This window comes from Paraburkholderia sp. EG286B, from assembly GCF_040965655.1.
Classification (GTDB): domain Bacteria; phylum Pseudomonadota; class Gammaproteobacteria; order Burkholderiales; family Burkholderiaceae; genus Paraburkholderia.
The window spans coordinates 286,423-342,372 of the sequence record NZ_JBFRCF010000007.1 but is presented as its reverse complement, the minus strand read 5'-3'; the positions used below and the strand labels follow the sequence as shown (position 1 = coordinate 342,372).

The following is a 55,950-nucleotide window of genomic DNA, read 5'->3' as shown; positions in this document are numbered from 1 at the left end:
GACGCGCGAGGTGGTGGGCGAAAACATTCTGCTCGTGCGCGGCAAGGACGGCGTCCTGCGGGCGTTCTACAACGTCTGCCCGCACCGCGGCCACCAGCTGCTCGAAGGCAGCGGCAAGGCGAAGAACGTCATCACCTGCCCGTACCACGCCTGGGCGTTCAAGCTCGACGGCGCGCTCGCGCACGCCAACAACTGCGATCACGTGGAGTCGTTCGACAAGGAGAACTCGACGCTCGTGCCGGTGCGCGTGGAGGAATACGCAGGCTTCGTGTTCATCAACCTGAACCCGAATGCAGAAGGCGTGGAAGCGCAGCTGCCCGGTCTCGAAGCCAGCCTGCGCAAGGCTTGCCCGGTGATCGACGACCTCAAGCTGGCTGCCCGCTTCGTGACCGAAACGCCGGCCAACTGGAAGTCGATCGTCGATAACTATCTGGAGTGCTACCACTGCGGCCCGGCTCACCCCGGCTTCTCGGACTCCGTGAAGATCGACCAGTACACGCACACGCTGCATGGCAACTGGACGGTGCAGTTCGGTCATGCGCAGTCGTCGGAGCGTTCGTTCAAGCTCGATCCGTCCGTGAAGGACCCGAGCTTCAGCGGCTACTGGGCGTGGCCGTGCACGATGTTCAACGTGCCGCCGGGCAGCGACTTCATGACCGTCATCTACGAATTCCCGATGAGCGCCGAAGTCACGCTCCAGCACTACGACATCTACTTCCTCAACGACGAGCCGACCGAAGAGCAGCAGAAGCTGATCGAGTGGTATCGCACCGTGTTCCGCCCGGAAGACCTGCGCCTCGTGGAAAGCGTGCAGAAGGGCCTGAAGTCGCGCGGCTATCGCGGCCAGGGCCGCATCATGGTCGACAAGCAGCGCAGCGGCATCAGCGAGCACGGCATCGCGCACTTCCACAATCTGCTCGCGCAGCAGTATCAGGACTAAGAGGCCAGCATGACGAACCTTCAACATCCCGGCCTGCTGCGTGAGCAGGCCTATATCGACGGCCAGTGGCGCGGCGCCGACGACGGCGCCACGCTCAAGGTGACCAACCCCGCCACGGGCGAGCGCATCGCGAACGTGCCGAACATGGGCGCGCCGGAAGCCCGCGCGGCCATCGAGGCCGCGCACCGCGCCTTCCCCGCGTGGCGCGCCACCACCGCGAAGGAGCGCGCGCGCCTGTTGCGCAACTGGTTCGACCTCATCATGGCGAACCAGGAAGCGCTGGCGCAGATCATGACGCGCGAGCAAGGCAAGCCGCTCGCGGAAGCGCGCGGCGAGATCGGCTACGCGGCCTCGTTCATCGAGTGGTTCGCCGAGCAGGGCAAGCGCATCGACGGCGACGTGATCCCGAGCCCGAACCCGGACCAGCGCCTCGTCGTGACGAAGGAGCCGATCGGCGTGTGCGCCGCCATCACGCCGTGGAATTTCCCGGCCGCGATGATTACCCGCAAGGCCGCACCGGCGCTGGCCGCCGGCTGCACCATCGTCATCAAGCCCGCCAACGAGACGCCGCTTTCCGCGTTCGCACTCGCGGCACTGGCGGAACAGGCCGGCATTCCGCCCGGCGTGATCAACATCGTCACAGGCAAGTCGCGCGAGATCGGCCTCGAAATGACGTCGAGCCCGCTCGTCAGGAAGCTCACGTTCACGGGCTCGACCGAAGTGGGCCGGCTCCTGATGCGCCAGTGCTCGGACACGGTCAAGAAGGTCTCGCTGGAGCTGGGCGGCAACGCGCCGTTCATCGTGTTCGACGATGCGGATCTCGACGCCGCCATCGAAGGCGCCCTGCTCTCGAAGTATCGCAACGCCGGGCAGACCTGCGTGTGCGCGAACCGCTTCTACGTGCACGATGCGGTCTACGACGAGTTCTGCCGCCGCTTTGCTGAGCGCGTGAGCGCCTTCAAGGTGGACGACGGTTTTGCCGAAGGCGTGAACATCGGCCCGCTCATTACCGAAGCCGCACGCGACAAGGTCGACGGCCTCGTGCGCGACGCCGTGGCGCAAGGCGCGCGCGTGGTCACAGGCGGCGCGCCGCATGCACGCGGCGGCAACTTCTACGCGCCCACCGTGCTCGCCGATGCGAAGCCCGGCATGGCCGTGCTCACCGAGGAGATCTTCGGACCGGTCGCGCCCATCGTGCGCTTCTCGAGCGACGCCGAAGTCGTACAGCTCGCGAACGATTCGATCTATGGCCTCGCCGCGTACTTCTACAGCCGCGACATCGGCCGCATCTGGCGCGTGGCCGAGCAGCTCGAGTACGGCATCGTCGGTATCAACACGGGGCTGATCTCCAACGAGGTCGCGCCGTTCGGCGGCGTGAAGCAGTCGGGCATCGGCCGCGAAGGCTCGAAGTACGGGATCGAAGACTATCTGTCGATCAAGTACCTCTGCATGGCGGGTGTCACGCGCTAAGGCCGGCGCCCAGCTTCGAGCGGATGCGGGCCGTGCCGCATCCGCTGCTTTTTCCGGATTCAGAAGTCAAGGAAGTCAACATGAACGCCCGCGAATCGATCACTGTCGACGTCGTCGCCGTCGAACAACTCACTCCGCTCATCAAGCGCTTCACGCTCGCGCTGCCCGATGGCGCACCGCTGCCCGAATTCAGCGGCGGCGCCCACGTGCTCGTCTCGATGCAGGACGGCGAGCAGTGGCACCACAATGCGTATTCGCTCCTGAGCTCGCCGCACGACACGCGCCAGTATCAGATCGCCGTGCGCCGCGAAGAGGCGTCGCGCGGCGGCTCCGCCTTCATGCACGACAAGGTCGAGGCAGGCACGCGGCTCGCGATCGGCTCGCCCGCCAATCTGTTCGAACTCGCGAGCACGAACGGCCCCAAGCGGCATGTGTTCATCGCGGGAGGCATCGGCATTACGCCTTTTCTCGCGCAACTGGCCGAACATCGCCCCGAAGATGTCGAGTTGGAACTGCACTACGCGTATCGCAGCCCCGAGCACGGCGCCTTCGTCGACGAGTTGAAGACCGGCCCGCACGCGGCCAACGTGCACTGCTATGTCGACAGCGAAGGCCAGAAGCTCGATCTCTTCAAGCTGTTCCATGATCTGCCCGGCGACGCGCATGTCTACGTCTGCGGCCCGCAAGGCCTCAACGACGCCGTCTACGCGAACGCTGCGCTACTGGGCTGGCCGAAGGCGCAACTGCACTCGGAGCAGTTCGCCGCGACGGACACGGGCGGCAAGGCATTCACGGTCGTACTGGCGAAGTCCGGCGTCGAACTCGAGGTGGGCGAAGACGAGACCATCCTCAAGGCCATCGAGCGCGCGGGCGTGACGGTCGAGTCGCTGTGCCGCGAAGGCGTGTGCGGCACCTGCGAAGTCCCGATCCTCGAAGGCGAGGCGGATCACCGCGACCAGTATCTGGACGACGACGAGAAAGCCGCGCAGAAGACCATTTTGCTGTGCGTGTCGCGAGCGCGCACGCCGCGCCTCGTGATCGACCTTTAGGGCGGCTGCGTACGCGGGACACCATGAGTCGTGCGTCTGGAACGGCCCGCTTGCCGATCCGTTAAACTAGCGGGAGTTACGGAGCGGACGAAACGTCCGGGCCGCGCGCCCGATTCATCAGAGGCGGCATATGCCCGGCCCCGATCGGCGGCCCTGGGGTGTATGCCGCCCTTTTGCGCTTGATTCTTTCGACCGCGCGAGATTCGTCACAGAGGGAAATGGATGTCCGAGGATACGTTCGCGTTCCGTCTGAAAGTGCTGCTCGAGCACAAGAAGCTGAGCCTGCAGCAAGTCGCCGACGCCGTCGGCATATCACGCCCCGCCGTGCACAAGTGGACGCGCGGCGGCGAGATCGACTATTCGAACCTGCGCCGCCTCGCGGCGTTTCTCGACGTGAACTGGGTCTGGCTGCGCTACGGCGACGAAGCCGTGAAAGACCTCGGCATCGCGGGCAATACCGAGCTGCCGATGACCGACCTGCGCCGCCGCTATACCGCCGAGATCATGTCGAACGAGGCGCGCATGAAGCAGGCGCAGGAACTGGCGGGCATCGTGACGTGGGAATGGAATCTCGTCACCGACGAGCTCATCTATTCGAGCAACTGCGCAAAGCTTTATGGCCGCGAGATTCACAGCAACGCCGAATTCTGGGAAATCCTCCATCCCGAGGATTCGATATGGCTGAACGACGAGACGCTCAGGGAGCTGGTTGCGAGCACGGCGCCGCGCGTCTGGGACTTCCGCATCATCTTGCCGGACGGGCAGATCCGCTGGATCGAGTCGCGCGTCGCCACGCTGCTGGACGACGCCGGGCGCCCGGTGCGCGTGGTGGGCACCACCATCGACATCAGTGCGCGCAAGGAAGTGGAATCCGCGGAGCAACGGCGCCTGCAACTGCTCAACGACGCCGCGCGCATTGCGGGCTTCGGCGCCTGGCGCTGGCTGCGCGCGCAGGACGAGCTGATCGTTTCGGACGAGTGGTGCCGCCTGTTCGGCGTCGATCCGGCGCACGCGCCGCGCCACTATGTCGAGCTTTCGCGGCACATCCACCCGGACGACCGCGCGGCGCGCGAAGCGGCCGTGAACGAAGCGCTCGCGCACCGCGGCGACTATCGCGTGCTGTATCGGGCGGCGCTGCCCGACGATACGTGGCGGCTGGTGGTGGAGCAAGGCTACGCGCGCGTGGCGCCGCATGGCGAGGACGTGTGGCTCACGGCACTGTGCCGTGCCGCGCAGCCTGCCGACATGGCGGCAGGCGTCTCCGCGGCTGCACAGCCGGGCGCCGAAGAAAACGCGGCCACGGGAGCCGCGCCGCACTGAGTGCGTGAGAAGTACCGGGGTGTCCCGCCGGAACACCCCGGGCCTTTGCGCTTAAAGCGCGGCGGCGACTGCCCTGCCGATCTCCGTCGTGTTCGCCGTGCCGCCCATGTCGGGCGTACGCGGGCCTTCCACCAGCACCTTCTCGATGGCCTGCATGATCGCGTCGTGCGCGGCCTTGTATTGCGCGTCGCCGTTGCCGAGGAACTCGAGCATCATCGCGCCCGACCAGATCATCGCGATCGGGTTGGCGATCTGCTTGCCGAAGATGTCGGGCGCGGAGCCGTGCACGGGTTCGAACAGCGACGGGAGCTTGCGCTCGGGATTCAGGTTCGCCGAGGCCGCCAGACCGATCGTGCCCGTGCAGGCGGGGCCGAGGTCCGAAAGAATGTCGCCGAAGAGGTTCGAGGCGACGACCACGTCGAAGCGGTCCGGCTGCAGCACGAAACGCGCGCACAGAATGTCGATGTGCTGCTTGTCCCACTTCACGTCGGGATACGCCTCGCCCATCGCCGCCACGCGCTCGTCCCAGTACGGCATGCTGATCGAGATGCCGTTGGACTTCGTGGCCGCCGTGAGCTTCTTGCGGCCGCGCTGGTTCGCGAGTTCGAACGCGTACTTGAGAATGCGGTCGACGCCGTGGCGCGTGAACACCGACTCCTGCAGCACGAACTCGCGCTCGGTGCCTTCGAACATCTTGCCGCCCACCGAGCTGTACTCGCCCTCGGTGTTCTCGCGCACGACGAGAAAGTCGATGTCGCCGGGCTTGCGGTTGGCGAGCGGGCACGGCACGCCGGGCAGCAGACGCACCGGACGCAGGTTCACGTACTGGTCGAACTCGCGGCGGAACTTCAGCAGCGAGCCCCACAGCGAAATGTGATCGGGCACCTTGTCGGGCCAGCCGACCGCGCCGAAATAGATCGCATCGAAGCCCTTGAGCGTGGCGAACCAGTCGTCGGGCATCATCTTGCCGTGCTGCAGGTAGTAGTCGCAGCTTGCCCAGTCGAAATGGGTGATGTCGAGCTTCAGGCCGAACTTCGCGGCCGCCGCCTCGACCACGCGCACGCCCTCGGGCATCACTTCCTGGCCGATACCGTCGCCGGCGATGGCGGCGATTTTGAATGTCTTGCTCATGTCGCGTTCTCCGTTGCGCGGCGCGCCGGAATGGGTGCGCGCTCGATAGGTGCAAGGATGCCGCAAAGGGTGGCGGAAATTAGCCCCTCCAGCGTTGAGGCGTTGAACACGGGGTGTGAATAATTGGGCGGGGGGTGGTTTTCCACGGTGATTAGGATAAGTTTTCTTATCATAATATATGCATTTATTCCACAAACATTGCCGCCAGCAAACCAATCACGCCTCTCAGCCCTCCCCTGCGCCCTCGGGAGCGCAGAGGTGCACAGCTGAATTGCGCCATAACCTCGCGACCCAGCACATGCCTTCACCAAAGGCGAACGGTGTTGATACTCGCGATTACCAACAGCCTCAAGTCATCGCATGGGCAGACCGGGCCTTCTGTTTCCCGCCTCAGCTCCAACATCATCGGTCTTTACGCGCGGCCACGGGAGATCGGCACGATTGGCGTCTCGCGTGCATCCCGCACAGGCGCAAGATCATCGCACTGGCCGCTAGTCGTAATGATCTTGCGCCCCGCTCGCTCACCGTCTCATACAGGAGTCCATCACGTCCTCTAACCAGTGCTGCCCTCGCGGTTGAAAAGCGGATGCGCATGTCTGTCATCGGGCTCCCCAAGACTAGCGGCTAAGGAGCGTAACCGTGATCGAACTGTACGCGCCCCCCACCAACAACTCACTCCCGGTCAGGCAGGTCGACGGGGAATGCGCCCCTTTTTTTGCTTCAAAAGCGCTTGCCGGTCTCTGATGCCTAATAGGTATAATCGCCGCCCGGGTGGCGCAAAAATCAAACAAGGGGACATGTCGTGCGCGCGACAATGGCAGTGGTAATGGCAGTTGCGGCAATGAGTGTGACGACGGCGGCCACGGCCTCCGTCGAGTATCGCGAACAATCGATGCCGCCGGATGTGTGTCACGGCATCGTCGCGAAACGGACCGAAGCAACAGGTCAGATCGCGGTCGGCGCGGCTGCGGGCAATGCGTGTGTTTGCCAGCCCGCGGGCGCCGGACCGCGCGCTGCGGCAGCCCGCCCTGCACCGCCGTCGGGCGATCATAAAGACCAGGATGACGACGGAGCGCTAAAGGCGGGGGCAGCGATGCTCGGGCTTTGGCCGAAAGACTCCGGGAACCATACAGGTCACGTCGTGACCGGGCAGATTGTCCGCAACGTTCGGCACGAGCCGGTTGCTGCCGCACACGCGCCGGAGGGTGGATCGCATCACGCGTTTAGCTATGGCCGTCGCGCAAACGTTTGGCATGCACCGAATACTGTCGCCCGAACGACAGCGGACGCGCCGCCGCATCGCTCTTCAGCCGGCAACAGTAAGGAGAACACCCGGCACAAGCCGGTCGCTGGCGCGCGCCTGGCGGCAAAGTTACCGCCGCACAGTGACAGCTCGCGACGTTCGCTCGCAACCGCCGCCGCTCATCCGGTGCCGCATCATCGCCTCGTCGTCGAGACAAAGCCGATGCAACCGAAGGTGCTGCCGAACTCGCCACGACGGGAATTGCCGCCCATTCTCAGTTGATACTGCATATATAAACTGCGCAGAGATTCGCTCTCTGCGCTTCGTTTCGCGCAGCGGCACGTCGTGCGACATTCCCGCCAATCGCTCGATCTGGTCACGGCATGACGCATCGAGTGATCACCTGGCGTTCTCCGGGAGGATGTTCCTGCAGATACGTTTGGGAAGCGCCGTTCATGCGCGTGCGCCGCACCTTCTCCCGTTCCCAGCGCACGGTGTCGCCGAACGTCGCTGCGTGTATTCGGAACTGACAGGCCGTTAGTTGCGTTGATTCATCGCTCCCTTCCTGCTGCCGCTTGACATCTGCCCTCCGCGATTTTTTTGATGCGCCTTGTCCGTCAGCATGCCATGCGAGCGTCATTATGATGGCGGCACGATGTAATTCATCCGCCTCAACCCCATGACGGAGGCTCAAATGGAATACCTATTGATGATCTATTCGGCAGAAAACGGCTGGAACCAGATGACCGACAGCGAGCGACAGCAAGGTGTCGCCGCCTATCACGCGTACACCGAATCGCTCCAGAAAGCAGGAGCGCTGATGGGTGCCAACCGGCTGCAGCACACGAATACGGCCACGACCGTGCGGCTGGTCGACGGCAAGCCGCAGGTGCTCGACGGACCGTACTCCGATTCGAAGGAGCAGCTCGCGGGCTACTACCTGATCGACGTACCCAACCTGGACGCGGCAATGACGTGGGCGTCGCGATGTCCAGGCGCGGCACACGGCATCATGGAAGTGCGCCCGGTCTGGAGCGCTCCGTACGATGCGCCATCTGCTACATGAGCCAGTCCGGCGGCGGCCGTCACGCTGACGCCGCCGCACATTCCATTGCCGAGGCAGTCGCGCGCCGCAGTTATGGCAAGCTCGTCGCGCTGTTGGCGATGCGCACGCGCGACGTCGCCGCGGCCGAGGACGCACTCGCCGACGCGTTTGCGGCGGCGCTCACGGACTGGCCGGAGCACGGTTGCCCCGCGAGCCCCGAAGCCTGGCTGATGACAGTTGCGCGCCGCCGGGCAATAGATGGCGCACGCCATCGCCATGTCGGCGACGCAGTGGTGAACCAGCTCGCGATCCTCGCGGACGAAATCGACGAATCTGAACCCGGGGCGTTGCCCGACCGGCGGCTCGCGCTGCTCTTCGCGTGCACTCACCCTGCACTCGAGGCCGCGATTCGCACGCCGCTGATGCTGCAGGTAGTGCTGGGCCTGGAAGCGAAGACGATTGCATCCGCGTTTCTGATGTCTCCCGCCGCCATGAGCAAGCGCCTCGTGCGTGCGAAGACCAAGATCCGCGAAGCGGGCATTCCGTTCAGCGTGCCCGAGCGTGAGGAACTGCCTGGCCGGCTCGACTCAGTGCTTGAAGCTGTCTATGCAGCGTATGCGGAAGGTTGGACGGACCCGGTCGGCGGTGATACCGAACGGCGCGATCTAGCCGACGAGGCGCTGTATCTTGCACAATTGCTCGTCGAACTGCTGCCCGAGGAACCGGAGACGCTGGGTCTGCTTGCGCTGATGCTGTTTGCGCAGGCGCGGCGAGATGCCCGACGCGATGCGGCTGGCGATTACGTGCCGCTGTCGGCTCAGGACCCGGCAACATGGAACGCACCGATGATCGATGCAGCCAACGCGCTGCTGCGGCGCGCGAACGCGTTAAATTCAATCGGTCGCTTTCAACTCGAGGCCGCGCTGCAGTCGGCGCATGTGCATCGCTGCCGATCGCATTGCCCGAACTGGGACGAGATCGTGCAACTCTACGATGGGCTGCTCGCCATTGCAGCTTCGCCCGTGATCGCGGTAAACCGCGCACTCGCACTGGCGGAACGCGACGGCCCACAGGCGGCGCTCGACGCGCTCGCGCCATATGCGGGCGATCCGCGGCTGACTGACTACCAGCCATACTGGGCCGCACGCGCCAATCTGCTCGCGCGTGCGGGCGCTACGACCGAAGCGCTTGACGCGTACGAACTTGCGATTGGCCTCGAGCGCGATCCGGCCGTGCGCCGGTTCCTGCAGCGCAAGAAACTGGAACTTGCATCGGCGAGCAGCTAGGGACGCGTGGCGATGCGAACCTCCGCAATGGAACGCTGCAGCCGCCGCACGGCCCCTGGTCACCGACCGTCCGCTATGGCCGAAATCCTGTCGTCGCGCAACGGTACCGAATGACCTGGCCTCTCGGCGGATTCAACCGGTCATTGCGACACCTCCACTGCTCACGCAGATTCCAGGTGTTGCATCGACCGGTTGAATCCGCCACGCATCCTTCGTCGTTGCTGCGACGCCGGATTGAAATGCTGCATTGAGGCGGTATGACGTATTCGCCGCGCGGTCGGTATATCGCTACATGCGCAATTGCAATGATCCATGCACTCACGGGCGATCCGCGAGTTCGCGCGGATGCGCAGGCCGTCCTTCGCGCTTCAAATAATCCGGCGACGCCACGACATACTGCGTCACCGCGCATAACCGCCGCGCAACCAGCGACGAATCCGGCAGCGCGGCGATGCGCAACGCTGCATCGAAGCCGTCGGCAACGATATCGATGGTCGCATCCGAGAGATGCAGGTCGATCGACACGTCGGGGTACATGCGGAAGAAACCCGGCAGCAGCGGCGCCACCCAGCGCAGGCCAAACGACATCGGCACGGCCAGGCGCACCAGTCCGCGCGGCTGCACCGACATTTCGCGCGCCGCGCTCTCGGCTTCCTCGGCCTGCCGGTAGATCTCGCTCGCCTTCTCGCAGATCGTCCGACCGAATTCCGTCAACGCCATCTGGCGCGAGGTGCGGTTGAAGAGCCGCGCGCCCAGGCGGTCCTCGAGCCGCGCAACGCCGCGCGACACCCGCGCAGCAACAAGGCCTCGCCGATTACCTCGCCGCACAGATTCCGCTGGCGCGACTCGGCGAGCCCGAGGAAATTGCAAGCGCAGCGCTCTTCCTCGCCTCGGACGATTCAAGCTTTGTGAATGGCGCCGAACTGTTCGTGGACGGCGGTCAGCAGCAGATCTGAGCGTGGGGTTTGGTTGTGGGCGCATCGAGCAGTCGAAACGCCCAACGCGCCGATGAATCCCGCCCATACGGATGCTGCGCGTCGCGTCGTATCCGAAGCGCAGCCGGTCGTCTGGGGTGAACGCCTGTTCGCACTACCAACGATGACCGGTTGAGCGAAACCGCAGCTATTGCGACAAGTATCAAAGGCGTTCGTTTTCTCGTACAACATTAACGAACGAAAACGAACCTCCCCCCAGCTCCCGGCCATGACTCGGTCGCCCGATCAAACAGCACCGTGCACAAGCGTCACGCGTTCGTCATCAACAAACCTGACAATCTGCAAGCTTGACCACGAGAGAAGGCCCGCACCGCCATGCGCATGGTGACGGGCACGAGAATGACTGCGGGGATCGTCCTTCGAGAATGACCAACAACGAACGGAGATCGACCATGCTGCAGATACACCGTCTAATGACTTCAGGGATCGTTGCTTTCGCATTGACCAATTACGCACACGGCGCGGTTGACTTGATCGCGAACGGCCAGTTGAGCGGAACGATCGGCGACCGCGCCACCCAAACCGCCGCCCCGCTCGAAAACGGCGTGGCGGGCAACCTGCTCGGCGGCCTCGGTTCGGGCATCGCCTATGCTGGTTGCGAAACGTTTCTCGCCCTGCCCGACCGCGGGCCCAACGCCGTCTCGTACAACGCCGCGGTAGACGACACCGTCTCCTACATCAACCGCTTCCAGACCTTGCGCCTGCGCCTGCGACCTGCAGCCAATGGCGCTGCGCTTCCCTACACGCTCACGCCCGAACTGCGCGCGACCACCCTCCTGCATACCGACGACGCCCTCGTCTACGGCAGTGGCGCTGCGCAAGGCCTGCCCAACGGCGCGCCCGCGCTCAACGCCCGCGAGCACACGCGTTACTTCACAGGCCGCTCGGATAACTTCGTGGCTACGCACCTGTCGACCTGGCCGCTCGACGCGCGCCTCGACCCCGAGAGCATCCGCGTGAGCAACGACGGCGCGAGCGTCTACATCTCCGATGAATACGGCCCGTACATCTATCGCTTCGACCGCCGCACCGGCCGCCGGATCGATGTCATCAAGGTGCCCGATTCGTTCGCCGTGTCCACGTTGAGTCCCGTCGGCAATACGGAAATCAGCGCGAACACCTCGGGCCGCGTCGCGAACAAGGGCATGGAAGGCCTCGCCATCTCGCCGGACGGCAAGACGCTCTTCGGCGCGATGCAGAGCCCCTTGCTGCAGGACGGCGGAACCAGCGGCGCCTATACGCGCATCCTGCGCATCGACCTTCGTACGGGCAAGTCGCAGCAGTTTGCCTATCCGCTCAGCAACATCGGCACCGCTGCGAAGCCGAAATATCCGACCATCAGCGACGTGCTCGCCGTCAACGATCACCAGCTGCTGATGGACGAACGTGACGGCAATGGCCTCGGCGACGACTCGACGGCCTCGTTCAAGAAAGTCTTTCTCGTCGATCTCGACCATGCGCAGGACGTGAGCCAGGCGAGCGGCGAGGCGGGGCTGGCACCCTATGCGCTGACCAAGACGCTGTTCCTCGACGTGGTCTCGGTGCTGACCTCGCACGGCTATGCGACGGCCGATATTCCGGCGAAGCTGGAAGGTCTCGCGTTCGGCGAAGACGTGACCGTGAGCGGCCAGCGCAAGCACACTCTCGTGATCGCCAACGACAACGATTTTCTCGGCACGATTACCGACACCCATCACCCGAATGGCATCGCGAATCCGAACCAGTTCTTCGTGTTCGCGTTTTCGTCGGCTGACTTGCCGGGATTCACGCCGCAGGATCTGCATACACACGCCTGTAACTTCGACCGCGACGACCATCACGGCGACAACGACGACCAGGGCCGCGGCCACTGAAACACCGCCCGCGCGCCCCCACGGCGGGCGGGTAGCGCACACCTCGCCGTAAAGAAAAAGGACCCATGGCTTTTTACCGTGGGTCCTTGCGTTTTTTCCGCGCTTCGCTTGACTGTCAGTCCTTTCGGCTCACGCCTGGCGGGAACAAGACATTGCGCCCCAACGACGTCGCGCTACCCGTGTTGGAGTGAGCAATACAGGTCCGGGAGGCAAAGCGCAATGTCCAGGGACGGTAGAGGCGCCCCCGTATCCGACGGCGCATGCAAAGGGAAGAAGCGTGGGAACGGTGTGGCGCCTGGATGGGGCGCGTCCGCGGAGCCGCCAGGCTCGAACTCGGCCTCGTCTGGAGCTGCAACGCATTCTTGACTCCCTGCTGCCACAATCGCCGCGAATACACAGCAGGCTAAAGCTATTGTGCTGCGGACCTGGAATCTCATGTCCTGTCTCCCCATCCGGTTGTGTCGTTATCCTCATCAATGGAGGAGCCCGAAATCGCTTTCATCCTTAGCCTGTCACGTGGGTCGATCGTCAATGACGAACCATCGGAGCGTGCGAGCCGGTTGGTCAGGCACGGCAATCTGCGTGGGAAGGCTGCTGATCACGCCCTTCACCTCGGCGACAAACGCGTCACCGTTCATCGACGCGAGCGCGACGGTTTTCAGGCCGCACTGCGCCGCCGTGTTCAAACGCGAATGAACGACGGTGAGCCACCAATCCGTCATCGTGTAGCCCGTGTCGAGCCTTTCGATGCACGTCCGATAGTTCGAGGCGACAAACTTCCCCGCGTCACCGGAGGCCGCCACCACCGCCCATGCCTTCTCGTAACCCCCGCCGGCCCGTCCCGGAGCGTCCCCCTCCATCGGCAGCGTTTGCAGCCCATAGAGGTTGGCCACTGCGACACCTGCAATTGCAACGAGTCCAGCGAGAGACACGGGATGACGCTGCGCTGCCTGACGGCCCGTTTTCAGTACAGAAATCATGACGATCCCCTCCCTTCGACGACACGGTCTGGTCCATGGATCTGCGGTGGTTATGGTCACCCTGCAATGCAATAGCGGCCTGTATCTTCCAGGACATCGTAGATTATTCGCTGACGCCCGAACATAACCTGAACAGGTGACACGCGCGAGCCGCGCCCAGCCCGGCATCGTTGCCGGCAAAGCCGCAGCGCCTGCAGTTCGCTATCGCAACTTGCCGAGCCACAGCGCGGTGAGCGTTGAGCGGCTCTGGACGTTGAATTTGGTGTAGATCGACTTCACGTGGACATGCGTCGTATTCGGACTTTGGTCGAGCTTCTGCGCGATCTGTTTTTCCGTGAGTCCGTCGAGCAGCCCAAGCAGCACCCTTCGTTCGGCCGACGTCAGGGGAGCGTCGGCGATGAGCAGGCCGTGGCTGAGCAGTTGCTGCCGGCAGTACCATCTCAGCCCGTGCATCACGAAAGCCAAAACTTCGAGATCCAGCGCAGAAAAGCGGGAGGCCTGCGGATCGCGAAACACAAAGAGGTGAATCCGCACATCGTCGTTGAGCGAGCATCGCACCTGGATGCTGTCGCCGTGACCGACTTCGAGGTAGTGGCGGCGATAGTGCTCGCCTTCAAACCATTCGGCGGGCATCGCCTCGAAGAGCAGGTTGGCGCGGAACGGCTCGTCCCCCGACGCGGCCACGACATGTGACGCGTCGACGTTGCCGGACCAGAGCGTGTCGAACTGCTCCTGCACGGAAGCGACCACCGCGGGTACCGGATGCAGGAGCCGAACCAGACGTGGACGCCAGCCGAACAAAGGATCGTTTGGCGCGGGCGAAGGCAATCGCACAACCACGGCCCACAGCGCATTCTGTGCCGAGACCATCGCACAGAGCGTGGTTAGCAAGTGGGTCAGCGCGGCATCGCCTTCGCCTGCGGAGAACTCGGCCAGCCGATCCCAGAGTGCAAAGACGCCATCGTGGAGCGGTGGATTGGCGGAATCCGCGAATGGATGCATGTCGTCCCCAGCAAGAATGGGCAGATCACCGATCTTCGGTGATCCTGGCCTCCCCTGACAAGGGCCTTCGCACGGTAAACCTGTCGTTGGGTGCGGCCTTTGTTTTCCGAACGGTGCATGCGGCCCGTGCGATGATGTGCCACGAACAACATGAGATATGAAATGAAAACGACATTCGACGAGCCGACAACGGCGGCGATCGCCGCGTTTGCCGAACTGGATTTCTACACGGCTGTGCAGGCAATGCGCGCCGAGGCCGACTACGACCGCGAACTGGACCAGTGGATCTCGCGCTACATCGACGAGCACGGTGGCGGCGCGGACGATGCGGCATACGACGCCTTGCACGCGCAGGCCCAGGCAACCCCGGAATACGCGCAGTTCGTCGACGCCGTTCGCAGGGAAGTCCTGGAGTACTTCGGCGTGGCCGACAATCAACTGGACTGGGTGGTCCTGCTGCGCAGCGACGACAGCGATGAGCTTTGGGCGGAGGTCAACCGGCGGCGAGGCGTGCTGGGAACCGGCGAAGTGCGCGGAGATCTCTGATCATCGCTTGCCATCGGGGTTTCAAGTCGTGCCGGGTGCGGGGCGAGCGTCAGGCCAGTCACGTGTTGCGCCCGGTGCTGGAGGTTTCTTTTTTCAGGCAGCGAATTCGTTTCATAGGACCAGTTACATATCGACGCCGCAACGCGTGCGATTTGAAACAGGAAAGCGCTTCCAGGTTTACCGTTGCTTCCTGTTTTTCTAGTATTCGTTAATTAATCGCGCCAACGACTCGGCCTCTCGGGCAACGGCTTCGTCCGCAGATACGCCATCACCTATCCATAGCTGAACGGTGTCTGCGAACGCTGTTTTTGCCGCGCCGCACAACTGCGCGATGCGAATTCTATAAACACCGTCGAAGCTGAACACTTCCAGCCGCCCTTCATACTCTCGCGCATAGAATTTCATCGCCAGCTCCTTGTGTCGCCGCCGAACGTTTCTTCACTGCTCCAGGTATCGCCGCCGCGCCAGGCGTGCTGCCTACCTCTGGTACGCGCACGACCACAAACCGCGTTCACCCATCATGCGCTCAATCGGCCAGCGGTCGCAACGGTCGTCGCGATACGCCAGCAACGGCCTATGGTCAACATCGCTTCCTGGATATTTGCGCGTCGAATCGACAGCGATATATAGACCTTCGCAAACCAGCTCGATCTGCTTTCTATTCACGGTTTCCGAACGTCGACCTTGCCACTATTGATATTTTCCGCAAGCACAGTGAAATAAATAAATATCACTGACGTTTCCGCGCATGTGGCCTATTGTTGAGATCGTGATTTAAAACCCCTCCTCCAGAAAAGTTTGCCGACATCTTCGGCGCCAACACTTTAATCCGCAATTCCGAGGCCGAAATGAGCGATATTACGATTTCATATCATTACGTTGATTGCAAGCGAAGATTCGAACACTACGACGCCAATCGATCATTTTTTCAGGAATACTATGCCACTCGCCTCGCCGCGGAGCCCGGAATATCCTGCCATGTACTCGACATCGGATGCGGTCACGGCACCAATCCAACCATCAGCAGGATCGAGCATATCCTTGGGGAAGTCGATGGCGTCGACCCCTTCCCCGTTGTTCAGCCCCATCCATTGATCAGGAAGCGGTGGACCTGTGCGATGGAGGAGATCCCCGTGCCATCGAACACGTACGACCTGGCCTATTCCTATAACGTTGTTGAACATGTCGTCAACGAGACTTCGTTTCTCGCCAAAACGATCGAGGTGCTCAAACCCGGCGGCGTGTATTGGTCTATGTCGCCTAACGCGAGGCACCCTTTCACTGTCATCGTGCGGATCATGCAGGCACTTGGGATAAAGTATCTCTACCGTCGGTCAATCGCCCCTCAGGCAAACGATTATCCCGCCTATTACCGGCTTTGCAACGCTGCGAAAGTGCTAAAAGCCATCGAAAAGCTCGATCTTCCAGTATCGAAAATCGACTTCTTTCTGATCCCAAACGTCCAATGGGATACGTTTTTTCCGCGTCGACTTCGCTTCATTGCCCACTTGATAGACCGCGCCGTTGTTCTTAACGCGCCCTCGATGTCAAACATTTTCATGTTTCGCGTGGAGAAAATGGATGCCGGGCCGCGCGAAGTGGGGTCGATATGACCCGCTCCTGTTCCATGACTTCTACGATTCAGCAGCGTGTCCAGAAACGTTACGCTGACCCGCTCGGGCATGATCAAGTTTCCGCAGTAGGCGATTCTTCATCGGCAAGCGTAGCGAGCGCGAGGCGCTAGGATGACGTGAGTTGCGCCTCCGTCTGAGCGGACTGCCGAACTTTCGGCGCGCCGCAACGAGCCTGATCTCGACGGTTGCGTTTCTACCGTTTACCGACGAGCGTTGCGGGGCCGTTTATTTATATTCGCCGCGCATGGTTCCGATTTATTTTTCGAAAGCGACAGGCTGATTTCTGTTAGAAAGGTATACGTAAGAATTGAGTGAAGCCGCCACCTTCAATGGAGCCTCGACCCATGAATCTTCCGAAACGTATGCTCGTTGCCAATGTCGCCTGGGCGCAGGAAATCGCCCGGCGCGATCCGCAATTCTTCAGCACGCTTGCCACAGGGCAAAAGCCCCAGGTGCTCTGGATCGGCTGCTCCGACAGCCGCGTACCCGCCGAAAGCGTCACGCACTGCGCGCCCGGAGATTTGTTCGTTCACCGCAATATCGCGAACCTTTTCCATCCCGACGACGACAACAACATGAGCGTGCTCGAATACGCGGTGCATGTGCTGCGGGTCGTGCACATCATCGTTTGCGGGCACTACGGATGCGGCGGCGTACGCGCCTCGCTGCTGCCGCCCGCCGACGCCCTGCCCCACGTGAACCGTCGCATCAAGCCGCTTTGCGCGCTCGCGCAAACGCACCGCTCGACGCTGGCGCGCCTGCCATTGGAAGAGGCGCGCGTCAACCGCCTTGCCGAACTGAACGTGATCGAACAGGTGCGCCTGCTGCGCGAGCATCCCCTCGTGCGCAACGCCGCAACTGTACCGCTCGTGCACGGGTGGATCTTTTCGCTCAACGACGGCCAACTGCGCGAACTCGCGTCGGGCTACGAAGTTGAAACAGCGAAGGCCACCGTCGCGGCCTGAGCAAATCCATTCTGCATTGTGCAGCCCACGCACGCTTGAGACGCAGGCCTCAAGTCGCGCGTCAGGACCGCCGCCATCGAATCCTCTACCTTGCTTTTCTACCCGCATCCATCATGACTTCGAGAGCTTCCCTGTCCGCGCTCGCGCGTGACCTCGCCGCCGGCACCGTCGTCTTTCTCGTCGCACTGCCGCTATGCCTCGGCATTGCAAGGGCTTCCGGCGCGGAGCCGTTGGCCGGGCTCGTTTCCGGCATTGTCGGCGGCATCGTCGTCGCCGCGCTCAGCGGCTCGCGCCTGAGCGTGAGCGGCCCCGCCACCGGGCTCGTCGTGATCGTCGTGGATGGCATCGCGCGCCTCGGCAGTTTCTCTGCATTCCTGATTGCCGTGCTGCTGTCGGGTGTGCTGCAGTTCGGTTTCGGCATGCTCAAAGCCGGTCGCCTCGCCTCGTATGTGCCCACCCCCGTCATCAAGGGCATGCTCGCCGCAATCGGCCTGCTGCTGGTCATCAAGCAGGTTCCGCTCGCACTCGGACTGACCTCGGGCAACGGGACCGGGTCTCTGACCCACGCGCTTGAGTCGATCTCACCCGTCGTATGCGCGGTCACCGCGATCTCGCTCGCCATTCTTGCGGGTTGGGAAACGCGCGCATTGCGACGCTTCGCGCTTGTCCGGCTCGTGCCCGCACCGCTCGTCGTCGTGCTGGCGGGCGTGAGCGCGACGCTGGTCTGTGGCTCGCCCGGCACGGCGTTCGCATTGCCTGTCGAACAACGCGTGGCACTGCCTGCCATCGAATCGTTCGCGGCTCTGGGCAACGCCCTGCAGTTCGGCGAGTTCGAGCTGAGCTTCGCCCGCCTGGTCGACCCGGAAATCTGGATCGTCGCCCTGACGCTCGCCGTCGTGGCCAGTCTCGAGACGCTGCTGAGCCTCGAAGCCGTCGAGCAGATCGACCCGCAGCGGCGCGCCGCGCCGCCCAACCGCGAACTCAAGGCGCAAGGGGTCGGCAATATCGTCGCCGGCGCCATCGGCGGCCTGCCCATCACTTCGGTCATCGTGCGCAGCTCGGCAAACGTGCACGCCGGCGCGCAAAGCCGGCTCTCCGCGATCGTGCACGGCGTGCTGCTGCTCGTCAGCGTGTTTGCGCTCACCGACGCGATCAACATGATTCCGCTCGCGAGTCTTGCGGCCATCCTCATTCACACCGGCATCAAGCTCGCCAAACCTTCCTTGTTCATCGCGCTCGCGAAACAGGGCGCGGCACCGTTCGCGCCATTCATCGTTACGATCGCCAGCGTGCTCGCCACGGACCTGCTCACCGGAATCATGCTCGGCGTGCTGTGCAGCGCGGGGCTCGCGCTGTGGGCGAATCTGCAGCGGCCGATCGCGCTCGCGCGGCACGACGATCATTTCCTGGTTTCCTTTCGCAAGGATGTGTCATTCCTCGGCAAGGTGCCGCTCAAGCAGATGCTCGCTCACATCCCGGATCGCGCGACGGTGATCGTCGACACCTCGCGCGCCGACTACATCGATCACGACGTGCGTGAACTGCTCGATCGTTTCATCGCCGATGCGCCGCTGCGGTCGATCGCGGTGGAGGTACGGCATGCGGCCGCCGTGCTACCGCCGGCAACTCGCGCAGGCGCCTGAGCGCTCGCCCGGTCACCCTCTACCAGAGGCGCCACCCGATCGCGCCGCAAGGCGTCAAGCGCTGGCCGATGCGAAACGCGCGAGTCGGCTGCCGGGCCATGAAGCGCCAGCCACAGAAGGGTCCGGCCGGCCTTCAAACGTCGGCGGCCGACGGGAACGGCCACCCATCCGCCCTTGCCGACCTGGCACGGAATAGTCCATCGATCCCCCGCCGGACAAGACATTGCGCCTTTTTGTTACGTTTTTGCGACAGTCTATTTTTTTTCATTTCTTGAGTTTGCAGGAGGTGCCGTATCCTCCGGCGCGCAGTAACAGATAAATCAATCCAAAAGATACTCAGGGACACTGAATTACAGATGAAGAACAGCACCATCAAGGCAACGGTTATCGCTGTTGCCGCTTTCGCCGCATCCTCGGCAGCAATGGCACAGTCGTCGGTCACCCTGTACGGCATGCTGGACGCAGGTATCAGCTACACCTCGAACGTCAATGGCCACTCGCTGGTCGCCCTCGTTGGCGGTGCCTCTGGTTCGAACAAGTGGGGCCTCCAGGGTCAGGAAGACCTCGGCGGCGGCCTCAAGGCGGTCTTCAAGCTCGAAAATGGTTTCAACATTGCCAACGGCGGCATCGGCGGCCAGGGCCCCATTGGCTCCTCGCGTTCGCTGTTCAACCGCCAGGCCTACGTAGGCCTCACGTCGGACCAGTACGGTACCCTGCGTATGGGTCGCCAGATCGACGCCGTGACGGAAATGGTTCAAGGCCTGACGGGCGACGCCGTTTCGGCGTCGACATTCTCGACCCCGGGCGACGTGGACAACAACGACAACACGACGAACCAGAACAACGCCGTCAAGTACATTACGCCGATTTTCCACGGCTTCCAGGCTGAAGGCGCGTACTCGTTCGGCGGCGTTGCCGGTGCGATGGGTTCGGGTCAATCGTGGTCGGTGGCTGCAGACTACGCTCAAGGTGGTCTGACGGTCGCTGGCGGCTACTTCCATGCCGCAAACCAGGGTGAGAACGGCTGGCAGAACGCAACGGCGCAACCGTCGTTCGGTGGTGCGCTGGGCTATCCGAGTTCGGGTTACTACGGTGGCAATGCGTTCAAGAGCGCGGGCATCGCTCAAATCGCCGGCCAATACCAGTTCGGTCCGTACACGGCCGGCCTGCGCTACTCGAACGCTCAATATGAAGGCAACGACGGCCAGGAATCGATCCACTTCAACGTAGTGGGTGCCCTTCTGCAGTACCAGGCAACCCCGGCGCTGTCGCTGGCTGCTGGATACACGTACGTCTACGGCTCGGCAGCCACGCCTGCACAAGCCGCTGAGGGCCGCACGATGGCTTCGATCAACCAGGCGTCGCTGGGTGCTACGTACGCGCTGTCGAAGCTCACCTCGGTATACGTGATGGGTGCCTACGTTCACGCGCAGGGCGCTCAGGCTTCGGCTGCTGACTTCGGCAACACGGCATCGGGCGGCAACCAGGTTCAAGCCAACATCGGCATGTACCACCGGTTCTAATAGCAGGTTCAGAAGCCCGGGGGAATGGATGCATTACCCCGGGCCAGGAAAAGCCGCGCTAGTAAATTGCACCCCAAATATTGGACATTGATCCAATGCCCCAACACGATCAGGCGCGCACCTCGATCCGGTTGACCACACCTCCCACGGTGTCCAGACACCACGCATCCATCTCTGCCTGGCGCCTCTCCGCTTCGGTCGCTACGCACCCCGCGAGCGTAATCCGCTTGCCCTGCACGTCGATTGTGATTTGTTCAGCGTGAACGCGCGGATCGGATTCGAGCACGAGAGCGAGGGCCTCGTGAATCTCTTCGTCGCCGTCCGCTTCGGCCGGCACCAATTCCAGCAGATTCGCCACGTCCCGGCACCCGCCGACCCACCACGCGATCACACTTGCGAGCCGTCGATGCGACAGGCTCATTACCTGGCCCGTCAACGTCACGACGCCACCTTCAACGGTCACTTCCACAACGCCGCCGCCCTCCTCGCCGGCCTGGTCCATGGTGCCACGCAGCATTTCGAGCTGGTCTTTCACGCGCGCGCATATCACGCAGTTGCGGAACTCCACCGTCTGCAGAATCCGTTCGCAGATTCGCGTGCGCAACTCGCCGTCGCCAATCTGCGGCATAGCGCTGACGCGCAACTGGTCAATGAGCGCTTCGCCGTCGCTGTAAGTCCGGGTCAGCTGAATCAACCGCTTCTTGGACGCAACGTCCGGCACTTCGCCTGCAACCGTCAAGGCACCGCTCTCGCGGCTGATATGAATGGGGGAATTGTGGAGTTTCAGGTGCGATTCGTGTTCGAACGCCGCCATTACGTGCTTGAGGATCGCATCAGGGCGTTGCATGATCTGCCTCGCGCAAAGGGGGACGAAGCAGCAATCTCCCTGCCCCGCAGTCTAAAACGTGTCACGCGAGGCGGGCGCTGCCCAGTTCATTATAGTTATTGCGCCCCTCCTTCCCCTCAGCGTTGCACGGGTGATCAGACGTCGAAGTACAAATAAAACTCCCACGGATGCGGGCGCAGCCTGATCGCGTCGATCTCACGCTTGCGCTTGTACTCCAGCCACGTGTCGATGACATCTTCAGTGAAGACATCGCCTCTGCGCAGAAACTCGTTGTCGGCCTCGAGCGCATTCAGCGATTCGTCGAGAGAACCCGGCACCTGACGGACGTCCTTCGCTTTCTCGGGCGGCAGGTCGTAAATATTGACGTCAAGCGGATCGCCCGGATCTGTCCTGTTTTCGATGCCGTCGAGCCCGGCCATCAGCATTGCTGAGAAGGCGAGGTACGCATTGGCCGACGGATCGGGACACCGGAACTCGACGCGCCGCGCGTTCGGCGAATCGGAGTACATCGGAATGCGCGCGGCCGCCGAGCGGTTGCGTTGCGACATCGCCAGATTCACCGGCGCTTCATATCCGGGCACGAGACGCTTGTAGGAGTTCGTGGTCGGCGCGCAGAAAGCCATCAGCGCTGGCGCATGCTTCAGCAGGCCGCCGATATACCATCGACACATGTCAGACGTGAGCGCCCAGCCATGCGCATCGTAGAACAGATTCTCGTCGTCCTTCCACAGGCTTTGGTGGCAGTGCATGCCGCTCGCGTTGTCGGCGAAGAGCGGCTTCGGCATAAACGTCGCTACCTTGCCGTGCTGGCGCGCGACGTTCTTGCAGATGTACTTATAGATCATGACGTTGTCGGCCATCCGCGTAAGCGTGGAAAACCGCATGTCGATTTCGTTCTGTCCCGCTGTCGCCACCTCGTGGTGATGCACTTCCACCTGCACGCCGGCCTGCTGAAGCAACAACACGATCGTCGAGCGGATATCCTGCAGGGTATCGTGCGGCGGCGCCGGAAAATACCCTTCCTTGAAGCGAGGCTTGTAACCGAGGTTGCCGCCGCCATACGCTCCTTCGTCACGGCCCGAATTCCAGTCCCCTTCGGCAGATTCGACATAGAAGTAGCCGCTATGGGCATCCTGGCCAAAGCGGATCGAATCGAATATGAAGAACTCGAGCTCGGGCCCGAAGTAGCATGTCGTCGCAATGCCGGTCTGCTTCAAGTAGGCCTCGGCCTTCTTCGCGATGTAGCGCGGGTCGCGCGAGTACGGCTGATGCAGTACGGGATCGATCACGTCGCAGATCATCGAGAGTGTGGGCGTTTCACTCACAGGATCGATGAACGTGGTCGTGGGATCCGGCTTGAGAAGCATGTCGGATTCCTGAATTTCCTGAAATCCGCGAATCGACGAACCGTCGAAGCCTATCCCGTTGGCAAAGAGGTCTTCGTGCACCTCGGGCAGCGTGATGGAAAAATGCTGCCAGAGACCGGGCAGATCCGTGAATTTGAGGTCGACGATCTGAATCCTGTGTTCGCGCAGTAGTTCGATCACCTGTTGCGGGCTATCCGGACGCGCGACACGATAACTGCCGGCGTCGACGGTTACGTCGAACGCCGGTGCACCTCGTGGACTGGCCATGGGGACTCTCCCTGCGCAGCTACTGATCGTGTGCGAGCGCTTCGAGACGGGCGTAGCCTGCGTCTTTCGCCGCGCGCTCCGTGGCGAAGGGTTCTTCGGCGACGAGCGAGCGCCGCACTTCGCGCGCATCGAAGTCGACGAGCGAGATAACCCACACCCAGCCGCCGATCTGTTCGGCCGTCTGCACGAATGCGCGCACGTTGCCTTTGTCCTTGGTGTTCATTTGACCTCCTCAAGAGATAAACCCAAAAGGGAACATGGGTGACGCCAGGCGTGAGGGGCTGCCTACGCCGGGACCAGGCCCCTTTGCTTCAGCCAGTCCAGATTGAAAAGGCGGGAGCGGTACAACTCGCCGCCGTCGCACAGCAGTGTGACGATCGTATGCCCCGGCCCCATCTCCCGGGCAAGCCTGACGGCAGCCGCGACGTTGATGCCTGTCGAACCGCCGACATAGAGCCCTTCTTCGCGCAACAAGCGGTAGACCATGGTGACGCATGACTGGTCATCGACCTGGTAAGCGTCATCGATCGGCGTGCCTTCGAGGTTCGCAGTCAGGCGGCTGGAGCCGATCCCTTCGGTAATCGAGTTGCCTTCCGCGTGAATCTCGCCCGTCTTCACGTAGCTGTATAAACCGCTGCCGTACGGGTCGGCGAGCACGATCCACGCATCGCGGTTCTTCTCCTTCAGGAAGCGGGCCACCCCGGCGAGAGTGCCGCCGGTCCCGGTGGCGCTGACGAACGCATCGACCGTGCCAGCGGTATCGCGCCAGATTTCAGGGCCGGTTGTTTCGTAGTGAGCCTTGCGATTGGCAAGATTGTCGAACTGGTTCGCCCAGATCGCATCGCCCAGTTCCTGCGCGAGCCTTCCCGCGATCTTCTGGTAGTTGTTCGGGTCCTTGTATGGGGCGGCCGGTACCGGGTGAACTTCCGCACCCAGGACGCGCAACAGTTCCATTTTCGCGGGAGACTGCGTCTCGGGAATAACGATGACGCAGCGATAACCGCGAGCCGCGCAAATATGGGCAAGGCCAATGCCGGTATTGCCCGCAGTGCCCTCCACCACCGTGCCGCCGGGCCGGAGTTCGCCGCGCTGCTCGGCGTCCTGAATAATGGAAAGCGCGGCCCGGTCCTTCACCGAACCACCCGGGTTCATGAATTCGGCCTTGCCGAGAATCTCGCAGCCGGTTTCGTCGCTGAGCCGCGCGAGCCTGATGAGCGGCGTGTCGCCTACGCACCCGACAAAACCCGTCCGAACATGCATACCTCCCCCCGTAATCGCAGGCCTGGCAACAGGCCACTCTCACACTGGAAGGATAGGCAAAGATCCGGCGCACTTCCCGAGGTTTGATCCGCAGTCGGCGAAGGTGACAGGGAAGTGGATACGCCATCTGCAAAAAGCTTGCCAATGATTCGGGCGCGCCGATCACCGCCCGGACAGTAGCCGAAGGATTTTCTGCACGATGCGTTCGTGCAACTCGAGCGCCTCACCGAGCGTGCTTGCGCCAAAGCTCTCGTTGTCTTTTCGCGCTTCCATTCCGGCGATGCGCGTCACGAAGAGCACGGGCTCGCCAGCCCGTGCGTCAGCCACACCGCGAAATCGCGTCGTGACCGTCACGCCCGACGCTTCGAGCAGCGTGCGGCGAAAGATCAATTCGTTCTCGGCCATCCAGCGCGACCACTCGCTGCGGTCGCACATCTCAACAGGCCTGTTCTTCGCATCGAGGATGTAGAAGCGTTCGCACTGGGGCGGGACCGGGCGGGATCTCATCTATTCTGATCCGGAGGGTGTGAGCAGAAAGTCGATCGCCTCCCGCCACCAGCTAGCGTCGACGTGGCCAGGCCAGTCGTTATGCTCGGCCGCCTGCACGATCCACAGTTGCTTCGGACCGGGCAGCGCGTCGTAGAGCGCTTCGCCCAGGCGTGGCGGTACGATGCTGTCGCGTTCGGCAACCACCACGAGAACCGGGCGGCCGAAGCCGGCCAGGTGGGCCACGCTGTCGTATCGGTCATGCATCAGCCACTTCACGGGCGCCCATGGGTAGTGAAAAGCGGCGACGTTCAGGAGCGTATCCCACGGTGTGATGAGCATCAGGCCGGCGATCTTGTCGCGTTCGCGCGCGCCGGCGGCGGCGACCACGCCTGCCCCGAGCGATTCCCCGATGACCAGCACAGGCGCGCCGTAAAGGCGATGCGCAAGCTCGATGGTCTCTCGCGCATCGGCGACCAGGCGTTGTTCATCGGGCGTGCCCTCGCGTGGCCCATAGCCCGGATATTCGGCGAGGATCGTGCGCAGTCCCAGCCGGTTGAGCGCGGCGGCGTAGAAGGCGCGGTGTCCTGCGTGCCCCGCGTTGCCGTGAAAAACAATGGCGGTGCCGCTCGCGGTTCCGGGCGGTTCGGCGGCGAGCCCCCGCAACGCCTCCATCGTCGGCCAGGCCGCGAGTCGATCGGAAACGACGTCCTCGATTACAGCCCTTTCGGGAAAGTAGAGAAAACGTTCCTGCAACATGGCGAAGCCTGTCAAAAGGGTTCGGCGCGCGAAGGCGCGCCTCAGCACGATTCCCGTGAACGATGCGCCGGTCAGGGTCTGGCCGCAAGCCGGACTGCCCGATCGTTCGTCTGGAGCACGTGGATCAGGCGATGCGCCGTGAAGCGGCCCCATGCGGCATACTCGAGTCCACGCCCCCAAAGGCCCAAAGACATGGTTGCCGACCTCGCACACTCCTGGTTGACGTTCAGCGCGTCTGTAAGCGCTGCCAAGGCCGCCGGCCGCCCGCTTGTCGCGCTGGAATCGAGCATCATCGCTCACGGCATGCCCTATCCAGAGAATATTCGCACTGCGCGCGAAGTGGAGGCGCTGGTCCGCGAGATGGGAGCTGAACCGGCAACGATCGCACTGATCGGGGGGCGAATCCACATCGGGCTCGCTGACGACGAGCTGGAACGGCTTGGCCGCTCGGAGCATGTGCACAAGGTTAGCCGCCGCGACCTGCCGGCCGTACTGGCCGGCGGCAGGCTCGGCGCCACGACGGTGGCTGGCACGATGATATGTGCCGCGCTGGCCGGCATCGAGGTCTTCGTCACCGGAGGCATTGGCGGCGTGCACCGGGGCGCGCAGGAAACCTTCGACATCTCGGCCGACCTGCAGGAACTGGCAAAGACCTCGGTGGCGGTGGTTTGCGCCGGTGCGAAGTCCGTCCTGGACATCGGGCTCACACTGGAATACCTGGAAACTTACGGCGTGCCGGTGCTCAGTTGCGGACAGGACAATTTCGCTGCGTTCTACACGCGCGACAGCGGCTTTCGCGCGGACTTCCGGCTGGACGACGCAGCGGACCAGGCGCACTTCATCCGCACCAAGTGGGACCTGGGCCTCGAGGGCGGCGTCTTGTTGAGCACGCCGGTGCCAGAAGGATCAGCGATGCCGTCCGCAGAGATCGACGCGCTGACTCAGCAGGCGCTTGCTGAGGCCACGGCACAAGGCATCACAGGCAAGGCCGTGACGCCCTTCCTTCTGTCTCGCATCACGACACTCACGGGTGGACGCAGTCTGGCGACGAACATCGCGATCGTGAAACACAACGCCGAGGTCGGGGCACGACTGGCGTTGGCGTTGGCACACACAGCGCGCGAGACAGGCTCGGCGTAGCCGCCGCACACTCATCCACCACCGTGTTTCCGGCAACCGCCCGCGGGCACATCCGCGCGCGGCCTGTCTTGCCCGCATGCCGTTCCTGAAGTAGATTTTTCTAATCATGTCCGAGGCGGGAGAGACTGCCATGGAACTGAGTGTGGAACGGGTCGAGGTTTGGGCAGCGACCATCGACGACAAACCGGGCGGCCTTGCAAAGGTATTAGGCGCCTTGCGAGATGCGGGTGTCGACTTGCAGTTTATCGTGGCGCGTCGCACGCCGGAGGCATCGGGCAAGGGGGTCGTGTTCGTCGCTCCGATCGAGGGCGACAGCGCGATCGGTGCTGCCAGACAGGCGGGGTTTAGCGTCACCCCGAGCCTTCATTCCGTCCGTGTAATGGGTCTTGACCAACTGGGGATCATCGCCCAATTGACCCAGATGCTGGCCGAGGGGGGCATCAGCTTCCGCGGCGTCTCCGCGGCGGTACTTGGCACGCAGTTCATTGCTTATCTCGCGCTCGACTCATTGGACGACGCCGAAAAGGCAATCGACATTCTGCAAAGGGCCTGAAGCGCCCGTGTCGAGCGCGATGAAAACGCCGACGTCCAGAAGGCGGGTACTTTGGGCGCTTTCGCTCTGCACTATTACCACCTGCGCGGCGGTTGGTGCGGTATTGCTGTTCGAACTGTCGGTGATTGGCCATGCCGTGAGCGATCTGCGCCGGGACGAGGCAATAGCCCAAGCAGGCACCGCGCGGGGCGAGCCGGCTGCGCTCGAGGCGCGCATCGATCCGCCCTGGCTAAAGCAGTACGGGCTGGACCGCAGCCTGTACAAGGAAATGGCCTGACTCAGGCAAACCCACGGTTGGGCACTGGATGTCCAGATATCCAGCATCGGCTGAAACTCCGACGGATTGTCCAGCGTAGGGAAACGGATGGACATCACTTCGGGTGCCGCCTCGCCCTGGGTGAACAGAGGAGAACCGCAATCGGCACAAAAGCTGCGAGTCGCGAGCCTGCCGCTGCCGGCACGAACCGAGTATGTGTTCGGCGTGCCGGTGATCGTCACGTCCGACACGCGGACGATGAGGCCGGAGGCAAAAGGAGCACCACTCGAGCGCTGGCAATCGAGGCAATGGCAGTTTAGCGTCGCAACTGGCGCGCGCGAGCATACATAACGGATCGCTCCGCATGCACACCCGCCGGAAAATGGCACTGTCACGTCGCTGTTTCCTCCTGCCGCTGAACCCGGTTTTACTGGCATCTGCCGAATGCCCCGCTGGAAGCCCGCTACCTGGCGCTTCCTCATCGCCCGCGCAGTGTAGCGCTGGGCGACATCACAAGGCAACGGGCTGGTTTCGCACGCCACGAGCAATCTTGATCACATCAGCGCCGCCCGCTTCTCTCCGACCCGAAGTCGAACAATCAAGTCGTCGGTAACCCTGCGAGCCGTCGATGAATCACGTCGTAACCGTTGGAAGGCGACCATGCACCATGGCACGGCAATGACGATGACAACGCATCCCATGCCGGTAAGCATCGCTGCAATCGTCCGGTTTTCGAGCGTACCGGTATGCGGCAACCTGTGGCGCAGCCACACAAATGCCGGTTCAATCCCAACGTCGTAAGTCATCGCCAAAAGCAGGATCAAAGCGACGTGCAATGCCAGCTTCATTTCGAGGAAAATCGCCGCGCGGTCATTGCCTTCGTGGATGAGCACTATCATCCGGACAGCGATCGCAAGCGTCGCCAACATTAAAGCGCAAAAGCAGCTCGATTCGAACATGGTAATTTTGTGGTCCCAGGTATTCCGTTACATCTCGCAGGGTCAGTCGGGCCGGCGCTCGCTGGCGAGCCACGCTCGCCATCCGCCGAATTCGGAGATATCGGTTCCCGACAGCACGCCATAGGGTTCGCACAAGAAGCCGGTCACCCACGAGCCGTCCGACAACTCGACCTTCCCGAGCACCAGCGGAGACGGCACGGTTGCCAGGAACGAGCCCAACTCGGCGCTCGGCATTTCCCACACTTCGACCGCAATCCCGGAGCCGTTCTCCGCAACTCGCCACAATCCCGGGCGTCGGGTGCCGTCCGCAGAAGCGAGCAGCGCGGCCAGCCGATAGTGGGCCGCCGTATGCGTTATCTGCATCCGTTGCGCGCCTCGCGAAACCAGGTCCTTGTTCAGCGGCAGCCCTTGCATGTGAGCACCGCACACCGCGATGCGAATCCGGTCGTTGGCCGCTATTCGCCGCGCGCCAGGCTCCGGGCGGCTTCCGCCAACACATTCGATGCCACTCGCCGTCTGCAACACATCGGCGACACCCAGCAGATACTGGTCGGTGAACGCGCGGCCGAAGACCGTTACGCCCCACGGGAGGCCGTTCTTCATGAACGCTGTTGGCGTGGCGACGGCCGCGTAATCCAGCAGATTCATGAAGTTCGTGTAGTAGCCGAGCAATGAGTTCGGCCCAATCGGGTCGTCTTCCAGTTCAGCGAGCGTCACAGGGCGCGGATACGTCGGCGTCAGCACGAAGTCCAATGAATCGACCACCGCATCGCAGGCTGCCTTCAACGCCTGCAGGCGATACTGCGCGCGAAACAGTTCGACCGCCGTCGCACCCGGCGCCTTGGCCAGCACGTCCCGAATGACGGGAAGCACGGCGTCCGGCGTCGCTGACATCAACTCGCCAACCACGCTGTAGCGCTCCGCAACCCACGGACCCTGATAAAGGAGATTCGCGGCCTCGACAAAGGGCTCGAAATCAATCTCCACTGCCTCGCCGCCTGCTGCTTCCAGGCGCGCACGCGCCCTTGCGAACAGTTCCGGGCTCTCGGCGCATCCCGCGAATTCAAGGCGCGCGGGAACCCCGAAGCGGAACGACGTAGGCTTGCCGAACGCGCTTGCCGAGTTCCACTGCTGGTTTCTGCGACTGTATGCATCGCGAGCGTCGGTTTGCGCGGTCAACGAGAGAAGCTCGCTGGCTTCGCCGGCCGTGGCCGTGAAGTACGTCACGCAGTCAAGCGTGCGGCAGGCCGGGACGACCCCCGCCGTCGACAGGACGCCCTTCGTCGGCTTGAGTCCGATGAGATTGTTCAGGCCGGCAGGCACGCGGCCCGATCCTGCCGTATCGGTACCGAGCGCGAAACTCGCCACGCCCAATGCAACGGCAAGCGATGAACCCGCGCTGGACCCACCCGACGGGTAGTCAGGATGCACGCTATTGCGGCATTTTCCGTATGGCGAACGCGTGCCGTTCAGACCCGTAGCGAACTGGTCGAGATTGGTTTTCCCGATCGGGATCGCGCCAAGCGAGATCAGTTGGCTGACGAGCGTCGCGGACGCCTCCGGCGTGTACGCAAAGTCGGGGCAAGCGGCAGTCGTTGGGACTCCTGCAAGGTCGATGTTGTCCTTGATTGCGAACGGCACACCGTACAACGGCAGACGCTCGAAATCCTGCTCCTCGAGCCAGTCGAGGTACGGCGCGACTTCGCTTGCGGTCAGAAGATGAATGAAGAGATTGAACTCCGGATTCAGCGCACTCGCTTTTCCGAGCAGTTCAGCCACGAGCTTGCGCGGTGTGAGGCGCCCGTCACGGTACGCGCTACGGAGCGTGGAAAGTCGCAGATCGAATGTCGGCATGATTCTCTGTCCTTGTAGTTAGTGGCGTTCAATGACTGCGACTCGCTGCCCTGCGCGCACGGGCGAGCCAGGGGCCACGTAGATTTCGCCGACTGTCCCCGCACACGAGGCAAATACCGAGATCTCCATCTTCATCGACTCGATAATCAGCAGTACGTCGCCGGCGGCAACGACGTCGCCCGTCTTCACCTTTACCTGCCAGAGGCTGCCGGCGATTTCACAATCCACGGCGACCTCGCCGTCCTCCAAGGGAGCCAGTTGGGCGTCCTCCGCGTCCGGTGCCTCGATTGCCTCTTCCGGGGTGCCCGCTTCGCGCCAACGCTCGCGCTCGGCCTGGAAGGCAGCCTGCTGTCGCGAACGGAACTTGCCGATGCTGACCGCTTCGCTCTCGAGAAATGCTTGATAGTCCACCAGCGAGAGCTCCGACTCCTCGATCTTCAACGGATAACGCCCGAGCGGAAAATCGGCGCGGATGCGAAGCAGTTCGTCGGCCGACACTTCGTAGAAGCGGATCTGGTCGAAAAAGCGCAGCAAATAGTGCTGACCGGCGAAATCCGCGACCTTGCGATAGCGATTCCACATCTGCAACGTGCGCCCGACGAATTGATAGCCGCCGGGCCCTTCCATGCCGTACACGCACAGATACGCGCCGCCGATGCCGACCGAGTTCTCCGCGGTCCACGTACGGGCCGGGTTGTATTTCGTCGTCACGAGGCGGTGACGCGGGTCCAGCGGTGTCGCAACGGGCGCACCCAGGTAGACGTCACCGAGACCCATCACGAGATAGCTCGCGTCGAAGACGATCTCTTTGACGGCATCGATCGACTCGAGGTCGTTGATCCGGCGAATGAACTCCAGGTTGCTGGGGCACCACGGCGCGTCTTTGCGCACCGTGGTCATGTATTTTTCAATCGCGAGCTGGCACGCCGGGTCATCCCAGGAGAGCGGAATGTGCACGACTCGCGACGGCACACGCAGATCCTTTTTCAGCAAGACCTGCTCCCACGTCCGGCGTACGACATCCAGCAGTGGCGCGAGCGCCAGTTGCTCCGGTCGATAGTGAATCTGCAGAGACCGGATGCCGGGCGTCAGATCGATGACGCCGGCAAGCGCCATGGCCTCGAGCGACTGCATGAGCGCGTGCCCACGAAAGCGCGAGACGAGGTCCAGCTCAGCGGGCCCAATTTCGAGCAGCAGATGCGTGTCGCCGGACACGCGCGCAACGAGCCGCTCGCCGCCCGAACCCATGTCGAGCACGATGGGCGATGTCAGGGACGAACGTATGCGGGCCGGCGCGTTCGACTCGATCTCGAGACTTTCCAGTTCGCGGGCGCGCTGGCGTGCGGCTTCACGTGCGTCTTCCACCTCCACCGGCACAAAGCGGACCTTGTCGCCGGCCTTCAGTTGCCCGATGTGCCAGAGGTCGGCCTCGATGATGGTCACCGGACAGACGAAACCGCCGAGACTCGGCCCATCGGGGCCGAGAATCACCGGCATGTCGCCGGTGAAGTCGATGGCTCCGACCGCATAGGGATTGTCGTGAATGTTCGACGGGTGCAGCCCCGCCTCGCCGCCGTCTTCGCGTGCCCATTCCGGCTTCGGCCCGATCAGGCGCACACCGGTACGGCTCGAGTTGAAGTGAACTTCCCAGTCGGTCTCGAGGAAGCGTTCGATGTAGCGGGAGCTGAAGTACTCGGGCGCGCCATGCGGACCATAGATCACGCGGATGTGCCGCACGTCGTCGAGCTTCGGCACGGCATTCAGCGTCTTGCCAGCCTGCGGATTCTCGAGCGCATGGAGGTGAAGCACGTCGCCTGAGCGTAGTGCGCGGCCGCCATGCCCGCCGAACTGACCGAGCGTGAAGGTGCTACGGCTGCCCAGATACACACCGACGTCCAGGCCGCCACGTACGCACAGATAAGCGCGTGCGCCGGCGCCCCGAATGGTGCCGAGCGACAACGTCGAGCCTGCCGGGACAAAGAGGCTCGTATTCAACGGTTGCCCGACGTCGTCGAGCAGCACGGGAATGTCTGCCCCCGTGATGGCGACGACCGCGTCCGTATTGAAACGCAGCGTCGGACCGCTCATCGTGATTTCGAGCGCGGCGGCATCGGGGGCGTTGCCAAGCAGGCGGTTGCCCAGCCGCATGGCGCGGTCATCCATCGGCCCAGAAGGCGGAATGCCGACCGCCCAGTAGCCCAGACGGCCGGGGAAGTCCTGCACCGTCGTCTGCGTACCGCCACTGACGACTTCGACCGTACTGGCCCGGTACTTGAGTCCTTCGAGGCACCGCGTCCATGGTTCGCCCGATGGAAACGGCTCGTCGTCCAGGATCTGACGCAGATAGTCGCGGTTGGTCTCTACGCCGTAAATGCGCGTCTTTTCGAGCGCGTCCTTGAGCGCGCTGCGCGCTTCGTCGCGAGTCGGCGACCAGGCGATCACCTTGGCGAGCATGGGGTCGAAGTACGGTGGCACTTCGCAGCCGGCTTCAATCCACGTGTCGATGCGTAGCGCGCGACCGTCGGCTTGCGGGAACGCAACGTCGGTCAGCAGGCCGGGGCTCGGCTTGAAGTCCCTGCCGGGGTCTTCTGCATAGAGCCGCGCCTGAATCGCATGGCCGCGCGGCGTCAGCTTCGCTGCGAGTTCCTGCAACGGCTCGAGCGTGCCCGCTGCCAGCTCGATCATCCAGCGCACGAGGTCGACGCCCCACACCTGCTCGGTTACGCCGTGCTCCACCTGCAGGCGCGTGTTGACTTCGAGGAAGTAGAACTGCTCCGCAGCGCTGTCGTACACGAACTCGACGGTGCCGGCGGAACGATAGTCCACCGCCTTCGCCAGCTTCACGGCCGCCGCACAGAGCGCCTCGGAAATCCCTTCCGGCAGGCACGGCGCGGGCGTTTCCTCGAGCACTTTCTGGTTGCGCCGCTGCACAGAGCAGTCGCGCACGCCGAGTGCGATGGCATCGCCCTTGCCGTCGCCGAAGACCTGCACTTCCAGGTGTCGCGCCCGCTCGATGTACTTCTCGAGGAAAACGCCGGAGTCGCTGAAATTGTTTTCACCGAGTCGCTTCACGGCATCGAAATGCGCACTGAGTTCGGCCGCGTTCCAGCACACACGCATGCCGATACCGCCGCCGCCAGCCGTGCTCTTCAACATCACCGGATAGCCGATGACTTCCGCTGCTTCCAGCCCCGCCATCAGGTCAGCGAGCAAGCCGGTGCCCCTGAGCATCGGCACGCCTTCCTTCTCCGCGATTTCACGCGCCGTGTGCTTCAGGCCGAAGGCGCGCAGCTGCGCGGGCGTGGGCCCGATGAACGCAATCCCTGCCGCTTCGCAAGCCTCGCCGAAGGCTGCGTTCTCGGAGAGGAACCCGTACCCGGGATGAATCGCCTGCACGCCCTCGCGGCGAGCGATCTCGAGGATTTTTTTCGTGTCGAGATAAGTCATTGCAGCGGGCCCGTCGCCCAGACAATGCGCGACGGGAGCCTCGCTTACATGACGGCTCGCTCTATCCGCCTCCGCAAAAACGGAGACGCCGGTGACATCGAGTTCGCGCAGCGTTCTGAGAATCCGGCACGCGATAGCGCCACGATTGGCGATAAGAATCTTCTCGAACATGGAAGGAATCTTGATTCAGAGGCGGGCCGTCCCGCCGTGGGAAAGGCGAGCCGCGGTCGTCCACGGCCGTATTCGCTTCAGCGATCTGCCTGGGTCAGCGCTTCGCGCGCGAGCGTGAAATGACGTCCCGAGCGCACGAGCATGAGAAACCAGCACCAGCTACGGAGGCGCTTCAGTCCCATATCAGCAATTCCGCTGGCGTCGGGTTGTAGGCGTTGCACGGATTGTTCAACTGGGGGCAGTTGGAAATCAGCACGATGACGTCCATCTCGGCACGCAGTTCGACGTACTTCCCCGGTGCGGAAATGCCGTCTTCGAAGGTGAGGCCCCCTTCCGCCGTGACGGGCACATTCATGAAGAAGTTGACGTTCGCGCCGATGTCCTGCTTCGAGAGGCGGCCGTCATGTGCGCAAGCGCGCAGGAAGTTGTCGCGGCAGCTGTGCATATAGCGCTTTCCCAGCGCATAGCGCACGGTATTGCTCTCCTGTGCGCAGGCGCCGCCGAGCGTATCGTGGCGTCCACAGGTATCGGCAACGACGGTCAGCATGGGATTGCCGAGATTCGAGTACAACACCGAGCCGGCTGTCAGGTAGAGCCTCTTCTGCCGACGCAGCGTGCGTTGTGGGTCAAAGCGCTCGCGCGGATCGGCGAGGCTGTAGAAGAGCGTATCGACCGCCTGGTTGCCTTCCAGATCGACGATGCGCAGTGTCTGGCCCGCCTTCACTTCGTGAAGCCAGGGCTCACCCGCAGCCACCGTCTCGCGGTAGACCGCGCTCTCGGGCTGTTTGTCGCTGACGACAAGCGTGCTCATCATGAAGTGGCCTCCGCTCAAAGAAAGAATCGCTCTGTGTTGATAAAGCCGCGCATGTTTTCCTCGCATGCGGTACGGCACACTTCAGCCACGCCAGGCTGCGCCTCGCTCAATTCGAGTTTCACCGCCTTGGGCGCATATTCAGGGCTCGGGTCGAGCGGGTGCTGAATCGCGGTGAGCACGACAAGCGTGTTCATCGGCGCATACAGTTCGACGTAGTCGCCGTCCTTCGAGTTTTTGCTCACGAAATTCAGCTCTCCACCGCTGGTGACATCAACGCGGCTGAAAAGATTGAGCGTCATCAGCAGGTCTGAAATCTCGAGGCCCCACTTGCCCATCTCGACGAGCAAGTTGTCCGTGCCATTCCGGTAGAACGCGTTGCGCAGTTCCTGATAACGGCCAGCGCCATACCGCGCCGTGACCTCTTCGGCGTTCGTGACGCCACCGATGCTGTCGTGCCACCCGCATGTATCGTCGACGATGGCGGCGAGAACACGCCCCATATCGGAGTACAGGCAGTGCCCCGTCGTGAGCTTTGCGGTGTGCTGGCACTTCAGCGAATCCGGGAGGTTCAGCCGCTCGCTCTTCTCCGATGCATTGACCATCATGACGCTGACGTTGGCGCCGCCGTGCAGGTCGGTCACGCGCAACGATTGCCCGCGCCTCACGATGAGCGAGGTATGGCCGCCGCCCGGTACGGTTTCTTCAAGCAATAACTTCATGTTCGAATTCCCTTCATGAAACCATTTCGATGCTGGACGCGCCTTGAACCGCCGCGCGCGCCAGATGCACCGCGGACACCGATTCGCGGCTGCGGTCGAGTGGAATGTTGTAGGTGATGCGGGCTCCATAGGCGCCCGACGCGTGGGGGTCCACGCGGACCTTGTCGAAAACCAGCACACGGCTTCCCAACGTGAAGCCTTCCTTCAGGTCATGCGTCACCATGAAAATGGTCAGCTTCGCTTCGCGCCACAGGTCCGAGAGCAGCGCGTGCATGTCCTTGCGGATACCGGGGTCGAGTGCGCCAAACGGCTCGTCGAGCAGCAGGACGCGCGGCTTCATCATCAAGGCCTGCGCAATGGCGAGGCGTTGTTGCATGCCACCGGAGAGTTGCTGCGGGTATTTGTTCAGGGCCGCACCGAGTCCCACCCGCTCGAGCATGGCCGCGGCCTCGTCTCGCGCGGCGCGCCGCTGCGCTCCGAAGAGTCTGCCCGTGAGCTTCGCTTTCGGCAGCTCCAGTCCCAGCATCACGTTGCGCAATACGCTTAGGTGCTCGAACACCGAGTAGCGCTGAAACACCACGCCACGATGGGCATCCGGTTCGGCGGGCAGCGGTTGACCGTCAAGCAGGATCTCGCCGCGCGTCACTTGCTCCTGCCCCAGCAGCAGTCGCAGAAACGTCGACTTTCCGCAGCCGGACGCACCGACCATCGAACAGAACTCGCCCTCCTGGATCGTCAGATTCAAACGCTCCAGGACCACCTGGCTGCCGTACTCTTTCCATACATTGCGGACTTCGATCATCGCCCACCTCCGCCGTACCAGGGGAACGACCACTGCGTGATGCGGCGAAGCAGTTCATCGGTGAGCCACGCGAGCAGCGTAATCCACGCGACGTACGGCAGAATCAGATCCATGGAGAGGTAGCGGCGCACGAGGAAGATGCGGTAGCCCAGGCCATCCGTCGATGCGATCGCTTCAGCGGCGATGAGAAACAGCCATGCAGCACCGAGCGAGAGACGCATCGCCACCAGCAGGCGCGGCAGGAGTTGGGGCAAAACCAGACGCAGAATCACCGTCCAGCTCGTGGCCCCCAACGTCTGTGCCTTGACCCACAACTCGGCGGGAATATCGCGGGCGCGAGCATGCAGGTCCCGAATGATCATGGGTGTGATGCCGAAAACAATGAGCACGACTTTGGATAGCTCATCGAGCCCGAAGACGATGAAAAGAATCGGCAGCACGGCCAGTGGAGGCACCATCGAGACGACGGTGATGAATGGCGAGAGCGTTGCGCTGACGAGCGGAAACGAGCCGGTCGCGATAGCGGCCACCAGCGCAATCACCGCGCTCACGACGAGACCGATACCCAGTCGTCGCAAGCTCGACAGCGTGTCGTCCCACAACAGATATTCACCCGTGCGCTTGTCTTCGGTGAATGCGACCAATCTCACGGCATCGCTCATTTGCGCCGCGCTCGGAAGCAGCTTGTCATCGGGATTGAGCTTGAGCCGCTGCGCAGATCCCGTGAAATACACGGCAAACAGCACGACGAACGGCAGCAGGAGCAGCATCATGCTGCCGATCCGGCTCGGATGTCGATTGATGAGTCGCATGGTGACCGCCTGGTTGTGGCTTCGAAATCAGTCTCAGAGCTTGCCCGCGGCCGCCATCTCGACATAGCTCGGGTCGAAACGCAGCTTGACGTTGTTCTTGTCGCCGACGATCACGTTCTTGTCGAACGCCATGCCCACGGAATCCGCACTTTTGGCATCCTGGCCGAGCAGACCGTGGTCAAAGGAGAACTGCGCGACGCGCGTCATGATCTTCGGCATGTCCGGGCTCGTGACGAAAGCGACGGCCGCCTGAGGTGTATAGAAGAGCGCGGTGGTCGACAGCTGTCCCTTGAAGTTCGCCAGGTCGGTACCGGAGGCCTTCGCCATCGACGTCAACGCGCTGGTGCTCGCCGCCGAATTGCTGTGCATCAGCGCGACCATCTCGAACCATGCGCCCGTCAATGCCTTGCCGAGTGCCGGGTTCTCCTGCAGCGTCTTCGTATTGACGACCATCATGTCCATGATTTCGCCGGGAATCTTGCTCGAATCGAAGACTTCGGTGACGTTTGGCTGCGCTTTCAGATCGGCGAGCATCGGGTTCCATGTCACCGCGTTGTGAACAGTCGGAGTCGCGAATGCGCCTGAGATATCGGCGTCGGAGGTGTTCACGACCTTGAGATCGCGCTCGCTCATATGGGCGCTTTCCAAAGCGCGTGCGAGCAGGTAGTGCGAGACCGAGAACTGCACGAGGTTGACCTGCTGGCCCTTCAGGTCGGCGATCTGCTTGCCCTTGCCCTTCATGAGCACGCCGTCGTTGCCGTTCGAGTAGTCGCTCACGATCAGGGCCGTCGAATCGACGCCGCCCGAGGCCGGGATGGTGAGCGCATCCATGTTGGTCATCGCGCAGCCGTCGAACTTGCCAGCCGTGTACTGATTGATCGATTCGACGTAGTCGTTCAGCTGGACGACATCGATCTTGATGCCGTACTTCGTGGCCCACTTCGAGATGATGCCCTGGGTTTTTGCCTGACCCCACGGCATCCAGCCGGCGTAGATGGTCCAGCAAACCTTGAAGTCGCTGCGGCCCGCGGCGAACGCGGCACTTGAAGCGAAGGTGGCGAGGGAGACGGCGGCGATGCCAAGACAGCGAACGAGCTTGCGCATGAGGTTGACCTCGAAGGGGACGGTTAGCAACGGCAGGGAGCAGCGCAAACATCGCGTTCTCTCCCGGGCTTTTATCCCGCCGTGTAACCTCGCCTGAGGTCGCCAGCTCTCGGACCAGCGCCTGCGAGAAGCAGGCCGGAACCCTAGCTGTCCATTTCCAGATTGTCTGAACCGGATGCTGCGCCGGCTCCTTGCCCACTCCTTAAAGCGAGAAGCGTGCCAATGAAAAGAGGCCCGGCTTTGTGGCGTGGAAGGCGTTTGTCTGCCCTGCACTGATAACAATGCGCACTAATATGCGTCACGGCGCACCCGTTTCGGGCACTGCGCTGTGCCGTTCGCTCTCACAGAGACTCGATCAATTGGGAAGCCTCCCGATCGCCGAAGACCTGGACCCAGCCTCCGCGGGTATCCATGCACTCCCTGATCGCCGCGACTTGCCAGTCCTTCACTTCGTAGACGAAGCAGTAGTCGTTCGAGTAGTTGCGCCCGTTGGGCAAACGGGAAGACACAGGATCAATACTGGCCAGATTCGGCCATGAGTATTCCGAATCCAGAACGCAGCGCTACGGGCTCCGCCTTCCCTGCTTCGCCTTCACTCATTCATTGGATCTGCTGCCGTTTTCTGCGCCGTCTGCCTGGCCAATAAAAGTTCGCGCTCGCACTGAGGCTGGCCCGCAAGTTCGGCGCACATCTGGAAGGACTGTTCGCGCGGTTCGAACCCAACCCGCGCGAGTTCCACGTGATGGGTGGCACAGCGGAGTATTACGAGACGCATCGCACGCTACGCATGGAGCAGCGCGGCGCGATTGAACGGCTCTTCCGCGCAGAAGTGTCTCGTGCGCAGATCGACGGCGCCTGGGTTGGGCCCGATGGCGATCCAGTGTCTGCAATCATGCAACGCAGCCGCACCGCGGATCTCGTGATTCTCGGACAAACCAATCCGGACGACCCGGAGTCCTGGCTTGCGGACGGATTGCCGGAGAGTGTTCTGCTGGGAGCGGGAGGCCCGGTGCTGCTGGTGCCCTATACGGGCCGATTCGAGTCGTTCGGCGATCGCGTGCTGATTGCCTGGAACGCGAGCCGCGAAGCCGCCCGTGCGGTTCACGACGCGCTGCCGTTCATCCTGCGGGCGGCGCACGTGAGGATCCTGACGCCCGAGCAGTCGCACGCATCGTGCGAAGAGCTCGCCGCCATGCTTGCGCGCCACGGCGCCAAGTCAGTAGACATCGCCATGCTCGACCAACACGCGGCTGAATCCGCGGGCGATACGCTGCTGAACCATGCGGCCGACGGCGCGTACGACCTGCTCGTCATGGGAGCGTATGGCCATGCGCGATTCCAGGAGCTGGTTCTGGGCGGCGCCACGCGATCCATACTCTCCACGATGACGCTGCCGGTACTGATGTCTCATTGACCGGCTGCCCCCAGCGCGACGACCTAACGAGGCCTCGCAAGATCCCCGGTGCAAGAGAAAGGCACCGGGGACAAGACGCCCTTACATCGGCGTGAACACGACCGGATAACCGAGGTGGTCTTCGACTCCCTTGACGCCGGTGACACGCTCCGCGGAGACGAGTATCGCCTTGCGCTCCTCTTCCGAGCTCACCGTGCCCCAGAGATGGACGATCCCCTCCTTCACGACGACGTTCTCTGCAGCCATCGCCCAGCGGCGCCCGTCGAGTGCACGCAGCACGTCGCGCTGGATCGCCTCGTCCGAAGCGACTGCCGCCGGATCGGGCTGCGTCGCGCTCGCCAACGCGCGTATCAGGTTGGCACGGCTCACGATGCCCACGAGCCTGCCCTGCTCCAGCACGGGCACGCGCTTGATGTGGTGGCGCTCCAGCAGGTCGGCGATCTCGCCCAGTTCCGCTGCCGGCGAGACGTAGATGACATTGCCCGTCATGACGTCGCCGACCTTCACGGCGTTCTCCTTCAGGTACTCGCTTGCGAGCCTTCGAGTCGAGTGGAGCCATTCACCCAGCCAGCTGCGCTGCGGCTTGCCTGTCCCTGTTTCCACGCGATGCAGCAGATCGCCCTCGCTGAGAATGCCGACGACGGCGCCGGTGTCGTCGACGACCGGGACGCCGCTCACGTGATGCTCGGTGAGCAATGTCGCGGCCTCGAAGACCGACGCGTCAGGGCGCAGGCTGACGACGTCCGTGGTCATGATGTCCGAAGCTTGCATGAGTTCCTCCGTTAGCGGCTAAGACCGCACTGGAACCCAATTTAGAGATCGGTTGCGCACGCGCATTGATTTAAATCAATGAATCTGACTCGGGCCGATATGACCTTTCGTCGCCCGGTATGACGTGCTGCTTTTGCGACTGGCGTGGCTCCCGGCCTTCAACGCGGCCACAGTGAACCTATGGCTTCAGCACGGCCTTGACGATGCCGCCGACGGCTTCTTTGGCGCTGGCCGCCGCGTTCTCGTCGTATCCGATGGTTGTCCCGCGCTCGATGCACGAATCGCCATAACTAAACGGTTGCTTCGTTTTGGCGTCGACGAGCAGTCCGTTTTCGACCTCGACCGTCCGGCAGTTTCGTGTGGTCTGCGCCTGCGCTAGCTGCTGAGGCTGCCTGAGCGCTCGCGCGTCGAAGAAGTGACTGGCGCCGGCATACTCGGTCAGCTGGACGTCATGCAGTTTCGTTTTCAGACGTTCCACATAGGCACGGCATGGAGCGACAGGATTGTAGTTGTCCGCAGTCCCCTGGAAAATACGCACAGGTTTGCCAACGACATCCTCGTCTTCGAGATACGTGGAGGTACAGTCGGGATAGAACGCGACGAACGCCGCGAACTGGGTGCCGGGTTGGGCGTGCATCTTCTGGAACCGGCTCAGGCTCGCGTAAAGCGCGTTTTGCCCGCCTCGCGAGAATCCCATGAGCATGATCCGGTTCGGGTCGATTCTCGGGTGCTTCGACAGCGTCGCAATCGCGCGATAGGCGTCCTCGGTCTGTGCCAGGCGGCCGAGTTGCGATTGATCGTTGATCGTGTTGACGATACCTCGGCCGGAGAAGCTGTCGATCACAAAAGTCGCGACACCGAGCGAAAGAAAGTACTCCTCCCAGTCGGTGATGCTGCTGCCGATCCCGCCCGACGCATGCAGCAGAATAACGAGCGGAAGCCGGTCAGTTCCGTTTCGGGGCAGCCGAAGTTCGCCAGCCACCGTAACAGGTTTGCCATCCTCGCGCCCGCTCAGGAATTCCTGGTCGGTGAGCGTCACGGACGAAATCGGGATGACCTCCATGCGCGTCACCTGCGCGCGTGAGGCGTTCGCGAGGCAGCTGCACATGCAGATCAATGCGATGCGGACGAGCGGATTTTTGCTTGTTCTCGACATGACGCGCCTCTTCTTCGCTACCGGTTCGCGTGACTGACTTACGAAGTCCAGTATAGGCAGACGTAGTGCGAAAGCGGGAGATCAGTCAGGCAACGGCGGCAGGCCTTCGAAGCGTGATTCACGCCTGGCCTGCCAGCCTGCGATGGCTTCGGACAGGTCCGCGGTATCGAATATGGCGCTCTGAAGCAGCGCCATGTGTTGCAGCGACTCCGCGGTTGCGTGGTCGCGGGCGAAGTTCAGCGCCGTCTTGCTCCCCGCCACGGCCAGCGGCGATTTCGAGGCGATGCTGCGCGCCAACTCCATCGCATGGTGCTGGAGCGCATCGGCATCGGGCAGCACGGCATTGACGAGCCCCACGGCGAGCGCCCGTTCGGCGCTCAAACGCTCGCTGGTGTATGCCATCTGGCGCGCGACGCCCGCCGGAATGAGTTTGGGCAGGCGTTGCAGCACGCCCAGATCGGCCACCATGCCGATCTGCGTTTCCTGCAGGCAGAAGAAGGCGTCCGCCGTGCAGACACGAATGTCGCAAGCAGCGGCAAGGTCGAGGCCGCCCCCGATGCACCCGCCCTGCACGGCGCAGATGACGGGGAAACGTGCCTTGTCGAGCACGTCGAAGCAATCCATCAGACCTGCCAGGGCGCGCTGGAAACCGAGGCGCTTGCGCGGACTGCGGGTGTCGAAGTCGTTCACGATGTTGGCGAACACCTCGAAATCCATACCGGCCGAAAAGTGCTTGCCGGTCGAACTGATGACCAGCACGCGCACCTCGCCACTCGCATCGAGCGTCTGCACGATTTCGCGCAGGCCCGCATAAAACGCGATGTCCATCACATTGAGCCGGTCGGGACGGTTCAATTGAAGATGCGCGATGCCGGCTTCGGTGTTGAGGCGAAAGTATTTGTCGTTCATGGATTGCTCGCAGCCTTATATGCGGGGAGAACATGAGCCAGACGTGCGCCCATCTCGGCGCCCAGTACCTGCAATGCATTGAACGGCCGGATCATCACTTCGAATTCGACGATGCGACCCGTCTCGTCGAAGCGGATCATGTCGATGCCTTTGAGCTGCTTGTCCTGCACGGTCGCGCTGAATTCGAGCACGACGCTCAGGCCGTCGGCGCTGCCGAACTGCCGATGATAGGTAAAGTCCCCGAAAATGGTGATCACCGTACGCAGCGCCATCAGCAAGGCGGGCGCGGGACCGTAGGGCTTGAACGCCATCGGCGAGCGAAAAACGGCCTCGGGATGCACGATGGACTCCAGCCGGCTGAGATCCTTGCTGGCCACGAGCTCATGCCAGATCGCGAGGGACCGCGCGACAGCGGGAGGCAGGTTGAGTATGGCGTCGGTCATATGAGGTCCGTTTTCAGGTCGAGAGAAAACGCAGCGCGCTCATAACGCGGCTGCGAGCGTCGTGCCCTCGTGGATGGCCCGCTTGGCGTCGAGTTCGGCGGCCTCGGCGGCACCGCCGATCACGTGCACCTTGCTGCCGGCGGCCAGCAACCGGTCGGCCAGTTCGCGCAGCGGCTCCTGTCCTGCGCAAACCACGACGTTGTCGACGGCGAGGGTTTGCGGCACACCGTCGATGCTCACGTGCAGCCCATCGTCGTCGATGCGCTGGTATTCCACCGAGGACGACATGCCGACACCGCGCGCCTTCAAGGCCGTCCGGTGAATCCACCCCGTCGTCTTGCCAAGGTTCTCGCCAACCTTCGAGCGCCTGCGTTGCAGCAGATGCACGCTGCGTGCCGCCGGACCCACCACCGCGCGACGCAATCCGCCGCGTTCGGCGTAGTTCGTATCGACGCCCCATTCGGCGAAGAATTTTTGCGGATCGAGGCTCGCGGACTCGCCTTCATGCACGAGGTACTCGGCCACGTCGAAGCCGATGCCGCCAGCCCCCACGATGGCGACGTCCGAGCCCACCGGCTTGCCGTCGCGCAGCACGTCCAGATAGCCGAGTACCTTGGCATGGTCGGCGCCTTCGATGCGCAGTTCGCGCGGCAGGACGCCGGTCGCCACGACCACCTCATCGAAGCCCTCCTGCATCAGCGCTTCGGCGCTCGCGCGCGTGCCGAGGCGAAGCTCGACGCCCGTCAATTCGATCTGGCGGCGGAAGTAGCGCAGCGTTTCATTGAACTCTTCCTTGCCCGGTACCTTTTTGGCGATATTGAACTGCCCGCCGATCTCGGTGCTGGCCTCGAAGAGCGTAACGGCATGCCCGCGGCTGGCCGCCGTTACCGCACAGGCGAGACCGGCCGGACCCGCGCCCACGATCGCCACACGCTTTGGCTGCGCGGCGGCCCGGATGACGATTTCCGTCTCGTGACAGGCCCGCGGATTGACGAGGCAGGACGTGACCTTGCCGGCGAACGTATGGTCGAGACAAGCCTGATTGCAGCCGATACAGGTATTGATCTCGTCGGCGCGGCCCTCGCGAGCCTTGCGTACGAATTCGGCATCGGCGAGGAATGGACGCGCCATCGACACCATGTCGCACGCGCCGCCAGCGAGCAGCTGCTCGGCGAGCTCGGGCGTGTTGATGCGATTGGTGGCGACGAGCGGCACCGAGACCTTGCCCATCAGTTGCTGTGTGACCCAGGCCCAGGCGCCGCGCGGCACCTTGGTGGCGATGGTCGGGATACGCGCCTCGTGCCAGCCGATGCCCGTATTGATGATGGTGGCGCCCGCCAGCTCGATTGCCTGCGCGAGCTGGATGACTTCCTCGAGTGTCGAGCCGCCCTCGACCAGATCGAGCATCGAAAGCCGGTAGATGATGATGAAATCGCGGCCCACACGCTCGCGCACGCGGCGCACGATCTCCACCGCGAAACGTATGCGGTTCTCGTAACTGCCGCCCCAGCGGTCAGAGCGATGATTGGTACGCATCGCGATGAACTCGTTGATGAGGTAGCCCTCGGAGCCCATGATCTCCACGCCGTCGTAGCCAGCATGTTGCGCGAGGGCTGCGCAGCGGACGAAATCGTCGATGGTTTCTTCGACTTCGTCGTCACTCAGTTCGTGAGGTGTGAACGGATTGATGGGGGCTTGCAGCGCACTGGGCGCGACCAGCATCGGCTGATACGAGTAGCGGCCGAAATGCAGGATCTGCATCGCGATCTTGCCGCCTTCCGCGTGGACGGCGCGCGTAATCGTACGGTGCCGCCCGGCTTCCTCCTCTGTGGTCAACATCGCGCCGCCATGCATGGGGCGCGCGCGTTCGTTCGGTGCGATGCCGCCCGTCACGATCAACCCAACTTCGCCACGCGCGCGCTCCGCATAGAATGCGGCCATACGTTCGAAGCCATTCGGCACTTCCTCCAGACCGACGTGCATGGAGCCCATCAGCACGCGGTTCTTCAAGGTCGTGAAGCCCAGATCGAGTGGGCGAAGGAGGTGGGGATAGCGGTTTGTCATGTTCATGCAACTGGTTGTATGACGGCGAAGTCGATAATGCAACCAGTTGCATAGAGAATCAAGCGAATGCGCGGATTTCGAAAACCTCCTCTACACCGTCGCTTTGATCAGACGTGACTCCCACACGCCTAGCGCGCCGCGATCCCCTGGGCTCCAGGCGGTACGCCGGTCACTGAACCCACCGGTTCGAGCGTGCCGTCGGGCATCACGCGAAATCCGGTTACGGCGCCGTTGCCCTCCCGCACATAGAGGAATTTGCTGCGACTGCTGAGCGCCATGTCGAGCGGCGCGCTGAGCGTACCCGCAGCGGGATTGAGCAGGTTGATCTTCCCGTCCGCGGCAATGCGCAGACTGCTGATCGTGCCGCTACCCGCATTGGCGGTATAGGCGAAGCGCCCGTCGCCGGTTGTGACGAGCCAGCAAGGAGCGGCCTGGCCCAGCGGGATCGCCGCGCTGATCGAATCGAGATGTTTGCCGTCTTCGACTTCGTATGAGGAAACCGAACCGGACCCGGCCTCGGAGACGATGGCATAACCGCGTGTCGTGACGGAAAAGCCGAACGGCGTAACGCCGTTCGAGGCATGCGGGGTCGATGTCGAGGCGTAGCCGGTAAAGCCGACAGAATAGGTGTCAATGAGCTGCGTACCCTTTTCCGTCACGAGCAATTCGTTGCCTTCCGGTGCAAACCTGACTTGCGCCGGCTGGGCGGAGGTACCGCCAGCGAGTGACCGCTGCGAGCCGGGTAACGCGACGAGGCGCTTGCCGAACGCGTCGACAAAATAGCCGCTAATGTTCGGCGTGCCGCCGGCATTGAGCACATACGCGATCGCCCCCTTGACCGTCACGCTGACGGGCATCTGACCGCCCGACGGCTTTCTGTCGAGCAGCGTCAGCTTGCTGCCGTCGATTGCGAAAAGCGAAACGTCATTGCTGCCTGCATTCACGGCGAGCAGAAAGCCCGAGTCCAACGTCAGCGCGCCCTGCGAGCCTAGCGGATCGGCGCCCGTGCCCGCTCCTTTTCCGCCGGTTTGATAGGTGGCCGCGTAGGTCAGTGTTCCGTTCGTGGCTCGAGCATAGACAAGAACCGAGTTTCCGGAAGGCTGGTTCGACATGACGTAGACCGCCCCGGGCGGATCGACCTCGGAAGCGGTTTGCGCAAAGCCGCTTGAAGCGAATCCCAGCGCTGCGGCAAACGCGATGGCCCGCAAAGGAAACGATGAAGCGTACGTGACAAATGACATGACGAACTCCTTGCCTGGTAGACACGACTTCGTTAGGGGAACTGCCACTGCACTGCGCACTCCTTCTGCTCTCGTAGCGTCGCTTGCGAATACAGGAAGCACACCTTATTAACGACAACGGAGAGATCTGATGACGTCATCCCTGGCGGCTCAAGGCGCGCCGCTGGTCACTCGTGCCGCGCCGATGATTGCCCCGTCCGGCGACTGGATCAGAATTGCCGCCTGTTCACCAGCCGGCGACGCCGGTTCGAGCTTCAATGGCGCGCCGGTCCATTCGCCGACGGCCTGTATCGAGCGAACGACATTGGACTCCCTGAGCGTACGCCCCGTGTTTTCGCCTCGCCCGACCGCGGTCACGTGCCCGGTGTCATAGCCGACGAGCAAGACCCGACCGTGGCCGGTGCCGCGCCCCACCATGACTGATAACGTCCCGCCGCGGCGCACGCCACTCACCTCCACCCCTGCCTCGTCCGCTTTCTGCGCGATCGCGATCGCCGCCTCGGCTGCACGTCGATTCGAACCCACCAGTCCCTGCTGGCCGTCGATCACCATTTCCGGGGTGTAGGCGCTCTGACCAAAACGGGCGCTGTACTCGGCCTGGCGCTGTGTAGCGGCTTCCAGCGAGTAAGGGTCGCGCCAGCCCAGGCCGTCCCAGTACGTCACGTGAAACGCGAGGGGAAGCACGTCCTGACGCTCACGCGATAGCTCAGACAGGTAGGCATCCGCGGGAGGACACGAGGAGCACCCTTCCGAGGTGAACAGCTCGACCACGACCGGCCTCGCTGACGCCACGATGGGCGCGACGAGAAAAAAGAACGCCAAAGCAACGAGCCGAACGGACATGACCGGTCTCCAGGACGACAGGACTGCCTCTTAATTCGTTCGGTTACGCATTCCGGTTACAGCTGGAAGGAATTTGTTTCGTCGGGCCTGGCCAATCTTACGGATTGACGCCGTCCGCAGCGCCGGGATCGAGAAAACGCGGAAGCGCTGCAATGGCAGGCTGTGGCAGCGGCACGCTGTAGAGAAAGCCCTGCGCAATCTCGCAACCATGCGCATCGAGAAAGGCGGCCTGCTCCATGGTTTCGACGCCTTCGGCAACGACCCGCTGCCCGAGGCAACGGGCGATGGAAAGGATCGCCTTCACGAGTTCGGCATGGCGTCGGTCCGTCGTGACTCGCTGCACGAACGTACGATCGATCTTGAGCGTATCGATCGGGAATCGGGTCAAATAGCTGAGTGCGGAATAGCCGGTGCCGAAATCATCGATCGCAATCGACAGGCCCATGCTTTCAAATTCGAGGAGCGCGCTCAGAACCGAGTCGTCTTCCTCCAGCAGCAGACTTTCGGTAATCTCGAACTCCAGCCACTCCGGTCGACAGCCGGTTTCATCGAGCACATCCTTGACCGTCAGCGCGAGATCGCGCGACTGAAACTGTCGCGCGGAAAGATTGATCGACACCCTGTGGCGCGCGGCACGCCCGGTATTCCATTCGACGGCCGAGCGACAAGCTTCGCGAAGCACCCACCGCCCAAGCTCGACGATCAGGCCGGTTTCCTCCGCGAGCGGCACGAACTGATCCGGGCGAATGAAGCCCTCTCCGGGGCGATTCCATCTCAACAAGGCTTCCGAACCGATGACTTCCGCGCCGCGCAGCGTCACCTGAGGCTGGTAATACAGCTCGAACTCGCCCAGATCGACTGCACGCCGCAGCTCCGACTCGAGCGAAAGACGCGCCGTGGCCTCGACGGTCAGGTCCTTCGTATAAAAGCGAAAGCCGCGACGCCCTGAGCGCTTCGCGAGGTACATCGCAGAGTCGGCGTATCTCAGCAAGTCTTTCGCGTCGGTGCTGTCGAGCGGATGCAGCGCGATCCCGACGCTGCACGATATGAACACTTCTCTTCCGTCGAGCAGGAAAGGCTCGTCGAGCCGCCGGATGATTCTCGCGGAGATCTCCTCGAGGATGCCGCGATCGGCAATCCCGGGCAGCAGCACGGCGAACTCGTCCCCACCGAAGCGGGCAACCGTGTCTCCCACACGCACGCATGAAACCAGCCGATGCGCGGCCTCGCGCAGCAGCTCGTCACCGACCGCATGACCCATCGTGTCGTTGACGCCCTTGAAGCGGTCCATGTCGATCATCATGACGGCCGTATAGTGGCCGTGCTTGCTGTTCGAGATTGCCTGACGCAATTGCTCGTTGAACAGGACGCGATTCGGCAGCGCGGTCAACGCGTCGAAATACGCCATCCGATGGATCTTTCCTCTGGAAGCGTGCAGTTCCGAGATATCCCGACCTACGGCAAGGACGGTTTCCACCTTGCCGTCCTCGCCCAGTTCCGCTGTCAACCGGATCAGCTGGCATAGTTCCCGGTTCTCGTCAGGCCCCCAGACCAATTCGAATTCCCTGTCGCTTGCCGTTGCGAATACTTCCCGGAGTCGCTGCTCATAGAGGACGGACCCTGGCCCGCCCGGATATTCGGCCGGCGTCCTGCCCAGCAGCGCTTGTGCCCCTCCACTGGCCAGCGCGGCGAAGGTTGGATTGACATAGAGGCGTCGGCAATCCCGTCCGTAACGGGCGACCGTATCGGGCGAGTTCTCGACGAGGGTTCGAAACTCGCGTTCCCGGCGGGCCAGTTTTTCCTCGAAACGGCGCCGTTCACTCATGTCGCGTGCCACGCCGAGGACGCCCGCCACCGTCTCCCCTGCGCCGAACACCGGCAGGCGTCGGGTTTCGAGCAAGGTCCGTTCACGGGTCGCCGGAGCGACCACCCAATCGTCGTTCACGCAAACATGCAGCGCATCGATTGCTGCCTTGTCGCGCTCCCGGAAGTAGTCCGCCAGCTCGGCATCGAAAATGTCGTAGTCGGTTTTCCCGAGAATTTCAGCTTTCGGCTTGCCGACAAATTGCTCGAAGCTGTAATTGCAAAGCAGAAAATTGCCAGCGGTGTCCTTCAGCCACACCAAGTCGGGGATGGTATGGAGCACGGTCATCAACTGTGCGCGCGCGTCGGACAGTTGACGCGCCTTGTCTTCGAGGCGTCCGTTGAGTTGCAGGATCCTCTCGTATTGGGCCCGCTGCTCGGACTCCGCCTGCTTACGTTCGGTGATGTCCAGAATCGCACCGATCAAGCCGGCCTGGCGGCCGTCATCGTCGTGGAAAACCGCCTTGCTGAATTCCACGTCGCGCACCGCTTTCCTTGCGTTCTGGACCTTGAATTCATAGCGCTGGATGCCGCCTTTCGCGAACAGCGCCTCGTCCATGGCGAAATAGGTTTGCGCCAGCTCGGGCGGACTCGTCTCAAAAACGGTCTTGCCGACGAAGCGCTCCTTGGGGACGCCAAGAAATTCTTCGAAAGCCCGATTGAGATGAAGGTACCGCCCTTCCCTGTCTTTCGAAAAGACCGGAATGGGCATGGTATCGAGCAACGATTCGAGAAATGACTCGCGTTCACGGAGCTTTGCCTCCGCACGTTTGCGCGCCGTGATGTTGAAATAGATCGCCAGCACCGCAGGAGCCGCGTCCGGTGTCGGATGGCTTACGAACTGCACGAGGTAGTGCTCACCCGGCGTTTGCGGCAGGCCGTCGAACGTCAGTTCCAGCTCGCGCGCAACGCCCGTGATCGCCACTTCGCGAATGGTATCGAGGTACTGCTGCAGTGTCTGGGGTGAAAACATCCGGGCTTCGGCATGCGTCGCGCAGGCGCTTTCGGATGCTGCCCTCAACATCGCCAATGCCGCGCTATTCAGGTAGCGCCGTTGGCCCTGCGCGTCGTAACGGATGACCGGCATAGGCAGGTTGCCGAGCGGCTCGCCGTACTCGCTTTCTGCGTCCATTCCAGGGTTTGTCATGCTGTCAAAGAGAATGTGTGCTCGTACAACGCCATCTACGCACGCGTTCCCGGAATCGGCAACTTCAACAACGCGCAACACGGCATGCCATCCATGCGCTAACGGCAGGATACGGGAATTCTGAAGAGCGCAAAAATGGGCGCCGATGGATTTCCGGCAAGCACATGGCGGGTATTGCGTGCGAATTCATTCAACGCTTGTGTCTGTTATCGATCACGCCTCACTCTGGCATCGCGCTCGACGACATCGATATGTTATATAGGCGCAGTGCCTACTCTCGCCGAACCTGCATGCCGCTCTTCGATCTGCGCACGGTCATCCTGATGTCTTCGGTCATGCCGGGACTCATGGCAATCGCGTTGCTCTCACTGGCCCGAAGCTTTCCTCAGAACATACGCGGGGTTCGTCATTGGGCATCGGGTGCGCTCGTGGTCAGCGTATCGGTACTCCTCCTCGCGTTTCGTGGCAGCGTGCCGGACTGGCTTTCGATCCTGGTCGCGAACTGCGGCATCGTTTTTGGCGCGGGGCTGGGACTCATTGGCACCCAACTCCTCTATGGGTGCCAACCCAGCTGGCGCTTCGTCTCGCTGCTCGTCTTCGTCGCCGCGGCCGGCATGACCTGGCTGTGGCTGGTCCAGCCATCGGTTGCGGGCCGCACGATCGTAATCACCGGGGTGCTCGCGGTACTCTACGGCACCCACGGCGTGGTGATGCTCCACCTTGGCCGACCCAGCCGCACGGCGCTTGCCGTTGGCGCACTGCTGCTTGCCGAATGCGCAGTGGCGGGCGCACGCAGCATCTCCGTCGCGCTTGCGACGAGGGGCCTGCCCGATCTCTTCCATCCGGAGTGGATGCAGACGTTCTACCTCACCGCGGGCGCCGCGTTTTCCCTGCTCGTGACAGTGGGCCTGCTGCTGATTGCCATGGAGCGCTTGCGCATCCAGCTCGAGCGGCAGTCGTACCGCGATCCGCTGACCGGTTTGCTGAACCGCCGCGCGCTCGCGCTCGCATTCGAAGAGGAACGTGAACTGGCGAAGCGCAACGGGGCCGTGCTCTCCATGCTCCTGATCGACCTCGACCACTTCAAGCGGGTCAACGACGAGCATGGGCACGATATGGGAGACAACGTCCTGATCGACTTTGCGGAACGCGCCAGTGCAGCAATACCGGCCTCAGCGTATCTCGCGCGCTGGGGAGGAGAAGAGTTCGCCGTGTTGCTGCCGGCACTCTCCCTGCAACAGGCTAACGATCTGGCCGAAGTGGTCCGCACGCGAATCGCTCAGCCCGGCTTCACCGCGCCCGTGATTCGATACACATGCAGCATCGGCGTGGCCTGCCTCGCCGCCGCGGAAGCGACGATCCAGCAGCTGGCGCGCGATGCCGACACGGCGCTCTATCACGCCAAGCATCTCGGCCGCAACCGCGTGGAAATCTGCGACCGCGCATTTGCCGCCTGAAACAGACAGGCAGGCTGGTACGCGACGCAATCAGTTTTTCACCGGGAAATACCAGAGATTGCGGTCGGTATAGCCGAACTGCCTGATGATCGATCCCAGCGTGCCGTCGGCGCGAATTTCGTCGAGCGTTCTCGACACCGCGTTGTTCAGATCGACGTCGCCCTTGCGCAACGCGTAGCGCGCGTAGCCGTACTCCTGCGGCAGCGGCCGGTAGTCCGCCACCATTTGCATGGCGGCAGTGGGATGCTGCTTCAGGAATTGCCCGATCTTGATGTCGTCTTCCATCGCAACGTCGATGCGCCCCGCGATCAGATCGGAGAACTCTGCCTCGTTGCTCGTGTAGAGCTTGAGCTCCTTGAGGTCCTTGCGCCCTTCGAGCAACTGGTGATTGAAGCTCCCGCGCACCGTGCCGACGGTATGGCCGGCAAACTCGTCCCACCCATGAATCTTCGACGGATTGCCGCGCTGTACCGCGATGCCCGATCCGTACCAGTATGCCGGGCTCGTGAATGCCACGACGCGCAGCCGCTGCTCGTTCTCGTGCAGGTTGTCGACAATGACGTCGGCGCGGCCGGCGAGCAGTGCCGGAATCATCGCGTCGAACGGCACGATATCCCACGTGACCTTGGTGATCTTGAGCCGCTTCGTGATTTCGCGGAAGATGCGCACGTCCGCGCCGTCGAACGAGTGAGTTTTTTCGTCCCGGAAGGTCGACGGCGGGTCGGCGGCGATCACGAGCGTGATGCCGTTCCTGATCGCGCGCGCGTACGAGCCGTCTCCGCCATCGAAGTGCGCGTCGCCGATTGCGCTGCTATCAGCCGCATGGGCATGGGACAGCAAGGTTGCAACACCCAACAATATCGATGCAAACGCCAGCGTAGCTTTGCGCATGAAACACCCCGAATTGGTTAGTTATCCAGATGTGACGAATCGATCGCGTCATTCACCTTGCTGCCTTACGTACGAGCGCGACGGTCATCGTGGACGCACTGCGGCGTTCGCCGGCCGCGCGGTGCCCATCTTGCGCTCGAGCCAGTGTACGACCAGGGCGCTCGGCCAGGAAAATGCCAGATAGAGCGCGCCGACCAGCGTGAAGATCGTGACGTACTGGAAGTTCGTCGACGAGATGATCTGGCCGGTGAACATCAGCTCCTTGACCGTCACGATCGACACGAGCGAGGTGTCCTTGAAGAGCGAAATCGCATAGTTGCCGAGCGGCGGCACGACGATGCGGATGGCCTGGGGAAGCACGATCAGGCGCAGCGTCTGGCGGCCGGACATGCCGAGCGCCTTCGCGGCTTGCGTCTGGCTCTTCGGCACGGCTTCAATGCCCGCGCGATACACCTCGGCGAGGTACGCTGAATAATTGATCGACAGCCCGATGACACCCGCCGTGAACGGCGCGAAACGAATTCCGAACGAGGGCAGCACGAAGTAGATGTAGAACAGTTGCAGCAGCGCGGGCGTGCCGCGTATGACCTCGATATAAACCGATGCAATGGCTCTCGGCAGCCGCGCGCGGCTGATTCTGGCGATGGCGAGCAGCAGGCCGAACGGCAGGCTGAGCGCCAGGATGCTGAAGGTCAGCTCGATGCTCGTGAGCGCCCCCTTGAGCAGATCGGGCAGATAGCTGTTCGCGTCGTGCAGATCGAACAGATCGAAGAAGGTGGTCAGCATGAGGTCCTCGCCCCGTCGCGGGGGCACCGGTGATCCGCCAGGAGATGCGTGCTAGCTCGCCGCGCCGCGTTGCGAGACAATCTGCGCGCCGAGCATCCGGCTGATGCGTTCTGCATGAGCGCGCAGCGTGCGCCCCAGCGCGTGCAGGTCGTCGTCGTCCAGTCCGTTCTTGAGCGTCGTCACGCTGATCGCAGCCACGCCTTCGCCGTCGCGGTTCGTAATGGCCGCGCCGACGCAAACCACGCCCAGATTGTCTTCTTCGTCGTCGAATGCATAGCCGCGCTCGGCGACGAGGATCAGATCCTTCATCAGCTCCGCGGGCGTCAGGCGGGTGTACTCGGTGCGACGCGGCATGCCGGTATGCGCAAGCAGCTTGACGACGCGCGCCGGCGGCAACAGCGCGAGCAGGGATTTGCCGAGCGCCGAGCAATGCGGGAGCTCGCGTTGTCCGAGCGCGGACGCGATCCGCACGATGCCGGGCGCCTCGACGCGGCTGATTGCGACGGCGTAGCCGTTGTCGTCGAGCACCGCAAGCCGGGACGTGAGACCGGTCGTGTCGGTCAGCTCGCGCAGAACCGGCATCGCAAGCTGGGAGATGCCGACGTCCGCCGCCGCCCGGTCGCCGAGATGCACGAGCGCAAAGCCGAGCCGATAGCGCCGTGAGCCGCCAAGGCGTACATCGGTGACGTAATGACGGGCGAGCAAGGTCTGCAACAACTCGAACGCCGTGCTCTTCGACACGCCGATTGCCGTCGCAATTTCGGCAACCGTAAGCCCCTCGTTATCGCTGGCCCCCAGCGTCTCCAGAACATCGAGCGCCCGGCTGACGCTGCGAAGCGCATTGCGCTCCCCAATGGTTTGGTCCGTTTGTGTCATTAGTATTTCGTCTTTTATCCGCTAGCAGGCGGTCGCGCGTTTCAGCCAGCTTAGCGCTGCCAATATTGACAGTCATCAAGGTGGAAACTACCATAAATAAGCCGCCGAACGTCGTTCGGTCTAGCCGAACAAAATATCTATTCGGCATACAGGACGCCTGATTCGTGGCGTGGCTTACCCAGGTAAATGACAACAGGAGGCCGCAGGGCCGGTGGTGCGCTCGGGGCATGCATGCGCAGCGCCATATTCCGACGGCAAATAAAGATGGGAACAGTGTCAGAAAGGGGTTTGGACGGTGGCGGGCAATCAAGAAAGTCGGGCGCCTGGTCGTCGCAAGTCGCGCACAGCGACATCCTGCACATTAAATCCGTGATTCAGCGATTGTCTGCAGAGGACCTGAACGAGTCGCGTTTGCCGCCGGCGTATTGGCGAAAGCGCTTGCAGGAAATCATGCAAAGCCATCAATTGTCGAAAAGCCAGTTCGACGAAATCGACCGGCTACTCGCGACATTGAAGGAGTAATGGCGCACGGCATCGGCGATGGCTCGACAGCCATCGTGCGAACGACTAGCAGGCAAACAGCGAATTCGCGGCTCGAACCGATTTACGGTCAACCGCCTGCAAGCGCCACTGCCATGCTGTTTCGTTGCACGCGCTGCTGTCCGGCCAGCTCGCATCGCCATGCCCGGAATGGAATTCCTGGCGCTCGTCCAGGCTGAGACCGCGCATGATGCATAGAGGCGCATCGGTTTGCGGAGCGCATAAGACCGTCTCGTCGCCGCCGGCGCGGACGTCGCCCCACGAAGGCAGGTCGACCCCTTCGTGTGACTCGCGCGACCAGCGTTTCTGGTCGAGATCGATCCACACAAGGGCGAATTCGTGTTTGTCTGCCGGGTCAGAACCATTGATCAGGATGGTCAGTCGCATGAGCACTCCGTGCAGTGCGGCTCGTTAGTGGGATCGCGGCGCGAATCGCAAGTTGTCAGTCTAGAAGTTCCGCGATGGAACGCAAGCGGATTTTCCATATATTGGGAAAACTCCGTGGTGCGCAGGCGCACATAACGCGAAGGTCAAGCCGGAACCCGAAGACGTCCGCACAGCTTCGGTTCGCCCGGGGGTCGGAATGAGTTCTCCGCATCCTGGAGTCCGATCTGGTCTATCCTCATGAAATCATATGATTTGAATCGGGGAGACGACGTGCTTACGTCCGCCAGGGGCGACAAGTTCTGGACCGCCGGCACTTTGCGCCGCATTTATGTTCTCCGGGTCCTCGGCTACGCGATCGGCTCCATACCCGTTCTGTCCTTGCTGCACGTGCAACATGCGCCGGCGTCGCTCTTCGCCGGCGTTCTTGCCATCTGTCTCGTCTGGCCGCATGTCGCTTATTCGCGGGTACGCGCCAACACTGACGATGCACTCCGCAAAGAGAAATGGAACCTGCTCTTCGATTCGGCGTTCGGCGGCTGGCTGGCCGCGGCGGTTCATTTCGAACCGGTCGCAACCGTCGTCATCCTGTTGATGTTTGCGCTCGACACCATGGCCGTGGGCGGTTGGCCGGTCTTCGTCGCCGGGGTGGGCGCGAGTGCGGCGGGCCTGATCGCCGGGGCGGCGATCTTCGGTGTCGCCGCCACGCCGCTGGACGTACGGATCGCGCCGGTGTGGCTGCCCATCATCTTCATCTATCCACTCCTGTTCGCCAAAACGACCCATGACGTGTCGGTCAGGCTTCTCGATCGTTCGCGCCGTTTGCGCGAACTCAGCGAATGCGACAGCCTGACCCGGCTCGCGAATCGTTCGGCGCTCAGCGCACGATTGCACGCACTCCTGACTGACCCCGCCCGCCACGG

The 55,950-nt window shown here is 62.7% G+C and carries 52 protein-coding genes, 3 pseudogenes and 1 riboswitch (2 of these 56 cut by a window edge); of the genes and pseudogenes, 22 read left to right on the top strand and 33 right to left on the bottom strand.

The features are described 5' to 3' along the window. The 4 genes from AB4Y42_RS18140 to AB4Y42_RS18125 all read left to right on the top strand — a co-directional run. Nucleotides 1–940 carry the 3' portion of an aromatic ring-hydroxylating dioxygenase subunit alpha gene (locus tag AB4Y42_RS18140; RefSeq protein ID WP_368694906.1) on the top strand. Its footprint begins 209 nt before the window's first position, so only the last 940 of its 1,149 coding nucleotides appear in the window; its start codon lies off the left edge, out of view; its stop codon occupies nt 938–940. Between the two features lie 9 nt (nt 941–949). Further along, complete coding sequence (locus tag AB4Y42_RS18135; RefSeq protein ID WP_368694905.1) at nt 950–2,410, top strand: NAD-dependent succinate-semialdehyde dehydrogenase; 1,461 nt, start codon at nt 950–952, stop codon at nt 2,408–2,410. Between the two features lie 80 nt (nt 2,411–2,490). Continuing rightward, nucleotides 2,491–3,459 carry a 2Fe-2S iron-sulfur cluster-binding protein gene (locus AB4Y42_RS18130; RefSeq protein ID WP_368694904.1) on the top strand — a complete coding sequence of 323 codons (969 nt, stop codon included), beginning with the start codon at nt 2,491–2,493 and terminating at the stop codon, nt 3,457–3,459. A 222-nt stretch (nt 3,460–3,681) separates the two neighbouring features. Further along, complete coding sequence (locus AB4Y42_RS18125; RefSeq protein ID WP_368687822.1) at nt 3,682–4,779, top strand: PAS domain-containing protein; 1,098 nt, start codon at nt 3,682–3,684, stop codon at nt 4,777–4,779. Nucleotides 4,780–4,830: 51 nt separating this feature from the next. Here the strand turns inward: AB4Y42_RS18125 and AB4Y42_RS18120 are convergent, their stop codons facing one another. Next, entirely contained in the window at nt 4,831–5,910 is a 1,080-nt protein-coding gene (locus AB4Y42_RS18120; RefSeq protein ID WP_368694903.1) for a tartrate dehydrogenase, read from the bottom strand. A gap of 841 nt (nt 5,911–6,751) precedes the next feature. Between AB4Y42_RS18120 and AB4Y42_RS18115 the strand changes: the two genes are divergently transcribed. The 3 genes from AB4Y42_RS18115 to AB4Y42_RS18105 all read left to right on the top strand — a co-directional run bounded on the left by AB4Y42_RS18115 (nt 6,752) and on the right by AB4Y42_RS18105 (nt 9,484). Continuing rightward, the gene (locus tag AB4Y42_RS18115; protein WP_368694902.1) at nt 6,752–7,435 is read left to right on the top strand and encodes a hypothetical protein; all 684 of its coding nucleotides are present in this window, start codon (nt 6,752–6,754) and stop codon (nt 7,433–7,435) included. A gap of 412 nt (nt 7,436–7,847) precedes the next feature. Next, the gene (locus tag AB4Y42_RS18110; protein WP_368694901.1) at nt 7,848–8,219 is read left to right on the top strand and encodes a YciI family protein; all 372 of its coding nucleotides are present in this window, start codon (nt 7,848–7,850) and stop codon (nt 8,217–8,219) included. Then, nucleotides 8,216–9,484 carry an RNA polymerase sigma factor gene (locus AB4Y42_RS18105; RefSeq protein WP_368687826.1) on the top strand — a complete coding sequence of 423 codons (1,269 nt, stop codon included), beginning with the start codon at nt 8,216–8,218 and terminating at the stop codon, nt 9,482–9,484. Before AB4Y42_RS18110 ends, AB4Y42_RS18105 begins: the two co-directional genes overlap by 4 nt. 321 nt (nt 9,485–9,805) lie before the next feature. On the opposite strand, the pseudogene AB4Y42_RS18100 reads toward AB4Y42_RS18105, so the two are convergent. Further along, nucleotides 9,806–10,312: pseudogene (locus AB4Y42_RS18100) on the bottom strand (LysR family transcriptional regulator); the annotation flags it as partial. Between AB4Y42_RS18100 and AB4Y42_RS18095 the strand changes: the two are divergent. Together AB4Y42_RS18095 and AB4Y42_RS18090 are read left to right on the top strand one after the other, a co-directional pair. Next, nucleotides 10,276–10,440: pseudogene (locus AB4Y42_RS18095) on the top strand (SDR family oxidoreductase); the annotation flags it as partial. The pseudogenes AB4Y42_RS18100 and AB4Y42_RS18095 sit on opposite strands and share 37 nt — an antisense overlap. 431 nt (nt 10,441–10,871) lie before the next feature. After that, a complete protein-coding gene (locus AB4Y42_RS18090) occupies nt 10,872–12,332 on the top strand; it encodes an esterase-like activity of phytase family protein (protein ID WP_368694900.1) in 1,461 nt (486 codons plus the stop codon). Nucleotides 12,333–12,844: 512 nt separating this feature from the next. Here the strand turns inward: AB4Y42_RS18090 and AB4Y42_RS18085 are convergent. Both AB4Y42_RS18085 and AB4Y42_RS18080 read right to left on the bottom strand, forming a co-directional pair. Next, nucleotides 12,845–13,312 (bottom strand): hypothetical protein, encoded by a 468-nt coding sequence (locus AB4Y42_RS18085; protein WP_368694899.1) that lies wholly within the window; start codon nt 13,310–13,312, stop codon nt 12,845–12,847. A 201-nt stretch (nt 13,313–13,513) separates the two neighbouring features. Continuing rightward, a complete protein-coding gene (locus AB4Y42_RS18080; protein WP_368694898.1) occupies nt 13,514–14,314 on the bottom strand; it encodes a LuxR C-terminal-related transcriptional regulator in 801 nt (266 codons plus the stop codon). Between the two features lie 162 nt (nt 14,315–14,476). On the opposite strand from AB4Y42_RS18080, the gene AB4Y42_RS18075 reads away from it, so the two are divergent. Beyond that, a complete protein-coding gene (locus AB4Y42_RS18075; protein WP_368687830.1) occupies nt 14,477–14,860 on the top strand; it encodes an ATP-dependent protease in 384 nt (127 codons plus the stop codon). A gap of 198 nt (nt 14,861–15,058) precedes the next feature. On the opposite strand, the gene AB4Y42_RS18070 is transcribed toward AB4Y42_RS18075, so the two are convergent. After that, nucleotides 15,059–15,265: a hypothetical protein gene (locus tag AB4Y42_RS18070; RefSeq protein ID WP_028204535.1), complete on the bottom strand. Its 207-nt coding sequence runs from the start codon at nt 15,263–15,265 to the stop codon at nt 15,059–15,061. A gap of 443 nt (nt 15,266–15,708) precedes the next feature. Between AB4Y42_RS18070 and AB4Y42_RS18065 the strand changes: the two genes are divergently transcribed. The 4 genes from AB4Y42_RS18065 (at nt 15,709) to AB4Y42_RS18050 (ending at nt 20,625) form a co-directional block, all read left to right on the top strand. Then, complete coding sequence (locus AB4Y42_RS18065; RefSeq protein ID WP_368687831.1) at nt 15,709–16,473, top strand: class I SAM-dependent methyltransferase; 765 nt, start codon at nt 15,709–15,711, stop codon at nt 16,471–16,473. Nucleotides 16,474–16,838: 365 nt separating this feature from the next. Next, entirely contained in the window at nt 16,839–17,459 is a 621-nt protein-coding gene (locus AB4Y42_RS18060) for a carbonic anhydrase (protein WP_368687832.1), read from the top strand. A gap of 113 nt (nt 17,460–17,572) precedes the next feature. After that, on the top strand, nt 17,573–19,102 hold the full coding sequence (locus AB4Y42_RS18055) for a SulP family inorganic anion transporter (RefSeq protein ID WP_368694897.1): 1,530 nt from the start codon (nt 17,573–17,575) through the stop codon (nt 19,100–19,102). A gap of 356 nt (nt 19,103–19,458) precedes the next feature. After that, on the top strand, nt 19,459–20,625 hold the full coding sequence (locus AB4Y42_RS18050) for a porin (RefSeq protein ID WP_368687834.1): 1,167 nt from the start codon (nt 19,459–19,461) through the stop codon (nt 20,623–20,625). A gap of 109 nt (nt 20,626–20,734) precedes the next feature. Here AB4Y42_RS18050 and AB4Y42_RS18045 read toward each other — a convergent pair whose 3' ends face one another. The 6 genes from AB4Y42_RS18045 to AB4Y42_RS18020 all read right to left on the bottom strand — a co-directional run bounded on the left by AB4Y42_RS18045 (nt 20,735) and on the right by AB4Y42_RS18020 (nt 25,611). Next, a complete protein-coding gene (locus AB4Y42_RS18045) occupies nt 20,735–21,472 on the bottom strand; it encodes a BON domain-containing protein (protein ID WP_368687835.1) in 738 nt (245 codons plus the stop codon). 134 nt (nt 21,473–21,606) lie between these two features. Continuing rightward, complete coding sequence (glnA, locus tag AB4Y42_RS18040) at nt 21,607–23,106, bottom strand: type I glutamate--ammonia ligase (protein WP_368694896.1); 1,500 nt, start codon at nt 23,104–23,106, stop codon at nt 21,607–21,609. A 19-nt stretch (nt 23,107–23,125) separates the two neighbouring features. Continuing rightward, a complete protein-coding gene (locus AB4Y42_RS18035; RefSeq protein WP_342921622.1) occupies nt 23,126–23,329 on the bottom strand; it encodes a hypothetical protein in 204 nt (67 codons plus the stop codon). Between the two features lie 62 nt (nt 23,330–23,391). Next, entirely contained in the window at nt 23,392–24,366 is a 975-nt protein-coding gene (locus tag AB4Y42_RS18030; protein WP_368694895.1) for a cysteine synthase A, read from the bottom strand. 162 nt (nt 24,367–24,528) lie between these two features. Next, entirely contained in the window at nt 24,529–24,873 is a 345-nt protein-coding gene (locus tag AB4Y42_RS18025; protein WP_368694894.1) for a hypothetical protein, read from the bottom strand. Continuing rightward, a complete protein-coding gene (locus tag AB4Y42_RS18020) occupies nt 24,874–25,611 on the bottom strand; it encodes an alpha/beta hydrolase (RefSeq protein WP_368688084.1) in 738 nt (245 codons plus the stop codon). A gap of 192 nt (nt 25,612–25,803) precedes the next feature. Between AB4Y42_RS18020 and AB4Y42_RS18015 the strand changes: the two genes are divergently transcribed. The 3 genes from AB4Y42_RS18015 to AB4Y42_RS18005 all read left to right on the top strand — a co-directional run bounded on the left by AB4Y42_RS18015 (nt 25,804) and on the right by AB4Y42_RS18005 (nt 27,581). Next, nucleotides 25,804–26,751, top strand: a complete 948-nt coding sequence (locus tag AB4Y42_RS18015; RefSeq protein ID WP_368687839.1) for a pseudouridine-5'-phosphate glycosidase — start codon at nt 25,804–25,806, stop codon at nt 26,749–26,751. Nucleotides 26,752–26,881: 130 nt separating this feature from the next. Continuing rightward, a complete protein-coding gene (locus AB4Y42_RS18010) occupies nt 26,882–27,304 on the top strand; it encodes an ACT domain-containing protein (protein ID WP_368687840.1) in 423 nt (140 codons plus the stop codon). A gap of 19 nt (nt 27,305–27,323) precedes the next feature. Beyond that, nucleotides 27,324–27,581: a hypothetical protein gene (locus AB4Y42_RS18005; RefSeq protein WP_368694959.1), complete on the top strand. Its 258-nt coding sequence runs from the start codon at nt 27,324–27,326 to the stop codon at nt 27,579–27,581. Nucleotides 27,582–27,664: 83 nt separating this feature from the next. On the opposite strand, the pseudogene AB4Y42_RS18000 reads toward AB4Y42_RS18005, so the two are convergent. From AB4Y42_RS18000 to AB4Y42_RS17955, 10 genes and pseudogenes are all read right to left on the bottom strand, one after another. Further along, a pseudogene (locus AB4Y42_RS18000) lies at nt 27,665–27,997 on the bottom strand (GFA family protein); the annotation flags it as partial. A 117-nt stretch (nt 27,998–28,114) separates the two neighbouring features. After that, nucleotides 28,115–28,519 (bottom strand): hypothetical protein, encoded by a 405-nt coding sequence (locus tag AB4Y42_RS17995; protein ID WP_368694893.1) that lies wholly within the window; start codon nt 28,517–28,519, stop codon nt 28,115–28,117. A gap of 42 nt (nt 28,520–28,561) precedes the next feature. After that, the gene (gene atzF / locus AB4Y42_RS17990; protein WP_368694892.1) at nt 28,562–30,373 is read right to left on the bottom strand and encodes an allophanate hydrolase; all 1,812 of its coding nucleotides are present in this window, start codon (nt 30,371–30,373) and stop codon (nt 28,562–28,564) included. Between the two features lie 18 nt (nt 30,374–30,391). Next, nucleotides 30,392–33,991, bottom strand: a complete 3,600-nt coding sequence (uca, locus tag AB4Y42_RS17985) for an urea carboxylase (protein WP_368694891.1) — start codon at nt 33,989–33,991, stop codon at nt 30,392–30,394. A 172-nt stretch (nt 33,992–34,163) separates the two neighbouring features. Then, a complete protein-coding gene (locus tag AB4Y42_RS17980) occupies nt 34,164–34,805 on the bottom strand; it encodes an urea amidolyase associated protein UAAP2 (protein ID WP_069262091.1) in 642 nt (213 codons plus the stop codon). Between the two features lie 14 nt (nt 34,806–34,819). Then, the gene (locus tag AB4Y42_RS17975) at nt 34,820–35,524 is read right to left on the bottom strand and encodes an urea amidolyase associated protein UAAP1 (RefSeq protein ID WP_368694954.1); all 705 of its coding nucleotides are present in this window, start codon (nt 35,522–35,524) and stop codon (nt 34,820–34,822) included. Between the two features lie 13 nt (nt 35,525–35,537). Beyond that, nucleotides 35,538–36,326, bottom strand: coding sequence for an ABC transporter ATP-binding protein (locus AB4Y42_RS17970; protein ID WP_368694890.1), 789 nt, complete (start codon nt 36,324–36,326; stop codon nt 35,538–35,540). Beyond that, nucleotides 36,323–37,138, bottom strand: coding sequence for an ABC transporter permease (locus tag AB4Y42_RS17965; protein WP_368694889.1), 816 nt, complete (start codon nt 37,136–37,138; stop codon nt 36,323–36,325). Before AB4Y42_RS17965 ends, AB4Y42_RS17970 begins: the two co-directional genes overlap by 4 nt. 33 nt (nt 37,139–37,171) lie before the next feature. Then, nucleotides 37,172–38,242 (bottom strand): putative urea ABC transporter substrate-binding protein, encoded by a 1,071-nt coding sequence (locus tag AB4Y42_RS17960; RefSeq protein WP_324160656.1) that lies wholly within the window; start codon nt 38,240–38,242, stop codon nt 37,172–37,174. Between the two features lie 58 nt (nt 38,243–38,300). Beyond that, nucleotides 38,301–38,400, bottom strand: a riboswitch (guanidine-I (ykkC/yxkD leader). A 183-nt stretch (nt 38,401–38,583) separates the two neighbouring features. Next, nucleotides 38,584–38,751, bottom strand: coding sequence for a hypothetical protein (locus AB4Y42_RS17955; protein WP_368687849.1), 168 nt, complete (start codon nt 38,749–38,751; stop codon nt 38,584–38,586). 278 nt (nt 38,752–39,029) lie between these two features. On the opposite strand from AB4Y42_RS17955, the gene AB4Y42_RS17950 reads away from it, so the two are divergent. Further along, the gene (locus tag AB4Y42_RS17950; RefSeq protein WP_368694888.1) at nt 39,030–39,656 is read left to right on the top strand and encodes a universal stress protein; all 627 of its coding nucleotides are present in this window, start codon (nt 39,030–39,032) and stop codon (nt 39,654–39,656) included. 81 nt (nt 39,657–39,737) lie between these two features. On the opposite strand, the gene AB4Y42_RS17945 is transcribed toward AB4Y42_RS17950, so the two are convergent. Both AB4Y42_RS17945 and AB4Y42_RS17940 read right to left on the bottom strand, forming a co-directional pair. Continuing rightward, nucleotides 39,738–40,427, bottom strand: a complete 690-nt coding sequence (locus AB4Y42_RS17945) for a CBS domain-containing protein (protein WP_368687851.1) — start codon at nt 40,425–40,427, stop codon at nt 39,738–39,740. Nucleotides 40,428–40,605: 178 nt separating this feature from the next. Further along, nucleotides 40,606–41,466, bottom strand: coding sequence for a dienelactone hydrolase family protein (locus tag AB4Y42_RS17940; RefSeq protein WP_368694887.1), 861 nt, complete (start codon nt 41,464–41,466; stop codon nt 40,606–40,608). Between AB4Y42_RS17940 and AB4Y42_RS17935 the strand changes: the two genes are divergently transcribed. Continuing rightward, on the top strand, nt 41,456–41,620 hold the full coding sequence (locus AB4Y42_RS17935) for a hypothetical protein (protein ID WP_368694886.1): 165 nt from the start codon (nt 41,456–41,458) through the stop codon (nt 41,618–41,620). The two genes, AB4Y42_RS17940 and AB4Y42_RS17935, sit on opposite strands and share 11 nt — an antisense overlap. Before the next feature lie 44 nt (nt 41,621–41,664). Here AB4Y42_RS17935 and AB4Y42_RS17930 read toward each other — a convergent pair whose 3' ends face one another. The 6 genes from AB4Y42_RS17930 to AB4Y42_RS17905 form a co-directional block, all read right to left on the bottom strand. Further along, on the bottom strand, nt 41,665–42,492 hold the full coding sequence (locus AB4Y42_RS17930) for an enoyl-CoA hydratase-related protein (protein WP_368687853.1): 828 nt from the start codon (nt 42,490–42,492) through the stop codon (nt 41,665–41,667). Then, entirely contained in the window at nt 42,489–42,935 is a 447-nt protein-coding gene (locus AB4Y42_RS17925; protein WP_368687854.1) for a nuclear transport factor 2 family protein, read from the bottom strand. Before AB4Y42_RS17925 ends, AB4Y42_RS17930 begins: the two co-directional genes overlap by 4 nt. A gap of 39 nt (nt 42,936–42,974) precedes the next feature. After that, nucleotides 42,975–44,999 carry an FAD-dependent oxidoreductase gene (locus AB4Y42_RS17920; protein ID WP_368694953.1) on the bottom strand — a complete coding sequence of 675 codons (2,025 nt, stop codon included), beginning with the start codon at nt 44,997–44,999 and terminating at the stop codon, nt 42,975–42,977. 128 nt (nt 45,000–45,127) lie between these two features. Next, nucleotides 45,128–46,240, bottom strand: coding sequence for a lactonase family protein (locus tag AB4Y42_RS17915; protein ID WP_368694885.1), 1,113 nt, complete (start codon nt 46,238–46,240; stop codon nt 45,128–45,130). Nucleotides 46,241–46,390: 150 nt separating this feature from the next. Beyond that, complete coding sequence (locus AB4Y42_RS17910; protein WP_368694884.1) at nt 46,391–47,083, bottom strand: DUF1223 domain-containing protein; 693 nt, start codon at nt 47,081–47,083, stop codon at nt 46,391–46,393. Between the two features lie 97 nt (nt 47,084–47,180). Then, nucleotides 47,181–50,078, bottom strand: coding sequence for an EAL domain-containing protein (locus AB4Y42_RS17905; protein WP_368694883.1), 2,898 nt, complete (start codon nt 50,076–50,078; stop codon nt 47,181–47,183). 32 nt (nt 50,079–50,110) lie between these two features. Between AB4Y42_RS17905 and AB4Y42_RS17900 the strand changes: the two genes are divergently transcribed. Continuing rightward, nucleotides 50,111–51,550 (top strand): GGDEF domain-containing protein, encoded by a 1,440-nt coding sequence (locus AB4Y42_RS17900; RefSeq protein WP_368694882.1) that lies wholly within the window; start codon nt 50,111–50,113, stop codon nt 51,548–51,550. 30 nt (nt 51,551–51,580) lie between these two features. Here AB4Y42_RS17900 and AB4Y42_RS17895 read toward each other — a convergent pair whose 3' ends face one another. The 3 genes from AB4Y42_RS17895 to AB4Y42_RS17885 all read right to left on the bottom strand — a co-directional run bounded on the left by AB4Y42_RS17895 (nt 51,581) and on the right by AB4Y42_RS17885 (nt 54,103). Beyond that, complete coding sequence (locus AB4Y42_RS17895) at nt 51,581–52,390, bottom strand: substrate-binding periplasmic protein (RefSeq protein WP_368694881.1); 810 nt, start codon at nt 52,388–52,390, stop codon at nt 51,581–51,583. A gap of 135 nt (nt 52,391–52,525) precedes the next feature. After that, on the bottom strand, nt 52,526–53,227 hold the full coding sequence (gene ehuD / locus AB4Y42_RS17890; RefSeq protein ID WP_368694880.1) for an ectoine/hydroxyectoine ABC transporter permease subunit EhuD: 702 nt from the start codon (nt 53,225–53,227) through the stop codon (nt 52,526–52,528). A gap of 51 nt (nt 53,228–53,278) precedes the next feature. Further along, complete coding sequence (locus AB4Y42_RS17885) at nt 53,279–54,103, bottom strand: IclR family transcriptional regulator (RefSeq protein ID WP_368694879.1); 825 nt, start codon at nt 54,101–54,103, stop codon at nt 53,279–53,281. A 264-nt stretch (nt 54,104–54,367) separates the two neighbouring features. Between AB4Y42_RS17885 and AB4Y42_RS17880 the strand changes: the two genes are divergently transcribed. Further along, nucleotides 54,368–54,625: a hypothetical protein gene (locus AB4Y42_RS17880; protein ID WP_368687862.1), complete on the top strand. Its 258-nt coding sequence runs from the start codon at nt 54,368–54,370 to the stop codon at nt 54,623–54,625. Nucleotides 54,626–54,670: 45 nt separating this feature from the next. Here AB4Y42_RS17880 and AB4Y42_RS17875 read toward each other — a convergent pair whose 3' ends face one another. Then, on the bottom strand, nt 54,671–55,030 hold the full coding sequence (locus AB4Y42_RS17875) for a DUF3564 family protein (protein ID WP_368694878.1): 360 nt from the start codon (nt 55,028–55,030) through the stop codon (nt 54,671–54,673). Nucleotides 55,031–55,267: 237 nt separating this feature from the next. Between AB4Y42_RS17875 and AB4Y42_RS17870 the strand changes: the two genes are divergently transcribed. Further along, nucleotides 55,268–55,950 carry the 5' portion of an EAL domain-containing protein gene (locus AB4Y42_RS17870; RefSeq protein WP_368694877.1) on the top strand. It continues 1,255 nt past the right edge of the window, so only the first 683 of its 1,938 coding nucleotides appear in the window; it begins with the start codon at nt 55,268–55,270; the stop codon falls past the right edge of the window.

Bases quoted from the DNA above. Each gene is read 5' to 3' on its own strand.
- AB4Y42_RS18135 (WP_368694905.1), top strand. From the start codon at position 950: ATGACGAACCTTCAACATCCCGGCCTGCTGCGTGAGCAGGCCTATATC.
- AB4Y42_RS18130 (WP_368694904.1), top strand. From the start codon at position 2,491: ATGAACGCCCGCGAATCGATCACTGTCGACGTCGTCGCCGTCGAACAA.
- AB4Y42_RS18125 (WP_368687822.1), top strand. From the start codon at position 3,682: ATGTCCGAGGATACGTTCGCGTTCCGTCTGAAAGTGCTGCTCGAGCAC.
- AB4Y42_RS18120 (WP_368694903.1), bottom strand. From the start codon at position 5,910: ATGAGCAAGACATTCAAAATCGCCGCCATCGCCGGCGACGGTATCGGC.
- AB4Y42_RS18115 (WP_368694902.1), top strand. From the start codon at position 6,752: ATGAGTGTGACGACGGCGGCCACGGCCTCCGTCGAGTATCGCGAACAA.
- AB4Y42_RS18110 (WP_368694901.1), top strand. From the start codon at position 7,848: ATGGAATACCTATTGATGATCTATTCGGCAGAAAACGGCTGGAACCAG.
- AB4Y42_RS18105 (WP_368687826.1), top strand. From the start codon at position 8,216: ATGAGCCAGTCCGGCGGCGGCCGTCACGCTGACGCCGCCGCACATTCC.
- AB4Y42_RS18090 (WP_368694900.1), top strand. From the start codon at position 10,872: ATGCTGCAGATACACCGTCTAATGACTTCAGGGATCGTTGCTTTCGCA.
- AB4Y42_RS18085 (WP_368694899.1), bottom strand. From the start codon at position 13,312: ATGATTTCTGTACTGAAAACGGGCCGTCAGGCAGCGCAGCGTCATCCC.
- AB4Y42_RS18080 (WP_368694898.1), bottom strand. From the start codon at position 14,314: ATGCATCCATTCGCGGATTCCGCCAATCCACCGCTCCACGATGGCGTC.
- AB4Y42_RS18075 (WP_368687830.1), top strand. From the start codon at position 14,477: ATGAAAACGACATTCGACGAGCCGACAACGGCGGCGATCGCCGCGTTT.
- AB4Y42_RS18070 (WP_028204535.1), bottom strand. From the start codon at position 15,265: ATGAAATTCTATGCGCGAGAGTATGAAGGGCGGCTGGAAGTGTTCAGC.
- AB4Y42_RS18065 (WP_368687831.1), top strand. From the start codon at position 15,709: ATGAGCGATATTACGATTTCATATCATTACGTTGATTGCAAGCGAAGA.
- AB4Y42_RS18060 (WP_368687832.1), top strand. From the start codon at position 16,839: ATGAATCTTCCGAAACGTATGCTCGTTGCCAATGTCGCCTGGGCGCAG.
- AB4Y42_RS18055 (WP_368694897.1), top strand. From the start codon at position 17,573: ATGACTTCGAGAGCTTCCCTGTCCGCGCTCGCGCGTGACCTCGCCGCC.
- AB4Y42_RS18050 (WP_368687834.1), top strand. From the start codon at position 19,459: ATGAAGAACAGCACCATCAAGGCAACGGTTATCGCTGTTGCCGCTTTC.
- AB4Y42_RS18045 (WP_368687835.1), bottom strand. From the start codon at position 21,472: ATGCAACGCCCTGATGCGATCCTCAAGCACGTAATGGCGGCGTTCGAA.
- glnA (WP_368694896.1), bottom strand. From the start codon at position 23,106: ATGGCCAGTCCACGAGGTGCACCGGCGTTCGACGTAACCGTCGACGCC.
- AB4Y42_RS18035 (WP_342921622.1), bottom strand. From the start codon at position 23,329: ATGAACACCAAGGACAAAGGCAACGTGCGCGCATTCGTGCAGACGGCC.
- AB4Y42_RS18030 (WP_368694895.1), bottom strand. From the start codon at position 24,366: ATGCATGTTCGGACGGGTTTTGTCGGGTGCGTAGGCGACACGCCGCTC.
- AB4Y42_RS18025 (WP_368694894.1), bottom strand. From the start codon at position 24,873: ATGAGATCCCGCCCGGTCCCGCCCCAGTGCGAACGCTTCTACATCCTC.
- AB4Y42_RS18020 (WP_368688084.1), bottom strand. From the start codon at position 25,611: ATGTTGCAGGAACGTTTTCTCTACTTTCCCGAAAGGGCTGTAATCGAG.
- AB4Y42_RS18015 (WP_368687839.1), top strand. From the start codon at position 25,804: ATGGTTGCCGACCTCGCACACTCCTGGTTGACGTTCAGCGCGTCTGTA.
- AB4Y42_RS18010 (WP_368687840.1), top strand. From the start codon at position 26,882: ATGGAACTGAGTGTGGAACGGGTCGAGGTTTGGGCAGCGACCATCGAC.
- AB4Y42_RS18005 (WP_368694959.1), top strand. From the start codon at position 27,324: ATGAAAACGCCGACGTCCAGAAGGCGGGTACTTTGGGCGCTTTCGCTC.
- AB4Y42_RS17995 (WP_368694893.1), bottom strand. From the start codon at position 28,519: ATGTTCGAATCGAGCTGCTTTTGCGCTTTAATGTTGGCGACGCTTGCG.
- atzF (WP_368694892.1), bottom strand. From the start codon at position 30,373: ATGCCGACATTCGATCTGCGACTTTCCACGCTCCGTAGCGCGTACCGT.
- uca (WP_368694891.1), bottom strand. From the start codon at position 33,991: ATGTTCGAGAAGATTCTTATCGCCAATCGTGGCGCTATCGCGTGCCGG.
- AB4Y42_RS17980 (WP_069262091.1), bottom strand. From the start codon at position 34,805: ATGATGAGCACGCTTGTCGTCAGCGACAAACAGCCCGAGAGCGCGGTC.
- AB4Y42_RS17975 (WP_368694954.1), bottom strand. From the start codon at position 35,524: ATGAAGTTATTGCTTGAAGAAACCGTACCGGGCGGCGGCCATACCTCG.
- AB4Y42_RS17970 (WP_368694890.1), bottom strand. From the start codon at position 36,326: ATGATCGAAGTCCGCAATGTATGGAAAGAGTACGGCAGCCAGGTGGTC.
- AB4Y42_RS17965 (WP_368694889.1), bottom strand. From the start codon at position 37,138: ATGCGACTCATCAATCGACATCCGAGCCGGATCGGCAGCATGATGCTG.
- AB4Y42_RS17960 (WP_324160656.1), bottom strand. From the start codon at position 38,242: ATGCGCAAGCTCGTTCGCTGTCTTGGCATCGCCGCCGTCTCCCTCGCC.
- AB4Y42_RS17950 (WP_368694888.1), top strand. From the start codon at position 39,030: ATGGAGCAGCGCGGCGCGATTGAACGGCTCTTCCGCGCAGAAGTGTCT.
- AB4Y42_RS17945 (WP_368687851.1), bottom strand. From the start codon at position 40,427: ATGCAAGCTTCGGACATCATGACCACGGACGTCGTCAGCCTGCGCCCT.
- AB4Y42_RS17930 (WP_368687853.1), bottom strand. From the start codon at position 42,492: ATGAACGACAAATACTTTCGCCTCAACACCGAAGCCGGCATCGCGCAT.
- AB4Y42_RS17925 (WP_368687854.1), bottom strand. From the start codon at position 42,935: ATGACCGACGCCATACTCAACCTGCCTCCCGCTGTCGCGCGGTCCCTC.
- AB4Y42_RS17920 (WP_368694953.1), bottom strand. From the start codon at position 44,999: ATGACAAACCGCTATCCCCACCTCCTTCGCCCACTCGATCTGGGCTTC.
- AB4Y42_RS17915 (WP_368694885.1), bottom strand. From the start codon at position 46,240: ATGTCATTTGTCACGTACGCTTCATCGTTTCCTTTGCGGGCCATCGCG.
- AB4Y42_RS17910 (WP_368694884.1), bottom strand. From the start codon at position 47,083: ATGTCCGTTCGGCTCGTTGCTTTGGCGTTCTTTTTTCTCGTCGCGCCC.
- AB4Y42_RS17905 (WP_368694883.1), bottom strand. From the start codon at position 50,078: ATGGACGCAGAAAGCGAGTACGGCGAGCCGCTCGGCAACCTGCCTATG.
- ehuD (WP_368694880.1), bottom strand. From the start codon at position 53,227: ATGCTGACCACCTTCTTCGATCTGTTCGATCTGCACGACGCGAACAGC.
- AB4Y42_RS17885 (WP_368694879.1), bottom strand. From the start codon at position 54,103: ATGACACAAACGGACCAAACCATTGGGGAGCGCAATGCGCTTCGCAGC.
- AB4Y42_RS17880 (WP_368687862.1), top strand. From the start codon at position 54,368: ATGGGAACAGTGTCAGAAAGGGGTTTGGACGGTGGCGGGCAATCAAGA.
- AB4Y42_RS17875 (WP_368694878.1), bottom strand. From the start codon at position 55,030: ATGCGACTGACCATCCTGATCAATGGTTCTGACCCGGCAGACAAACAC.